We start from the raw sequence: 56,856 nt of genomic DNA, 5'->3' as shown, positions 1-56,856 counted from the left end.
CCGGTCTCGACGACCTGCGACGTCTCGGTGAGTTCGCCGTGCGGCACGTAGCGGGCGGTGCGCAACACCAGGAAGTGCACAGCGCCGAACTGCTCGAGCTTGGGCCGCTGCTCGGCCTTGACCGCGTCCTCGACGGCGAGCTCGTGCAGGTTGTAGATGCGGGCGATCGCGGACATCTCGTCCTGCGACGGCTCGTGCAGCCCGAGCCAGACGAAGGCGTTGTCCCGGTTGCAGGCCTCGTGCAGGGCCTCGTCCGGGGAGAACTCGCCGGGCTCCCGCTTGCCGTCGACGTAGACGCCGCAGTCGACGACCGCGCTGCCGAGGAATTGCTCGCTCGGCGCGGGAACCGGCTCGTCGGTGGTGCCGAGGAACCGGTTCATCGCCCTGACGGGTGCGGTCCACGCCCGCGACAGCGACCTGTTCACGCCGGTCGTCCGAATGCGGCGCAGGCTGCTCTCGCTCATGACTGCCTCCCCCAGGGTGATCCGCCCGAACCTCGGCGACGGGCCTGCCCGAGGTTACGCCCGCGAAGGTGCCCCGTTCGCAGCCCACTTACGCCGCACGGGTAGGTGGAGGGTGGCGCCGGGCGGACCGGCCGCATTCCGGGGGGTGAGGGTGCGAGCGGCCCGCCCGGCGCCGGGGGCGGGGTAAAGGTCATCGCGTCACACCGCATGCTCGCGCGCTTGACGCCGCAAGCATTGTGGGCCGAATGCCGGTCCCGGGGGAAACCCGGAACCGGCAGGACGGCCCAACTGTCAGAAATCCGACAGTCGGGCAGGTATCAGGCGCGGACCTCGGCGATCGCCTCGGCCAGCCGTCGGACGCCCTCGTCGATCTGGTCGACGGTCACCGCGGAGAAGGCCAGACGGACGGAGTGCTTGCCGCCATCGAGCAGGAAGTCGCTGCCCTTGACGATGGCCACACCCTTCTTCATGGCCGCAGGGAACAGCGCGTCCACGTCCACGTCGTCCGGCAGGTCCACCCAGAGGAAGTAGCCGCCGTCCGGCTCGGTGAAGGTCGCACCCGGGATGTGCGTACGGATCGAGGCGGCCAGCACCTGCGCCCGCTCCGCCAGGGCCGCGCTCACCGTTCGGATCGAGCGGTCGATGTCGCCGGAGACGCAGAACTGGTGCACGATCGCCTCGGACACCATGCCGGGCGAGATGTAGAGGTTGGTGGCCTTCTTGGCGATCGCGTCGATGAGCGCGGCCGGGCCGACGAGATAGCCGACGCGGACACCCGGGCACACGGTCTTGGTGAAGCTCGACGCGTGCACGACCGAGTTGTTCTCGTCCATCGAGAGCATCGAGGGCAGCGCCTCGCCGCGGAACCGGATGTCCACGTACGGGTCGTCCTCGAAGATCACGAAGCCGTACTCGGCGGCGAGGGCGAGCAGTGCCCGCCGCTTTTCCAGCGAAAGGGTGACACCCGCCGGGTTCTGGTAGTTCGGAATGATGTGCGCGAGCTTCGGGCGCAGGCCGTTCTCCAGCAGGCCGCGCAGCTCGTCGACGTCTATGCCGTTCGGCTGGATGGTGACCTGGTGCACCTTGCCGCCGAGGTTCTGCAGGTTCAGCAGGGTGCGGTCGTACGTCGGCTTCTCGACGATCACGTCGTCACCGGCCTGGACCAGGTGGTTGAAGAGGAACGCGTCCGCCTGCAACGAGCCGTTGGTGACGATGACCTGCTCCGGGGCGACCCCGTGCTTCTCCGCGATCCACTTCCGCAGCGGAACGTAACCGACGGACGTGCCGTAGGCGGTCACCCCGGCCGGGTCGGCGTCGAAGGCCCGCGCGGCGGCGGCCTTCAGGCCCGCCACGTCGACGATGTCCAGGGACGGGGCGCCCCGGGCGAATGAGATCAGCTGCTCAGCGGTCATGCGCACAAGCTTACGAGCAGGCTCTATATCATTTTTCGGCGTGTGCCTTGACCCCTTGCGCGTCGCCGGTGCTCTCGTCGTGGACGACGAGGGCCGCATGTTCTTTCAGCGACGCTCCGCCGAACGCAAGCTTTTCCCGAACACCTGGGACATCGTGGGCGGCCACGTGGAACCCGGCGAAACGGTCACCGAGGCGCTGGCGCGGGAGTTGTTCGAGGAAACCGGCTGGCGCCTCGCCGCCGTCCTGGGGATCGCCGGCGAGCACACGTGGACCGGCGACGACGGAGTCGACCGCCGTGAAACGGATTTCCTCGTCCGCGTCGAGGGCGACCTGTCCCGGCCCAGACTGGAGGAGGGCAAGCACACGGAGTGCCGCTGGCTCGGCCCGGACGAACTGGCGGTGCTGGACGAGAATCGGGAGCTGGACGACGGGATCATCCGCCGGATCGCCGAGGAGGGCTTCGCGGTCCTGCGCACTCTCGGTGTATGAGCGCACGGTTATCCTCGGCAGGCACCCTCCTCGACCCGGAAGGACCACCATGATCGGTCTGGTACTCGCCGCCGGCGCCGGACGCAGGCTGCGTCCGTACACGGACACGCTGCCGAAGGCGCTCGTCCCCGTGGACGGGGAGACCACGATCATGGACATCTCGCTGCGCAACCTCGCGGCCGCGGGGCTCACCGACGTGACGGTCGTCGTCGGCTACTGCGCCGGCGCGGTCGAGGAGCGCAAGGACGCCTTCGAGCGCAAGTACGGCGTGAAGATCAGCCTCGTGCACAACGACAAGGCCGAGGAGTGGAACAACGCGTACTCGCTGTGGCTGGCGCGTGACCACTTCGCCCAGGGTGCACTGCTGGTCAACGGCGACACCGTGCACCCGGTCAGCATCGAGCACACCCTGCTGGCCCAGCGGGGGCCCGGCATCCTGCTGGCCGTCGACAACGTCAAGAAGCTGGCCGACGAGGAGATGAAGACGGTCTTCTCGGCCGACGGCCGGCTCACGAAGATCACGAAGCTGATGGATCCGGCCGACGCCTTCGGCGAATACATCGGCGCCACGGTCATCGAGGCCTCCGCGGCCGCCGAGCTGGCCGACTCGCTCAAGACCACCTGGGAGCGCAACCCCGACCTGTACTACGAGGACGGCTACCAGGAGTACGCCAACCGCGGCGGCGAGATCCGCGCGGCGACCATCGGCGACGTCCCGTGGGTCGAGGTGGACAACCACGAGGACCTGGCCAAGGCCCGGGACATCGCATGCCGTTACTAGCCCGCAGCGTCCAGACCCCCCTGCACATCGACGTACGCCGGGGGGCGGTCGCGGATCTGGGCACCATCCTGGCCGACGGGCGCATCTCCTCCGGCGGCGATGTCGCGGTGGTGGTGGGGCCCGGCCAGGGCGAGAAGATCGCCGAGCTGATCCGGCCGACGCTGGACTCTGCCGACGTCTTCACCACCAGCGGCGGCACGCTGGACGCTGCGCTGGAGCTGAGCGCCAAGTTGCGCACCCGCACCTACGACGCGGTCGTCGGCGTCGGCGGCGGCAAGACCATCGACGCGGCGAAGTATGCGGCGAACCGCTGGGGCATGCCGATGGTCTCGGTGGCGACCAGCCTCGCTCACGACGGCATCGCCTCCCCGGTCGCGAGCCTGATCAACGACGGCATCAAGGGCTCCTACGGGGTGCACATCCCCTACGCCGTCATCGTCGACCTGGACTTCGTCGAAAACGGCCCGGAACGGGTCAACCGCGCCGGCATCGGCGACGTGATCAGCAACATCAGCGCCCTGGCCGACTGGGACCTGGGCCGCGAGGTGCGCGGCGAGCCGGTCGACGGCCTGGCCGCCTCGCTGTCGCGCGTCGGCGCCGAGGCGATGCTGACCATGCCGGGCGACATGCACGACGACGCCTTCGTCACGGTCCTCGCCGAAACCCTGATCTCGAGCGGCCTGGCCATGGCGGTGTGCGGCAGCAGCCGGCCGTGCAGCGGCGGGTGCCACGAGATCATCCACGCCACCGACACCCTGTTCCCAGGCACCGGCTCGCATGGGGAGCTGGCGGGGTTGGGGGCGTTGTTCTGCACGTTCCTGCGGGGGGACGAGCGGCGTTTCGCGCAGATGTCGGACTGCCTGGCCCGCCATCAGCTCCCGCGGACACCGGCCGACGTCGGCCTGGAGCCGCAGCAGTTCGTCGAGGTGGTGCAGTTCGCCCCGAGGACCAGGCCGGACCGCTACACGATTCTCGAGCACCTCGCCCTGTCCCGGGACGAGATCAGCAGGAAGCTGGCCGAATATGTCGACGCCGTCGCCGACCGCTGACCCCCGAGGCTCCGCCCCGATCCCCGGCCGCGGCCAGGCCGCGGGCGGGTCCGGAGTCAGCCGTCAGAACGCCGGTCAACCCGGAGACGCCGGCGGACCCGCCGGCGCCGGGGGCGCCGCACCACCGGGAGGCCCGGACCCGACCCGGGTGGCGGGCGGCGCCCCGCCGTCGGGCGGACCGCATGCGACGACGGCTCCGGGAGCGGCGCCGACCGCCGCCGACTACTACGCCGTCAACCGCGGCGGCGGGCTGTTCAGTGAGGCGATCAGCCAGCGCATCGGCGCCCGGATCGCGGTGTTCGCCCATAAGCGCCGCCTCGCGCCCACCGTGCTCACGGTGGCCAACCTGGGGCTGAGCTGCCTCGTGTCGTTCGTCGTCGTCGCGGCGGCGGGCCCGGTGGCCGAGGACCACGTGTGGGCCTGGCCGGTCGGCCTGCTCGCCCTGGTCGGCTGGCAGTTCGCGTACGCCCTGGACTGCGCGGACGGCCAGCTTGCCCGCGTCACCGGGCAGACCAGCCCGGCCGGTGGCAGGGTCGACGTCCTCTGCGACGTGGCGGCGCAGGTCGCCCTGGTGGCGGCCCTGGCCGCGACCGCCGAGGCGCAGGTTCCGGCGACCCCGGCCTGGCTTCTCGCCGCGTTCGCGGGCACCTGGATGGTCAACCTGGTCACCTCGGTCATGCAGACCGGGTCGCAGGCGGCCAGCATGGTCACCAGCCGGTCGCTGCCGGTCCGCCTGGTCAAGCTGGTTCGCGACTACGGCGCCGTGATCGCGCTGGCCGGGGTGGTCCTCACCGTCGCACCGCAGGCAAGCATCTGGGTCATCGGCGCGTTCACCCTGGTCAACGGGGCGTTCCTGGCGGCCAGCATCGCCTTCTCGGGCCGCGAGTCCCTCCGCGGCTGACCGCACGCGCGCCAGGTTGATCGCGGTGGCAAACTCGTGAGCGGAGTGATCCGCTACCGGCTGAGGCCGTTGTAGACGTCGATGAGCTGCTTGGTGACCACGTCGGGGTGGAAGGCCCGCAGGTAGCGGTCCCGGGCCGCCGCGGCGAAGCTCCCCGCCTCCGCGCGCGCGACCGGCAGCGCTGCGGCCAGCGCCTCGGGCTCCGGCCGCACCGCCCACCCGGCAGGAGCCGTCGCGCTCTCGCCGGCGGGGCCGGGCAGATCGCTCTCGCCGGCGGGGCCGCGGAGGTCTCTTCCGCCGGCCGGGCCGCGCAGATCTTCCTCGCCGGCGAGGCCGAGCAGATAGGGGATGCCGCCGACGTCGGTGCCGAGCACCGGGCGACCGGCGGCCATCGCCTCGAGGATGACCGTGGGCAGCACGTCGTTCCAGGTCGGTACGGCCACGATCACCGCGGCGTCGCGCCGGGCCGCCGCCATGCCTCCGGCGTCGAGGGCGCCGAGGTAGGTCACGTCGTCGCGCTCGGCGGCGGCGCGCTCGGCCAGCGGGCGCAGATCGCCGTCGCCGGCGATGCGGAGCGGCCCGAGGGCGCCGTCGGGGTGCCGCCGCCAGGCGTCGAGGAGCAGGGCGAGACCCTTCTCCGGGGACAGGCGGGCGGCGTACAGGAAACCGTCTCCCAGCGGTGCCGGCTCTCCGGGGTCCGGCAGCCCGTTGGGTTTGACCACGATGCGGTCGTCCGGAATGCCGTAGTCGGCGAGGTGCGCGGCGATCTGCCCGGTGAGCGCGATGTAGCGGTCCACGGACTTCCACGTCGAGCGGTGCACGGCCAGCGTGGTCGCCATCAGCGCGCTCTGTGCCGCCGACCCGCGGTAGCACCTGTGCCGGATCGCCGGCCACCCGAGCGCCTTGCCCCGGCAGTCGGTGCAGTTGTGCCCGTCGCGGAAGTACAGCCCCGAGGCGCAGACCTGCCGGTAGTTGTGGACGGTTTGGACGACCGGCACGCCGTGCGCGTGCGCGGTGCGCACCACCCAGGGCGACAGCAGCGGGTACGGGTTGTGCAAATGGATCAGGTCCGGCTTCTCCCGCCGCAACAGTTCGGCGAGGTCCCGTTGCGCCGCCCGGCCGTAGATGGGCGACACCGGCAGCAGCGCCTTCTGGACGGCCGGCAGGTCGCCGATCGAGTCGGAGGCGCGCTGGAACGGCAGCACGTCGACGCCCGCCGCGGTGAGCTGGGCGATCTCCGTGTCGACGATGACGTTCTCCCCCGAGGGGATGGCCTCGCGATACCGGTTGTGCGCAACGACGACCTTCACGGCGACAAACGCTACCGTGGTGACGTGCCTGAGTTGCCCGAGGTCGAGGCGCTCGCCGCATATCTGCGGGAGCGTGCGGTCGGCCATGTCGTGGAGCGCTTCGAGGTGTCCTCGTTCAGCGCCCTGAAAACGTACGACCCGGCGCCGAGCACGGTCGCGGGTCTGCCGGTCACCGGCGCCGGCCGGCACGGCAAGTTCCTCGACGTGTCGCTCGGGGACGATCTGCATCTGGTGGTGCACCTCGCCCGGGCGGGGTGGCTGCACTATCGCGACTCCTTCAAGTCGCCCGCGCCACTCAAGCCCGGCAGCGGGCCGATCGCGCTGCGGGTGCGCCTCGACGACGGCTCCGGCTTCGACCTGACGGAAGCCGGCACGCAGAAGTCGCTGGCCGCCTATCTCGTGCGCGACCCGGCCGAGGTGCCGGGCGTGTCGCGGCTGGGCCCGGACGCGCTGGCGGTGAGCCGCGACGAGTTCGCCGAGCGCATCCGCGGCCGCAACGGGCAGATCAAGGGCGTGCTCACCGACCAGGAGGTGCTCGCCGGGATCGGCAACGCCTACTCCGACGAGATCCTGCACGTCGCGAAGATGTCGCCGTTCGCGCTGACCGGCAAGCTGACCGACGAGCAGATCACCACGCTGTACGAGGCCACCCGGCAGGTCGAGACCGACGCGGTGGCCCGGTCGGTGGGGCAGAAGGCGGCCGAGCTCAAGGGCGAGAAGCGGGCCGGGATGCGGGTGCACGCGCGCACCGGCCTGCCCTGCCCGGTGTGCGGCGACACAGTCCGAGAGGTCTCGTTCGCGGACAAGAGCCTTCAGTACTGCCCCACCTGCCAGACGGGTGGTAAGCCACTGGCCGATCGACGGCTCTCCAAGTTAATTCGGTAGTAACACAGCGTAAGCGGGTGGTTTCCGGGGGGAAAGCGACCACAACGTCCCCTTCTACTACGTCGTTCCATCGGTATAGTGGCCCGGTCCCACGCTTCGTCCGCGATGCAGAGGGGACCGGCCCCGCCGGAACCCCACGGGGCCGTGGCGGTGCGTAATGTTCTCGGTGTGGGCGGTACGTGATGCGGGAGGACAAAAGCGAGGTGACCACGAGCCTCCAACGCCCGGCGACGAGCCCCAGCAAGAGCCGGAGCGGCATGCCGTACGACAGCTTTGAGTGGCAGCAGGAGCCGCCGAACAACGGCGTGCCCCGGTCCGTGTGGACGCGGTCGCACCGCAGACTGTCGCGCTGGCATCGGCCGTACACGGCGATCCTGGTCGTTCTCGATCTTCTCTCCGCGGTGCTCGCGAGCGCGCTCGCCGTCACCTTCATCGAGCAGGCCGGCTCGGGCTTCCAGGGCCACGAGGGTGCCTTCTACGCGTTCGCGTTCGCCGCCCTGCCGCTCGGGTGGTTGATCATCCTCTGGGGCCACGGCAGCTACGACCGCCGCTATCTCGGGCTGGGCAGCGAGGAGTTCAAGCGGGTCGTCCGCGCCTTCGTCACGGTGGTGGCCAGCGTGTCACTGCTGGCCTTCGGCACGAAGACCGAGCTGTCGCGGGTCACGATCGCGTACGTCTCGGTGGCCGCCCTGGTCTTCATCCTGTTCTGCCGCTACTCGGCCCGGCAGATCCTGCACGTGGCGCGCCGCAAGACCGGCCACGGCGCGCACCGGATGATCCTGATGGGCACGCTGCCCGAGGCCCTCGAGGTCTACACCGCGGTCACCCGCAGCCCCGCCGCCGGCCTGATCCCCGTCGCCATCCACATCACCGACGGCTTCGCGGCCACCCGAGGCATCGAGACCCCGGTTCCCGTGTACGCCGCCCGCGACGTGCTCGCCCTCGTGCGGGAGGTCGGCGCCGACACGATCGCGGTCTGCGGCTCGGCCAGCGCGGAGCCGGGCGAGCTGCGCCGCCTGGCCTGGCAGCTCGAGGGCACCGGCGTCGACCTGGTGGTCGCGCCGCAGCTCACCGACATCGCCGGCCCGCGAGTGCACATCCGCCCGATCGAGGGCCTGCCGCTGCTGCACGTGGAGGAGCCCACCCTCTCCGGGCCGGGCTGGCTGGCGAAGAACCTGCTGGACCGGGTGGCCGCCTTCTTCGGCCTACTCGCGCTCTCCCCGGTGCTGGCCCTGATCGCGCTCGGCATCCGGCTGTCCGACCCCGGTCCGGTGTTCTTCCGGCAGCCGCGGGTCGGCCACGAGGGCCGGACGTTCCGGGTCTGGAAGTTCCGCACCATGTACGTCGACGCCGAGGAGCGCAAGGCCAGCCTGGAGGAGCTCAACGACTCCGACGGCATGCTCTTCAAGATGAAGAACGACCCGCGCATCTTCTCCTTCGGCAACAAGCTGCGGGCGACCTCGCTGGACGAGCTGCCGCAGCTCATCAACGTGCTGAAGGGCGAGATGTCGCTGGTCGGGCCGCGCCCGCTGCCCGCCGACGACGGCGACTACCTCGGCGACGTGCGCCGCCGGCTGCTGGTCCGGCCCGGAATAACAGGTCTGTGGCAGGTGTCGGGGCGCTCCGACCTGTCGTGGGACGAGGCGGTCCGCCTCGACCTGTACTACGTCGACAACTGGTCGCTGACCTACGACCTGAGCATCCTGTGGCGCACGATCGGCGTGGTCCTCAAGCGCAAGGGTGCCTATTAGTCACGGCCCCACCTGGCGCTCCGCGGGTGTTGCGGTCAGGATGCGTGCGTGAGCGGTCAGGCCGGAAGCGTCCTCGCGGTCGTCGTCGTGCTCGCGGCCCTGACCGGGGCCGTCGTGGCGGTGCTCCGCCTGCGGGCTCGGCGGGGGATCGCCACGCCTGGTCAGCGGGCCACGTACGAGGTGCTCCACGCCGCATCCCTCGCCGCCGAACCCCTGCGCAGCGGCCTCACCTCCGCGTCGGCCGGCAAGGCCGTGCGGCACCTGCGCCGGCTGGTCGGCGCACCCGGGCTGATCGTCAGCGACGGCGAGGGCTGCCTGGCCTCCGACGGCCGGGGAAGCCACCACACCGACCAGTTCGTGGCCGCGGCCGGGCGCGCGGTCACCGGCAACCGGTCGATCGTACTGGGGACCAAGGACCTGCCCTGCGACCGGATCGACTGCGTCGTGCGCGGCGCCGTCGTGACACCGCTGACCGGCACCGACGGGCAGGCGCTCGGCGCGCTGGTGGCGGTGGCCGACGACCAGCCGGCGCCGGGACTCGTGCAGGCGACCATGGAGACCGCACGGTGGGCCGGCTCGCAGGTCGCCCTGGCGGAGCTGGACTCGTCCCGGGAACGACTGGCCCGCGCCGAGGTACGCGCGCTGCGCGCCCAGATCAGCCCGCACTTCATCTACAACGCGCTGACCGCGATCGCGTCGTTCGTACGTACGGATCCCGAGCGGGCCCGGGAGTTGATCCTGGAGTTCGCCGAGTTCACCCGCTACTCGTTCCGGGCGCACGGGGAGTTCACCACGCTCGCCGAGGAGCTGCGGTCGATCGACCGCTACCTGACCATCGAGCGCGCCCGCTTCGGCGACCGGCTGCAGGTCCGGCTCCAGATCGCGCCGGAGGTGCTGCCCGTCGGGCTGCCGTTCCTGTGCCTGCAACCCCTGGTGGAGAACGCCGTACGGCACGGCCTGTCGCGCAAGCCGGGCGTCGGTATGGTGAGCATCGAGGCGCGGGACGCCGGGGCCGAGTGCCACATCACGGTGGAGGACGACGGCGTCGGCATGGATCCGGCGGCGCTGGCCGAGGGGGTGGCCGAGGCCGCGAACGGCGACGGCGACGACGCGGGCCGGCACGTGGGTCTCTCCAACGTGGACGAGCGGCTGCGCTCGGTCTTCGGCGACCATTTCGGCCTGGTGGTGGAGACGGCGCCGGGCGCGGGGACGAAGGTGAGCATGCGGGTGCCGAAATTCCATCCAGGGGTTCGGGCATGAGTCTCGTCGTGCCGGCCGTCGCGACCCGCCTGAGGCGCCGGCCTCGGGAGGTCCGGGCATGAGTCTCGTCGTGCTGGCCGTGGATGACGAGCCGCCCGCGCTGGATGAGCTCGCGTATCTGCTCAATGCCGACGGCCGGGTGGCGTATGTGCACCGCGCCGGGGACGCCACCGAGGCTCTGCGGGTCCTGCGGGATGTCGAGGTCGACGCCGTCTTCCTGGACATCCGCATGCCCGGCCTGGACGGCATGGAGCTCGCCAGGGTCTTGCGCCGCTTCGCCCGTCCGCCGGCGATCGTGTTCGTGACGGCGTACGACGACGGCGCGGTGGACGCCTTCGCCCTGGGCGTCACCGACTACGTCCGCAAGCCGGTGCGTGCCGAACGCCTCGGTGAGTCGCTGCGCCGGGTCGCCGGCCTGCGCGCGGCCCGGCCCGTACCCACGCAGCGGCATGAGGAGCCGAGCATCCCGATCGAGCTGGCCGGCACCACCCGCATGCTGCCGCGGTCGTCGGTGCGCTGGGTGGAGGCGCAGGGCGACTACGCCCGGCTGCACACCGCCGACGCCTCCCACCTGGTCCGGGTCTCTCTGGCGACGCTCGCCGAGCGCTGGGCGGATGCCGGATTCGTGCGTATCCACAGGTCGTACCTGGTGCAGTTGCGGCTGGTCGCCGAGCTGCGGCTCACCCCGTCGGGCTATGTGGTGATCGTCGACGGCGCGGAGCTGCCGGTGAGCCGCCGTCACACGCGCGAGCTCAAGGACAAGCTCATCCGCGCCGCGAAGAACGACTGGACCCGCTGAATCCACAGCGTTATCCACAGACCCCGCCGCGTTGTCCCCAGAGTTATCCACAGGCATCCGATCTTCACAAGGTATCCACAACTCCACCCCCCTCCCTGCACGGCTGGTCAATAGGCTGCTGAGCGCGGGTCGGTCCGGTGCGCCACGGGGATGCACCGGGCCTGCCCCGATCAGCACGGGCATGGCAGGCCAGGTTCAGGGGGGTCGGGATGGAGAGCACGGCGAGGCAGACCGAGCGCCGGGTGCTCGTCGTCGAGGACGAGCCGACGATCGCCGAGGCCGTCGCCGCCCGGCTGCGCGCCGAGGGGTTCGTCGTTCATCTCGCCGGCGACGGCCCCGGCGCCGTCGAGGCCGCCCGCCGGATCCGGCCCGACGCCATCGTCCTCGACGTCATGCTGCCGGGATTCGACGGTCTCGAGGTGTGCCGCCGCATCCAGGCCGAGCAGCCCGTGCCCATCCTGATGCTGACGGCCCGCGACGACGAGACGGACCTGCTGGTCGGCCTCGCGGTCGGCGCCGACGACTACCTGACCAAGCCGTTCTCCATGCGGGAGCTGACCGCCCGGGTGCACGCCCTCGTGCGCCGGGCGACCCGGGCGGCCGCGCCGGCACCCGAGCCCGAGATGCTGCGCGTCGGCGATCTGGAGATCAATCTCGCCGAGCGTCGCGTGCATCGGGGCGGCGCCGAGGCCCACCTCACCCCGACCGAGTTCGATCTGCTGGTCCATCTGGCCGGCCGGCCGCGGACGGTCCTGCCCCGCGAGCGCCTGCTCGCCGACGTCTGGGGCTGGGCGGACGCCTCCGGAACGAGGACCGTGGACAGTCACGTCAAAGGTCTGCGCCGCAAGCTCGGCGCCGACCTCATCCGCACCGTGCACGGTGTCGGGTACGCCCTGGAGATCGACCGATGAACCTGCTGAGGCGGATGCTCGGCTGGCTGCCCCGACCGCTCGACCCGGTGCGTTCGATCAAGGCGAAGCTGTCCCTGGCGCTGGGCCTCGCCGGCGGGGTGGGCCTGCTGATCTTCTGGTGGAGCATCGACTGGATGCCGGTCGAGCTCTCCTGGTTCGCGATCGCGGTCGCGCTCGGCCTGGTGACGCTCCAGGTCATGGCCCACGGCGCGACGGTGCCGCTGCGGGAGATGACCGCCGCCGCCAGAGCGATGGCCCGCGGCGACTACACCCGCCGGGTGCGCGCGACGTCGCGCGACGAGGTCGGTGAGCTCGCCGCGGCGTTCAACCAGATGGCCGCCGACCTGGCCGCCGCCGACCAGCAGCGGCGCGAACTGATCGCCAACGTCTCCCACGAGCTGCGGACGCCGATCACCGCGCTGCGCGGCCTGCTGGAGAACATCGTCGACGGCGTCTCCCGCGCCGAGCCGGAAACGATGCGAACGGCGCTCACCCAGACCGAGCGCCTGGGTCGCCTCGTCGCCGAGCTACTCGACCTGTCCCGCCTGGACGCGGGCGTGGTGCCGATGGCCCACGACCCGATCGAGTTGCGGGAGTTCCTCGACGGCGTGGTCCGCGAGGCCCGGGTGAACGCCGACGGGGCCGGCCACGACGTGCGGTTCGAGCTGACCGTCCCGCGGATCAGCCTCACCGGCGACCGCGAGCGACTCCACCAGGTCTTCGCCAATCTGCTCGACAACGCCACCCGGCACAGCCCGCCGGGCGGCACGGTGACGGTCCACGCGGAGCGCCAGGACGACCACGTCCTGATCGCCGTGACCGACGAGGGGGAGGGCATCCCGCCCGCCGACCGGGAACGGGTCTTCGAACGCTTCACCCGCGGTGTTCGGGCCCAGGACGGCGGCACCGGCCTGGGGCTGGCCATCGCCCACTGGGTGGTCCAGCTACACCGGGGCACGATCGCCGTCACGGACCCCCCGGCCGGGAGAGCACACCCCGGCTGCCACATCCACGTTTCGCTTCCCCTTCACCCGGCCTGATCCGCAGGAGACGACGCATGCCCACGAACACCCCACCCCCGAAGCAGCCGGCTCAACCCAGCGCGAGAACCCCGGCGGACCAGCCGGCTCGAGCTCGTCCGGCGACGCCTTCGGGGCCGCCTGCTCAGTCCCGTCCGACCGGCGCCGAGCAGTCCGCGCTCCCGGCCGGGGCTGTGCGGCCGGGTCCGGTCGTGGCGCCGCTCTTCGGGCCGTGGGCCGACGCCTCCCTCTTCGGCAGGCGCTGGCCGGGTCCCGGCCGCCCCGCTTCCACCGCGGCCGGCGCCGCCATCCTGGCGGCCGCCGTCGTCGCGGCGCTCGCCGTGCCGCTGGACCGTCCCGGCGTCGGGTGGTCGGTCGCCGCCATCGCGGGGGTCGCCGCCCTGATCGTCGCGCGGGTCCTGTCGGCGAGGCCTGGACCCACCGCACCCCAGCCGCTGGTGACCTGGCATCCCCGGACCCTGGGCAACGCCCGCTTCCTCTGGTCGGCGGCGACGGTCGCGCTGCTCGCCGTCGGCACCTTCCGCGCCGCGGGATGGCTGTTCCTGCTCTGCCTCGTCACGGCGGCCGTCACCGGCATCCTCGCCGTCACGGGCGGCCGGTCGGCACGGGGCATGGTGCTGGCGGTGCTCCTCGCTCCGGTTGCCGGATTGCGGGCGCTGCCCTGGCTCACCCACGGCCTGACCACACAACGGCGCGGTGCGGGCCGGTCGCGGCTCGTCGCGACCATCGCGGTGTCGGTGCTCCTGCTCATCGTCTTCGGCTCGCTGTTCGCCTCCGCGGATGCGGCATTCGCCCGCATCGTCACCGCGGTCGTTCCCGACATCGACGCCGAGACGGTCACCCGGTGGATCTTCGTATTCGCGGTAACGACCTTCGCCCTCGGCGGCGCCGCGTTCCTGCGGGCCGCACCGCCCGACCTCGGATCGTCCGAGGGGGCCCGCCGCCGCGTGACCCGCCTCGAATGGGCGATCCCGTTGTCCCTGCTCGTCCTGCTCTTCGCGCTCTTCGTCGGGGTGCAACTGACCGTCCTCTTCGGAGGCTCGCGCCACGTTGTCGCCGAGGGCCTCACCTACGCCGAATACGCCCGCAGTGGCTTCTGGCAGTTGCTCGTCGTGACCGGCCTGACCCTGCCCGTGCTGGCCGGCGCGGCCCGGTGGGCGCCGCGCGACACGCATGCCGACCGGGTGCTGATCCGCGCGGTCCTCGGCACGCTGGCCGTGCTCACCCTCGTCATCGTGGCGTCGGCGCTGCACCGCATGGACCTCTACGCCGACACGTACGGGCTCACGCGCCTGCGCGTCCTGGTGGCCCTCTGCGAGCTCTGGCTGGGCGCCGTCTTCCTGCTCATTCTCGGTGCGGGCGTGCGCCTGCGGGCGGCATGGTTGCCCCGCACCGTGGTGGCCGCGGGTGTCCTGGCCCTGCTCGGCCTCGCCGCCGCCAACCCCGACCGGGTCATCGCCGACCACAACGTCACCCGGTACGAGAAGACCGGAAAGATCGACACCTCATACCTGTCACAACTCTCCGCGGACGCGGTGCCGGCGCTCGACCGTCTCCCCGCGTCCTCGCGCGACTGTGCACTGGGTCCGATCGCCCTGGACCTGAACATCGACTCGGACGACTGGCGAGGCTGGAACCTCGGCCGCCATCAGGCTCGCGACCTGCTGGCGAAGAAGCCGGTCGTGGTCAACCGTGGGTGCACGGGCTCCGTACCGACGAACCGGTGAGATTGTCTTGACTTTGCCGCCGGAGCGGCAAGACTGCCGGTCATGAACGACGACCCGGGAGCAGCGGGCAAACCGCCCCGCACCCGGGTCGTGCTCGGCGAGGCCGCGGCCCGCCGCAAACGTTCCATTCCCGTCCGTCGCGCAACCCCCGACCCGGGCCGAAACGCCATCCCGGAACCGGACCGGGGCGGACGCAGGGAATCGTCGGCCGCCAACGCGAAGCACGTGGGTGACCACGCCCGGCGGCCGCTCACCGATTCGGACCGGCCTGGTGGAGCGGATCCAGGCCGGCTCACGGAAGCAGATCCGGGCCGGCCCGGGGGAGCGGACGCAGACCGGCCCGGGGGAACGGACGCAGACCGGCTCGCGGGAACGGATGCAGGCCAGGGCTGGGGCGCGGACCCGGGCTGGCGCAGGAGAGCGGATCCGGGCCGGCTCGGGGCGGCAGACCCGGCTTGGCGGACGGCCTATGATCCGGCTCGGGCCGATCTGGCTGAGCAGACGCCTGTCGGCGAGGCGCTGGTGAAGGGCCTGGTCCGGGCCCAGCTCGCGCTGGCGATCCGGCTGAGCCTGGTCGTCGCGGCCGGGCTGGGTGCGTTGCCGCTGCTCTTCGCGGTGGCTCCCGCCGTCGGACAGGTCAAGCTTCTGGGCGTGAACCTGCCGTGGCTGCTGCTCGGGTTCCTCTCCTTCCCGTTCCTGGTCGCGGTGGGCTGGGCGTACGTGCGCTGGGCCGAACGCAACGAGCAGGACTTCACCGCCGTCATCCGCAGGCCCGAGGCGTGAACCCGTACGTCGTGCCCGGCCTGGTCGTGGTCGTCCTGGTCACGGTCGGCATTGGCGCGTACGGGCTGCGGTTCGCCCGGACCACCTCGGACTTCCTCGTCGCCTCCCGGTCGGTGAGCCCGGCCTGGAACGCCGCCGCGATCGGTGGCGAGTACCTCTCCGCCGCCTCTTTCCTCGGGGTCGCCGGGCTCGTCCTGCGGTACGGCGTCGACGTCCTCTGGTATCCGGTCGGCTTCGCGGCCGGCTACCTGGCCCTGCTGTTGTTCGTCGCGGCCCCGCTGCGCCGCTCCGGCGCCTTCACGCTGCCCGACTTCTGCCAGGTCCGGCTGCGTTCGCCGCTGCTGCGCCGCCTGGCGACCGTCTTCGTCGTCTTCATCGGCTGCCTCTACCTGGTGCCGCAGCTCCAGGGTGCGGGCCTCACGTTCACGACGGTCACCGGCGGCCGGTACGAGTGGGGGGCGCTACTGGTCGGACTCGTCGTCACCGCCAACGTCGCCCTCGGCGGGATGCGGGCCATCACCTTCGTGCAGGCATTTCAGTACTGGCTCAAGCTCACGGCTCTGGCCGTACCCGTCATCTTCCTGGCATTGCAGTGGCAGTCGGACGGCCGCCCAACGGTCACGCCGCCGGCCGGTCCGGTCTTCTCGGCGGCGACGACCGTCGTGATCGAGCAGGACGCCCTGCTGGACGGCGTGGTCCGGGTGCACAAGGGCGACGAGCTGACCTTCGCCCCGGGCGATCCGGTGCCCCGGGTCAGCTCGGTCGACGACAACCGCGGCGCGGCCTGGCTGCTGCCGGGCGGCGACGCCGGTCTCTTCGCGACGTATTCGCTGATCCTGGCGACGTTCCTGGGCACCATGGGATTGCCGCACGTATTGGTGCGTTTCTACACCAATCCGGACGGTGCATCGGCCCGCCGTACGACCCTGGTCGTGCTGGCCCTGGTCGGCCTCTTCTATCTGCTGCCGACCGTGTACGGCGTCCTCGGACGCATCTACACGCCGCAGTTGCTCATGACCGGGCGCACGGATGCCGTGGTGCTGCTGCTGCCGGAGGCCGCGCTGGGCGGGGGACACCTGGGCCAATTCCTCGGCGCCCTGGTGACCGCGGGTGCCCTGGCGGCGTTCCTGTCCACGTCGTCGGGCCTGCTGACCAGCGTCGCCGGGGTGGTCTTCACCGACATCCTGCACGCCGATCGGGGCGGGTCGGTGCGGGACTTCCGCGTTGCCACGGTGCTGGCGGCCGTCGTACCGCTGGCCTTGTCGGTCCATGTGGCCGACATGGACGTGTCGCGGGTCGTGGGGTTGGCGTTCGCGGTGGCCGCCTCGAGCTTCTGCCCGCTGTTGGTGCTGGGCATCTGGTGGCGCGGGTTGACCGACGTCGGCGCGGCGGCCGGGATCGTGATCGGCGGCGGCGCGGCGATGGCGGCGGTGCTACTGACAGTGATGGGGCCGCCGCTGAGCGGCTGGTCGGGCGAATTGATCGGGCAGCCCGCCGCCTGGACCGTGCCGCTGGCATTTACTGTCATGGTGGGCGGATCTTTGCTGACAAAACGCCGCATACCGCAGGGCGTCGGCGCCACCATGCTCCGCCTCCACGCACCCGAATCGCTGCGGCTCTGATTTTTTAGGAAAGTTTTCTGAACCGTTCGGTGCCGACCCTCCGTACATACCGATGCTGCTACGGGGCAGCTCGTCGAACGAGAAGGAGCGGTGCATGTACCGGAGAAGCAGAATAACCGGCCGGACCCGCAAGGTGCTGATCGGTGTCACCGCCGCGGCCCTCGCCGGCGGCGCCTTCGCTGTCAGCACGGGATTGAGTAGCGCGGGCGAGAGCTGCGCCGGACTCGACACTGCCCTGCAGAACAACCTCAACTTCATCGCCGGGCAGCAGGCCAATCCGGACGCTCAGTCCGAGGGGCGGATCGCGAACCGGCAGGCCGTGGTCGACCTGATCAACCAGCGTCGCCAGGCCGCGGGCTGCACCGGCGACGTCCAGGCTCAGCCGCCGGCCCAGGGCAACGGCCAGGGCCAGGGCCAGGGCCAAGGCCAAGGTCAAGGGCAGGGCCAAGACCAAGGCCAGGGACAGCAGGGCGGCGCCGGCGAGGTCGTCTGCAAGGGCTCGACGGTGACCCTGTCCGGCGAGGGCGGCGCCCCGGCGGCGTCGAGCGGTGACTTCCCGATCGGCACCACCCTCAAGGTGACCAACCTGGACAACAACAAGAGCACCACCGTCAAGGTGGCGAGCACGTCCGGGAGCTGCGTCCTGCTGAACAACGCCGCCTTCGAGCAGGTACGCGAGCAGGGCAAGAACCTCATTCGCCGCGCCGTGATCGAGCGCGTGGGCGGCAACGACCAGGGCCAGGGTCAGGGTCAGGGTCAGGGTCAGAACCAGCAGGGTCAGGGTCAGAACCAGGGCCAGGGCAACGGACAAGCTCAGGGCAACGGTCAGGGACAGCAGGGCGGCGCCGGCGAGGTCGTCTGCAAGGGCTCGACGGTGACCGTGTCCGGCGAGGGCGGCGCCCCGGCGGCGTCGAGCGGTGACTTCCCGATCGGCACCACCCTCAAGGTGACCAACCTGGACAACAACAAGAGCACCACCGTCAAGGTGGCGAGCACGTCCGGGAGCTGCGTCCTGCTGAACAACGCCGCCTTCGAGCAGGTACGCGAGGCGGGCAAATTCCTCATTCGCCGCGCCGTGATCGAACGCGTCGGTTAGGACCCCGTAACGCTGCGATGAAGCGGCCCGGACCATCCATGGGGGTGGCCCGGGCCGCTTCGTACCACTAGGTTCTGCGGTTATGTCCGTCCCCCACCAGCGCTCGCATGCCGAACCCGCGCTGGCGTTGCACGGGCTGGTAAAGCGATTCGATACAAAGGTCGCGGTTGCCGGAATTGATCTGGAAGTCCCGGCGGGATCCTTCTTCGGCCTGCTCGGCCCGAACGGCGCCGGCAAGACCACGACACTGTCCATGGCGGTCGGCCTACTGCGGCCCGACGCGGGACAGGCCCGGATCCTCGGGGCCGACGTGTGGACCGACCCGGTCGCGGCCAAGGCCCGGATCGGCGTCCTGCCCGACGGCGTACGCCTCTTCGACCGGCTGACCGGCACCGAACTGCTCGCGTACCACGGGCTGCTGCGCGGCATGGACGCCGGCGAGGTCGACCGGCGTAGCAACGAGCTGATGGACGTGCTGGAGCTGGGCACCGGCAACCGCACGCTGGTGGTCGACTACTCCGCCGGCATGAAGAAGAAGATCGGCCTCGCCTGCGCGCTGCTGCACGCGCCGCGGCTGCTGGTGCTGGACGAGCCGTTCGAGGCCGTCGACCCGGTCTCCGCCGCCCTGATCCGCGACATCCTGCACCGGTACGTGACCGGCGGCGGCACCGTGGTCTTCTCGAGCCACGTCATGGCGGTCGTCGAGCGGCTCTGCAGCCACGTCGCGATCATGGCGGACGGCGCCATCCGGGTGCGCGGCATCCTGGCCGAGGTCCGCGGCGAGCGCTCGCTGGAAGACGTGTTCGTCGAGGTGGTCGGCGGGCGTACCGCGACCGGCTCGGAACTCGCGTGGCTGTGAGGGTTCGCCACTTCGTCCGGCTGAAGCTGCGACTGACCGCCAACGGCCTGCGCGCGCAGAGCTGGCGCATGGTTCTGTTCGTGCTCGGCGTGGTGTTCGCCGTCTTCGGGGCAGTCGCCGGATACGCCGCCTTCAGCCTGCCGGGGATGATCGAGGAGCAACGCGCGGCCGAGATCGTCATGCCGCTCGGCGGTGCGCTGATCGTCCTGGGCTGGATGTTCCTGCCGCTGCTGTTCTTCGGCGTGGACGAGTCGCTCGACCCGGCCCGGTTCGCGCTCCTGCCGCTGCGCCGCACCGCGTTGATCAAGGGTCTGCTGGTGGCGTCGCTGGTCGGCCTGCCTGCCCTGGCCACGTTCGCCGGCACCCTCGGCATGGTGCACACGGCGGCCCGGCTCGGCGGCCCGGCCGCGGCGCTGACCGAACTGGTCGGGGTGGCGACCGGACTGCTCCTCTGCGCGGCGATCAGCCGGGCGGTGACCAGCGCCTTCTCCACCGCGTTGCGCAGCCGCCGGGCCAGGGACCTGGCGACGGTGCTACTCGCCGCCACCGCGGCGCTGATCGGACCGCTCCAGTTCGCCGCGATCGCCGCGGCAGAATGCGCCGACTGGGGCCTGGTCGGCACGGTCGCCGACGTGGTCGGATGGACGCCGCTGGGCGCGCCGTACAGCCTGGGCATCGACGTGGCGGCGGGCCGCGCCTGGGCCGTACCCGTCAAGTTCGTCGTGGTGGCGGCATCGATCGGCCTGCTGCTGTGGTGGTGGTCCGCGACGGCGGAGCGGGCCATGCTGGGCGCGGCGGGCAGCGGACGGCAACGGGTGGCGTCGCGGCGCGGCCCGGTGGCCGAACTCGTCCCGCGCTGGCTGCCCGCCACCCGCTTCGGCGCGCTGACCGCGCGCGAGATGCGCTACTGGTGGCGCGAGACCCGGCGGCGCACGAGCCTGATCATCTTCGCCGAGGTCGGCGTCTTCCTGCCCGTGTTCGTGACGGTGGCCGGCGATTCCACCACCGCGCCGACCGGCACGCTGGCCTTCGTCAGCGCGCTCGCGGCGGTCACCCTGGCCAACCAGTTCGGCTTCGAGGGCAGCGCCTACGCGGCCAACGTCGTGGCCGGCGTCCCGGGGCGCGTCGAGCTGGCGTCGCGGGCCGCCGGGTTCTCCGTGTACGCCGGGCCGTCCCTGCTGACGATCACCGTGCTGGTGGGCGTGCTGACGGGCCGGCCGGCGGAGATCCCCGCCCTGCTCGGCACCGTCGCGGCCGCCTACGGGGTCGGGCTCGCGATCGTCCTGCCCATGTCGGTACGCGCGGCGTTCCCACTGCCCGACACCACCAACCCGTTCGCCATGTCCTCCGGCGGCGGCATGGCGAAGGGACTGCTGAGCCTCGCAGCGCTGGTCGGCGCGGCGCTCGCCACCGCGCCGCTGCATCTGGGCCCGGGGCTGATCGGCGACGCCTGGCTCTGGCTAGGGCTCCCGGTGGGAGTGGCGTACGGCGCGGCGGCGTACATGATCGGGCTCCGCCTGGCCGGCCCCCTGCTGGACAGGCGGGCGCCCGAACTGCTGGCCACGGTGAGCGCCGCTCAGTAGACCGTGCTCATCGCCTCCCGCACCTCCCCCAGGGTCTGATCCGCGATCGCGTTCGCGCGGGCGTTGCCCGTGCGGAGCACGGAGCGGACTAAACCCGGATCCTTCGCGTACGCCGCCCGCCGCTCCCGCAGCGGAGCCAGGAACTCGTTCACCGCCTCGGTGACCATGCGCTTGAGCGCGGCAGCCCCTGCACCTCCGATCTCGGCGGCGACGTCGTGCGGATCCCGGCCCAGGCAGAGGGCGGCGAGGTGCACGAGCCCGGAGACGCCCGGCCGGCGCTCCGGGTCGTACGTGATGTGCCGGTCGGCGTCGGTGGTCGCCGCCCTGACCAGCCGCGCGGTCTCGTCCGGGGTGGCGGACAGCGCGATCGCGTTGTCACGACTCTTACTCATCTTCCAGCCGTCGGTGCCGGCCAGCACCGGGGCCGTGCTGAGCAACCCCTCCGGCACCGGGAAGACCTGTCCATAGCGCTCGTTGAAGCGCCGGGCGACCGTCCGCGTGACCTCGACGTGCGGCAACTGGTCCTGCCCGACCGGCACGAGATTCCCCTTGCAGAAGAGGATGTCCGCGGCCTGATTCACCGGGTAGGTGAACATCAACCCGCTGACCGAGCGCTGCCGCGCGTGCAGGATCTCGTCCTTGACGGTGGGGTTCCGCTGCAGCTCGGGCACGGTGACCAGGCTCAGGAAAGGCAGCAGCAACTGGTTGAGGGCGGGCACGGCGCTGTGCGCGAAGACCGTGGCCCGCTCCGGGTCCAGCCCGGCGGCCAGATAGTCCAGCACCAGAGCGTCGACGGTCTCCACGAGCCGGTCCGCCACGTCCCGGTCGGTCAGCACCTGGTAGTCCGCGACGATCACGAACATGTCGACACCGCTTCGCTGCAGCTCGATCCGGTTGCGCAGGGTGCCGAAGTAGTGGCCGAGGTGCAGTGGGCCGGTGGGCCGGTCGCCGGTGAGCACACGGAATTCGCCCGGGGCCGCGGCGATCCGGTCCTCGAGCGGGGCGGTCATGGTGATCATCTCTGTCTCCTCAGGGACGCCGGACGGCCCCGCGGAAACAAAGAACGGGCCGTCCGAACGGACGGCCCGAGCGCGATGGGGTAGCCGTCCCTAGGACGACCACCAGCTCTGTACGCGCGCGGTATTCACGTCGGCCAGCGTACCCCGCGGCAGAATGTTTCACGTGAATCCTGAACCCGGAGGCCGCATCCACTCCACCGATCCCTTCGCCACCCCGGATCAGGACAAGTCACCGATACGACGGCTGCGGGGCCGGTTGGCCGCCCCCGTCACGCTCTGGACGGCTCCCGGGCCGGCCGGGCTCACCGTTTCCTCCATGGTCGTCGCCGACGGCGATCCCGGACGGGTGCTCGGCCTGGTCGACGAGGAGAGCGACTTCTTCGACGCGGTCCGGGCCGCCAAGCGGTTCGCCGTCACCCCGCTCGGCCCCGGCGACCAGCAGCTCGCCGACAAGTTCGCCGGGCTCATGCCGGCACCCGGTGGGCTCTTCGCGAGCGGCGACTGGGTCGACACCTCCTTCGGCCCGGTTCCCGCACGGGCCGGGACCTGGGCGGGTTGCCTTTTCGACGCGGAACGCCCGTACGGATGGGCGATGCTAGTCGAGGCCACCATCGAGAGCGTGGTCTTCGGCGACGCTGCCGGCCCGGAGCCGTTGCTGCACTTCCGCGGCCGTTACCGGCGGCTCGACCGATAGGCGCATCCCGGCAGCCGCTCGGCGCACCCGCCGACCGGCGCCCTTTTCCTCTCGCTTCCCGTTCGTACGGTGCTCGGAGACCTGTTCCCCCACATACAAGGTGGTGAGCCCGTTGACGACCGATGCGACCCCGGCCGAGAGATACCTGGAGGTCCAGCGCTCCGCCGAGTTCTCCGCGCTGCGCCGGAAACTGCGCACCTTCATCTTCCCGATGACGATCGCGTTCTTTCTCTGGTACGCGCTGTACGTGCTGTTGTCCGCGTACGCCCGCGGTTTCATGTCCGTCAAGCTCGTCGGCAACATCAACGTCGCGCTGCTGTTCGGCCTGCTGCAGTTCGTCTCGACGTTCCTGATCGCCTGGTACTACTCGCGCTACGCCGCTCGGGAACTCGACCCGATCGCCGACCGGATCGGCAACGAGCTCGCCGGCACGACCATTTCCCCCGCCCGTGAGCCGGATGACACCACCACGGACACGGAGGCGACGAAGTGATCGGGTCCCACGTCCTGCACGCGGCCGAGGCGTCGACCTCGACGAGCCGCACCCTGACCATCACGCTCTTCCTGGTCTTCGTCGCGATCACCCTGGGCATCACCGTCTGGGCCAGCCGCCAGACCAAGACGGCCACCGACTTCTACGCCGGCGGACGCCAGTTCTCCGGCTTCCAGAACGGCATGGCGATCGGCGGCGACTACATGTCGGCCGCGTCCTTCCTGGGCATCGCGGGCCTCATCGCCCTGTACGGCTACGACGGCTTCCTCTACTCGATCGGCTTCCTCGTGGCGTGGCTGGTCGCGTTGCTGCTGGTCGCGGAGTTCCTGCGCAACTCGGGCCGGTACACGATGGCCGACGTACTGGCGTTCCGGATGCGCCAGCGCCCGGTCCGCACGGCCGCGTCCGTCTCCACCATCGTCGTGTCGATCTTCTATCTGATCGCGCAGATGGTCGGCGCGGGTGCGCTGGTGAGCCTGCTGCTGGGCATCAAGGACGACACCACCTTCCTCGGCATGGACGCCGGCACCGCCAAGGTGGCCACGATCATCCTCGTGGGCGCGCTGATGATCGTGTACGTGGTGGTCGGCGGCATGAAGGGCACCACGTACGTGCAGATCGTCAAGGCGTTCATGCTGATGACCGGCGCCCTCGTGATGACCCTGCTGGTGCTGGCGCACTACAAGTTCAACCTGTCGGCGCTGCTCGGTGATGCCGCCGAACGCTCCGGCAAGGGCGCGGCGTTCCTGGAGCCCGGCCTGCGGTACGGCGTCGAGACGGCCAGTGCCTCGACGACCTTCTACAGCAAGATGGACCTGCTCTCGCTGGGTATCGCGCTGGTGCTGGGCACGGCCGGCCTGCCGCACATCCTCACCCGCTTCTACACGGTGCCGACCAGCCGTATCGCCCGCAAGAGCGTGCTCTGGGCGATCGGCATCATCGGCACCTTCTACCTGTTCACCCTGGCGCTGGGCTTCGGCGCGGCGGCCCTCGTCGGCGGCACGGCGATCACCGCGCAGGACAAGGCGGGCAACACGGCCGCGCCGCAGCTCGCTCAGGCGCTCGGCATCGACTACCTCGGCGGCGAGACCGGCGGCGCGGTACTGCTCGCGATCATCGCGGCGGTCGCCTTCGCCACGATCCTGGCGGTGGTGGCCGGCCTGACCCTGGCGTCGTCGTCGAGCGTGGCGCACGACTTCTACGCCAGCGTGATCAAGCGCGGCCAGGCGGGAGAGCGCGACGAGGTGCGGGTGGCCCGCATCTCCGCCTTCGTGATCGGCGCGATCTCGATCGTGTTGTCGATCTTCGCGCAGAGTCTCAACGTGGCGTTCCTCGTGGCGCTGGCCTTCGCGGTGGCGGCGTCGGCCAACCTGCCGGCGATCCTCTACAGCCTCTTCTGGAAGCGGTTCAACACGTCCGGGGCGCTGTGGTCGATCTACGGCGGCCTGGGTGCCGCGGTGGTGCTGGTGTTCTTCTCACCGGTGGTCTCCGGCTCGCAGACGGCCATGTTCCCTGCCTCGGACTGGAAGTGGTTCCCGCTCTCCAACCCGGGCATCATCTCGATCCCGTTCGGCTTCCTGTGCGGCTGGATCGGCACGGTGATCTCGAAGGAGAGTGACGCCGACAAGTACGCCGAGCTCGAGGTCCGGTCGCTGACCGGACACGGCGCGCACTGACGACAGCACGAACGAAACCGGGCCGGCGCGCGAAAGCGTGCCGGCCCCTTTCGCCTAGAGTGGCCTCATGTCAGTGCAGCAGCGGTTTGGCGAAGGACACCGGATTCTGGTCAGCGGCGGGGCGGGCTTCGTGCCGTCGCACGTCGTGGACGCCCTCCTCGCCCGCGGCTGCACCATCGTCGCCCTCGACAACTTCGTCACCGGCACGAAGGACAACGTCGCCCACCTCGCCGCCGAGCCGCGGTTCACCCTCATCGAGGCGGACGTCGCCGAGGGCCTGCCGGCCCATCCGGCGCTGGTCGAGCGCTTCGACGCGATCCTGCACATGGCGTCGCCGGCGAGCCCCACCGACTTCGCCAAGCTGCCGGTGGAGATCCTGAAGGTCGGTTCGGCCGGCACGCTGGCGCTGCTCGACCGCGCGGTCGCCGACTCGGCCCGCTTCCTGATGGCCTCCACCTCCGAGGCGTACGGCGACCCTGCCGTGCACCCGCAGCCGGAGAGCTACTGGGGCAACGTCAACCCGATCGGCGTCCGCGCCGTCTACGACGAGGCGAAGCGCTTCTCCGAGGCCGCCACGATGGCGTACCACCGGTTCCACGGCCTCGACACGGCCATCGTGCGGATCTTCAACACGTACGGTCCCCGCATGCGGCCGGACGACGGCCGGGCCATCCCGACCTTCATCTCGCAGGCCCTGCGCGGCGCGCCGATCACCGTGCACGGCACCGGCGCGCAGACCCGGTCCATCACCTACGTCGACGACCTGGTCCGCGGGATCCTGCTGCTGCTCGACTCGCGCGAGACCGGCCCGATCAACTGTGGCACCGAGCACGAGGTGACCATGCTGGAGCTGGCCGAGCTGATCGTGAAGCTGGCCGGCAGCGAGTCCCGGATCGAGCTGGTCGAGCGCACGGCCGACGATCCGGAGAAGCGCCGACCCGACCTCACGCTGGCCCGCACTCTGCTCGGCTACGAGCCGCGGATCGCGCCGGAGGAGGGGCTCCGCCGCACGATCGAGTTCTTCGGACAATGAGCAATTAGTCGCAGTAGTGAACGTTTTACGAACGGTAATGTCTCCTCCGTTCGTGCCGAGCCGGTGTCGATGCGCGCTTTGCCTGGATGCGGTTACGTAACCTGAAGGCATGTCTGCGATCTCGTCCCCTTGGGGTAACCCCGCCGGCCGGGCTTGGTCACCGGGTCCGGCGGGCATGCCGGGCGCCATGAACCGAGCCTCGGTACCCGGCTCCTCCGGCCGCGTGGGCACCAGCCGTCCCGGGACCGGCCGCGCCTATGGCGAGCGGCCCGCCGGAGACCCGTGGTCCGAGGGCGGTCGCAGCTACGGCGGCGGCGCCCGGTCCGGCGGCCGGACGTACGGCGACGGCCTCGACGACTATCCGGGCGGCGCCGGCGGCGGACCGGGCGGACCGCCGCGGGGACCGGGTGGCCGGCCGGGCGGGCGGCCGTACAAGGGCAGGCGAAAGCCACGCTGGGGCCGTATCGCCATGGTGGCGGGTGCGGCGATCATCGTGATCGGCCTGTTCGCGGGCATCTCGCTCTACGGCTACGCCAACGGGCTGAACAAAGACCTCAAGCGCACGGATGCGTTCTCCGAGCTCACCAACGGTCGGCCCGCCAAGACGGTCGACGGCGCGCTCAACCTCCTGCTGGTCGGCAGCGACTCGCGGGACCCGGACGCCATCAAGGAGTCGTCCAGCGCCTGGCGCGCGGACACGATGATCATCATGCACATCCCGGCGAACCATAAGTCGGCGCAGCTCGTCTCGATTCCCCGGGACCTGTGGGTGCAGGTGCCCGAGTCCAACAACGCCGACTGCAACACCGGCAGCCGCGCCAAGATCAACGCAGCCTTCGCCTTCGGCGGGCTGCCCCGGGCGGTCCGGACCGTCGAGTGCCTCACCGACGTGCATCTGGACCACGTGCTCGCGATCGACTTCGGCGGTTTCAAGGAGGTTACCGACGCGCTCGGCGGCGTCGACCTCAAGGTCGAGCAGAGCATCACGTCGATCCACAAGCCGTACCGGAAGTTCACCAAGGGAACGATGCACATGGACGGCGCCCAGGCCCTCGACTGGATCCGTCAGCGCAAGCAGTTCCCCCGCGGTGACTTCGCCCGGATGCAGCACCAGCAGGAGTTCCTCAAGGCGCTGATGGACAAGGCCGCCAGCAGCGGGACGCTGACGAACCCGGCGAAGCTGAACAGCTTCCTCAAGGCGGTCACCAACGCGATCACCGCCGACAAGGACTTCTCGCTGACCGACATGGCGCTGCAGTTCCGCAACCTTCGTGGCAACAACCTCAAGTTCTTCACCAGCCCCAACAAGGGCAGCGAGACCATCGAGGGACAAAGCGTGGTGGTTTCCGACCGGGAGAATGCTCTCGCTTTGTACAAGGCGATGGCTGCCGACAAGATGGATGAGTGGATGGCGGCGAACGGCAAGAAGTCGTCGAACCAGGCGGGCGGCTGAACCCTCCGATTCGGTCAGACGGCGCGGGTCGGCGATATTTCGCCACCCGCGCCGTCGTTGTCTGACGGTTCGTGCATCTCCTCGGCACCGAACGAGGTATCGCACGAGATCGAAGTTGAACGTACAGTGACTTCCGCCGTCGGCCCGAGCGCTTGGAGAACGCATGACCGTCCAGACCACCCGGCGTCCTTCCCCGCCGGATCGGGATGGCGGCCGTGGCATCCAGCGCACCGCTCCGCGGCCGCTCGCCCCGGCCTTGCCGGCCACCAAGGGGCGCAAGGATCCGCTCTGGGCCAAGATGACGATCGTCTTCGGCGCGGTGCTGATGATGGCCGGCGGCGCCGGCATCGCAGGCACCAACTGGCTGGTCAAGAGTGCGACCAGCAACGTGACCAAGGGCAACCTGCTCGGCGGCAACGAGAAGAGGAAGGTCGACGGCGGCGGCGATCTCAAGGGCCCGATCGACATCCTGCTCATGGGCGTCGACGCCCGAAAGCGGTGGGCCGTCGACGACCTGCGTGCCGACACGATCATCGTGCTGCACATCCCGGCCAGCCATGACCAGGCCTATCTCGTGTCGATTCCGCGGGACACCGCGATGAAGGCGCCGGCGTTCTCCCCGTCGAGGTACCCGGGCGGCACCGCCAAGGCCACCGAGGTGTTCTTCCACGGCGCGCAGAACGGCGGAGGATGGACCGGCGGCGCCCAGTTGCTGGCGCAGACCATCAAAGAGAACACCGGAATGACCTTCGACGGCGCGGCGATCATCGACTTCAACGGCTTCAAGAGCGTCATCGACGCGCTCGACGGCGTGAAGATGTGCGTCGACCAGCGGGTGAAGTCCCACCACATGAAGCTCGTGGACGGCAAGCCGATGTACCTCGCCGAGGCCCGCAAGGCCGGCGGCACGAAGCAGGAGATCTGGCACGAGAAGGGCTGCCGAGAGATGGAGGGCTGGGAGGCCCTGGACTTCGCCCGCCAGCGGTACGGCCTCAAGCACGGCGACTACGACCGCCAGCGCCACCAGCAGCAGCTCATCAAGGCGATGGCCAAGAAGGCGGCGAGCAGCGGCATCCTGACCAACCCGGTCAAGGTCAACAGCCTGATCAAGGCGGCCGGCAAGGCGTTCGTCCTGGACACGGGCAACGTCCCGGTCGCGGACTTCATCTTCGGCCTCAAGGGTGTGGCGGCGAACGACATGGTGCTGCTGCGCACCAACAACGGCACCTTCGCGGGCGACGGCAACGGCTACGAGACGATCAAGCCCAAGAGCATGGAGATGTACGAGGCGGTCCGCCGGGACAAGCTCTCCGAATTCATCCTCGCCAACCCGGACGTCGTGGCGAACGAGAAGTAGTTCTACCCTGGGGATCGTGTTCGGACCACAGGTACCCAGCGTGACGCCATCCCAGGTCGAGCCCCAGGCCTTCCTGCTCGACGTGCGCGAACCCGACGAATGGCAGGCCGGCCACGCGCCGGACGCCCACCACATGCCGATGATGGAGGTCCCGGCGCGGGTCGCCGAGATCCCGAACGACACCCAGGTCGTGGTGGTCTGCCGCTCCGGCGGGCGCTCCGGTCAGGTCGTCTCCTACCTCATGGGCAACGGCTGGGACAACGTCCGCAACCTCGACGGCGGCATGCAGGCCTGGGCCGCGGCCGGGCACGACGTCGTCAGCGAGAACGGTCAGCCGGCCCGCGTGCTGTGAGACCCGGGCGGCCGCTGGTCTTCGCGCATCGGGGCGGCGCGGACGCGCTCCCCGAGCACACGCTCGCCGCATACCTGCGGGCACTCGACGAGGGTGCCGACGGCGTGGAATGCGACGTGCGGCTGACCCGCGACGGGCATCTGGTCTGCGTCCACGACCGCAAGCTCGACCGGACCAGCAACGGCACCGGGCGGGTCAGCGCCAAGACGCTCGCCGAGTTGGACGCGCTCGACTTCGGCTCCTGGCACGCGTCGGCGGCGACGCTGGAGGAGCCCCTGGAGGACCACACCCGGCTGCTCACCCTCGACGGGCTGCTGGAGGCGCTGCGCGGCTGCGGACGCCAGGTTCGGCTGCTGATCGAGACGAAACACCCCTCGCGGTACGGCGCCGAGGTCGAGCGCCGGCTGGTCCGGGCGCTGCACCGGCACGGGCTCGCGGAGCCGGCGCCGGCGTCACCCGTACAAGTGACGGTCATGTCTTTCGCCGCGCTGGCCCTGCGCCGGATCCGCAACCTCACGCCCCGCATTCCGACCGTCTACTTGCTGGAGATCCTTCCCCCGGGCGTGGGGCGGGGCCGGCTGCCGTTCGGCGCCCGTATCGCGGGACCCGGCATCGGTCTGGTCCGGGCCCGTCCGGGCCTGATACCCGCGCTGCGGGCCGCGGGTCTGCAGACGTACGTGTGGACCGTCAACGACGACCGTGATCTCGAGGCCGTGGTGGCGCAGGGAGCGGACGGGATCATCACCGACCGGCCGCGTTTCGTGATCGACCGGCTCGCCGACGCACCAGAGGTGTGACGCCAGCCACTGTCGCCCGATAATCGGCAAGATCCACGCGTATCGGTATGCCCAAACGGCGGTAAGCGAGGCACACTCGCAGACATGCCGGACCGACCCGACTATTCCGCGCTGACGCGGGGGCAGATCGCGCTCCTCGAGCGGATCAGCACGGGTGACACCGGCCTCGCCATGCTCGGGCGGCTCGTCCGGCTCGCCCAGGACGTCCTCGGCGCGCTCGGCGCCGGCTTCGCCGAGTACGGCCCCGGCCACGGGCGGGTCATCGCCTGCGCCGGCCGCTGCGCCGGCGCCCTCGGCAGGCGGGTCACCGTGCCGGAGGCCGACCGGACCCAGTTCCTCCCGCTGGACGCCCTCGACGACGCGATCGCCGGCCGAGGCGACGGCACGGACATCCGGTACGTGCTCGGCACACCGTGCGCGGTGGGCGACGCGGTCGTCGGCGCGCTGTACGTCTCCTACGGCGAAGGCGGCGAACCGGGCCCCGAGCACCACGCCGTTCTCGAACTCCTCGCCGCCACCGCCGGCCACCTCTACGGCAGACAGGCGGGCTTCCCCGTGCACGGCGACGGCCCGGTGGTGGCCGCCCTCGCCGACGGCCTCGCGGTCGTCGACCGCGATCGCGTCGTCCAGCTCTGGAACCCCGCCGCGGAACGGCTCACCGGGCGCACGGCCGCCGAGGCGCTGCACCACGAGCTGCCCTTCCCGGTGCCCCCGCCCGGCCAGGTCCTGGTCCATCACCTCCCATCGGGTCGCCGGCTCAAGGTCACCGCAGGCGACCTCCCGCGCACCCCGGCCATGCGCGTCGTGACGTTCCGAGACTCCACCGACCAGGACCGCCGGCACGAGGACCGCGACCTCTTCGTCGCGGTCACCAGCCACGAGCTGCGCACCCCGGTCACCGTGATCAAGGGGTACGCCGACACGCTGACGAACCACTGGGACTCCCTCGGCGACCAGGGGCGCCAGGACGCCGTCCGCGCGATCGGCGCCCGGGCCGGGGAACTGGCCCGCCTGGTGGACCGGCTGCTCTCGGCCACCAGCGAGGACGGCGAGGTGGGCGGCGCGCCACCCGGTCCCTTCGACCTGGCGGACGCGCTGCGCGCCGCGGCCGCCGCCCTCCCCGCCGGCCTGCGCCGCCGCCTGGTCCTGGAGAACCTGCCGGGCGACCTCCCCAAGGCGTTCGGCGACCGCGACTCGCTCGCCACGATCCTCACCGAGCTCGCCACGAACGCCGACAAGTACTCGCCCGCCGAGACCGAGGTGACGGTGACCGCGGCGGGCGACGAGAGCACCGTGACGTTCCGGGTCGCGGACCGGGGCATCGGCATCCGGCCCGAGCATGTCGAGCGCGCGTTCGAGCGCTACTGGCAGGGGACCGCCGGCGCGGGTGCGGGGCTGGGGCTCTATCTCGTCCGCCGGATCGTCGAGCGGCAGCACGGCTGGGTGTCGCTGCGCCCGCGCCAGGGTGGCGGCACCGTCGCGGAGGTGCGCTTCCCCCGCGCCTGAGCCTCCGACGGCCGTCGACGATCTTCGGCGGTGTGCGCTTTCCCGCGCCTGGCCACCGACTTTCCATGATCGATGTGAACACGGGCGGGCCGCGTACCCCGGATCCGCCGGGCACCGCCTAGGCTGGGTCGCCGTGAGCAAGCGTCGAAAGAACCCCCGAGCCGCCGCCGACGCGGCGCCCAAGCGCCAGAAGGTGCGTGACATCTTCGTCGCCCGGCCGTTCGAGGGCCTGGCCGACGAGACCGAATGGATCGCCCTGCGCGAGTTGGTCCCGGCCGCCTCCGCGCCGCTGACCCTCAAACCCGAGATCATCGAGGAGTACGGCGACCGCCCGGTCACCCTCTCCACGGTCCTGCCGATGGCCTGGCCCGCGATGACCCGCCAGGACGGCCGCGTCTTCGTCGGACTCCAGCGCCACATCCAGTCCGGCGACGTCTCCCGCGACATCGCCGAGGCGGTCCTGTGCGCGCTGCGTACCCCGCCGGGCGGGACCGTGGCCGTGCCGGCCCTGCCCGGCGAGGGTCCCCGCCTGCAGGACATCCTCGTGGACGGGCCGCTCGACATCGAGATGCACGAGGGCTTCGAATACTGGCTCGACGCCGAGCAGGCCGAGGACGCCGGCGTGAAGGCATCCCTCGAGCGCGCGAACGCCTCCATCTACCCGACCGTACGGCTGGCGGCGGCGCACGCGGCGTACTGGTGCCGGGTGCCGGACAAGGCACATGTCCGCTGGGTCCTGCCGGAGGCGGAAGACGCGGCCCTGGACGCGCTCGCCCGACTCTCCGCCGCGGGTGATCTGCTGCTGGGCGAGGGCACCAAGTTCGCCGGAATGTTCCGTGCCCACGGGCTGCTGGTGCCGGTCTGGGACGTGCCCGGGGAGCCCGAGGGCGCCGACTGGGAAGCCCCGCTCGCGGACTTCGCCAAGCGCTACACGGACACGCTGGCCGAGACCGGCCCGCTGGACAGTGCGGCCCGCCGCGCCAAGCAGGGCCTCGTCGGCCGCCAGCTCACGCTCAGATGATCCGGCCGTAACCAGAGTCGCACTGCGCCCGTCGTGGTGGAGGGCGCCGCAGCGGACAAGGCGCCCTTAGCCGTGGTCCGTTTCGGTGTCCTCCACCACCGCGTCCAGGGGCGCAGTGCCCGCCGAGCCGGAGGCGAGGCCATCAGCTCAGCTCGGCGAGGCCATCAGCTCCGTGCGCGCTCCACGGGGCAGGACATGCAGCGGGGACCGCCGCGGCCCGAGCCCAGCTCCGAGCCGCTGATCGCGATGACCTCGATGCCGGCCCGTTCGAGCTGGGCGTTCGTCTCGACGTTGCGCTCGTACGCGACGCACAGCCGCGGCGCGAGCGCCAGGGTGTTGTTGCCGTCGTCCCACTGCTCGCGCTCGGCGGTGACCGGGTCCAGGCCGGTGTCGATGATGCGCAGCCGGTCGATGCCCATCGCCTCCGCGGCGGCGACCAGGAACGGACGGGCCGCGCCCACCACCGGCTCACCGTCCGAACCCAGGGTCACCGGGTACGCCTGCAGCGTGTCGGCGATGTTCGGATACATCACGACGGCATCCACGTCGACCATCGTGCAGACGGTGTCGAGGTGCATCGTGGCGCGCTCCTGCGCGATCGGGACCGCCAGGATGGTGTGGGCCAGTCCGGCACCGAACACCCGGCGGGCGAGCCGTTCGGCGCCGGCCGGGGTCGTCCGTTCGCCGACCCCGATCGCCAGCACGTTCGGGGCCAGCAGCAGCACGTCGCCGCCCTCGACGTGCTCGAGGCCGGGTGTGTAGAGCAGCTCCGTGCCGGCGAACCGGGGGTGGTGGGTGTAGATCGCTCGGGTCAGCGTGGTCTCCCGCCCGCGCGCGGGCATGGCGAGGCTGGTGACGGCTACTCGGTCGCGTACCCACACCGACGAGTCGCGGGTGAAGAGCAGGTTGGGTAGCGGGTCGATGACGAAGTCGTGCCGGTCCATGAGCTCGTAGACCAGGCCGCCGGTCCGGCCCGGGCCGGGCTTGACCTCCTCGTGGGCCAGTCCCGCCATGAGGACGTGGGCCAGTTCCACCGGGCCGAGGTCGGCGAGATGCGCCGTGACGCGTTCCCGGAGGGCGTCGCCCAGCCGGTGACTCTCCAGGACGCCCCGGGTCAGTTCTTCCCGCGCCTCGGCGACCGCGAGGGTCTCCTCCAGGAGCTTGCCGAGATAGAGCACCTCGACGCCGCGGTCCCGCAAGGCCTGGGCGAACTTGTCGTGCTCCTCCTGCGCCCGTCCCACCCAGGGGATGCCGTCGAAGAGCAGGGAATCGTTGTTGCGCGGAGTCAGCCGGGCCAGCTCCGCACCGGGCCGGTGCAGCATGACGGTGGCGAGCCGGGCGACTTCACTGTCGACATAAGGAGGCACGGGTCGAGCCTATGACCTTCGGGCACGGGGCGGGCGGCGAGACCATTTTGTCCTTACTGTCCGCATCCATGCTGTGACGTTGCGCCAAGATCCGGGACATGGATGCGCCACTGCTAAGGCCACGCTAACTTGAGTGAGGACGTTTCGGATCCCAGGGGAGTCCTAGGTCGCGTGATGCACCATACGGAAAAAGAGCTTGTGCGTGAATGCGGCATTCATCCCCACTCATTCCGCTTTCTTTCCGGTGCGATGGCTTGCTTGAGTACCGGGTCAGACACTTACCGTAGTGGAAAGAGAGCCCGATGGACCTTTTGCCGGAGGTCGCAGTGACTGTCTTCCCCGCACGCCCCGCCCTGCCCGTGCCCCATCGCCCGCATCCCCCCGCCATCGACCCTCGCCGCACCGCCCCGCCCTCAGCTCTCGAGCCGGTCCGCCCCAGTCCCGTCGAATGGGCCCGCCGCCGCCGTGCCGAACGGGAGGCCCGACGCCTCGAGGCCGCCGGCGCCCGTGCGCTGACCCGCCTCGACCGCCTCGGGCCCGCCTGGCACATCGTCGACTGGCCCCGTACCGACTCACCGGGCTATGAGCACGACCCCAGCGACGACCGGGCCGGCTTCCTCGCCATCGGCCCGGGCGGCGTCTACGCCGTGACGGTCGCCGACCACGGTCGCGCCCGTGTCCTCATCGCCGGCGACGTGGTGCAGATCAACGGCAAGCGTCCCGGGTACGTCGCGGAGGCGCGCCGAGACGCCCGCCGCGCCGGACGCGCCATGAGCTCCGCCGTCGGCCTGCCCGTGCCGGTGACGCCCGTGCTGGCCTTCGTCGGATCCGGCGTGATCAGCGTCCACGGCCTGCCGAAGGACTGCCTGGTCGCCACCCACAAGGAGCTCGACCGTCTCCTGATCGCCGGCGGTGCCCGCATCTCGCCGGCCACCGCGGGCAAACTCTCCGCGGTGGCGCAACACCCGGCCACCTGGACGAACGCTCCGTACCGCCCGGAGGGGGACTATCGCTGGTACACAGGCGACCAAACGGCCGCTGACAAGCGGTCAGCCCACCGGTAACGTTCCTCCCAGTGCAGAGCTCGCGGTCGCGGGTCGACGCGAGCGACGCCGGCCGGACGCGCGAGGTGTGAGGCCATAGGTCTGGCGGACCTCGCCGATCCGGCCGGAGTCAGGTCCGCCGGACGGCACGGATATCAGGGAGGTGCGGGTGGCGCACGTCGAGCTCTCACTCTCGGGAGCGTTCGTGCCCCAGGCACGGACGCCGGACGAATCGGAGTTCGTCTCGAACATCGACCGCTGGGCGGCAACGGTCTGGCAGGCCGTCGAGCCCTGCCTGGTGATCGACGTCAGCGCCACCGTCGTCGCGGTGTCCCCCTCCGCGAGTGACCTGCTCGGCCTCGGCAAGGGCGCGGACGTGGTCGGCCGCCCCCTGCTCGGCGGCGAGGGGGCCCTCCGCCTCATCGACTTCACCGCCGGCGGCGGCGACCTGGCCGAACCGGAGATCGAGAAGATTCCGCCCCTGCTGGCGCTGACGTCGGAGCAACTCACCCGGGGCCTGATGCGCATCCAGCCACCGGCCGACGACCGGCACGTCACGGTCGACGCCATCGCCACGCCGATCCTGGAGAACGGCCGGGTCGTGGCCTCCCTGACCTTCTTCTCCGCGATCCGCTACTGACCGCCCTGTCACGGGGTCGTTCGTGTGGTAATTAACGCACCGGTAACCCATTGGGATGACCGGGGTCTTGACCGTAGTGTGCCCTTATGCTCGATCTCGACCTGCTCCCGGAGGAGTACGCAGTGTGCCGGCTGCCTGCCGGAACCGCCCTGCCCGCCTCCCTGAGCAGCGGTCCGGACGACAAGGGCGTCATCTCGGTGACCTGGGCACCGGACGAGATCTCCATCATCTGCCCCGCCACCCGCGTCCCCGAGGCCGCAACCGTCGAGGCCGCCTGGCGATGCCTGCGCGTCGTGGGCCCCCTGGACCTCGCCCTGACCGGCGTGCTCGCATCCCTGGTCGGGCCGCTCGCCGACGCCCGCGTGAACATCATCGCCTTCTCGACCTTCGACACCGACTACCTGCTGGTGCCCCGGGTCCGCCTCACCGAGGCCGTGGACACCCTCACCGCCGCGGGCCACCGAGTCGCGGTCTGACCAAGACCCCGCGCGCCCTGACCAAGACCACCGCGCGCCCTGACCAAGACCACCGCGCGCCCTGACCAAGACCACCGCGCGCCCTGACCAAGACCACCGCGCGCTCTGACCGGAGACCACCACAGCGCCCGCCGACCACGGTTTGCGAACCGGCTTGTGTCACGGCCGCCGTGCACAGCGGCGCCACGCGGTCGACAAGCGGCGAGATCCCTTTTCCGGCGGTGGAAGACCTACCATGGGCGGGTGCCGGAGGATGGTCGCCGCCGGGCCCGGGCGTTGCTGGTGCCGGTCGCGGGCGGGATGGTGCTGCTGAGCGGGTGTGGTGCGCCGCCCGCGCCTCCGGTGAGCGCGCCTCCTTTAGGAACGGCGGGTGCCGGGGTCGCCCCGTCGAGTTCCGCGCTTCCGGGCGTGCTGCCGACAATGCCGTCCCCGCCGGTCACGGGCGGGCTACCGCCTGCCGGATTGCCCACCGGAGCACCGCCGCCGGCGGGATACCCCACTGCCGGTGTGCCGCCGCGGCCGTACCCGCCTCCTGCCCCTGGCGCGACCACCACGCCCGCGACGGGCACGCCCTCACCTGCGCCCAAGTGCACTGCCGGGCCGAGCGCTGCGCAGATTGTCGCCGTGGTGCGGGGGACCGCCGGGATTCCCGATCGGGCGCTCACGGTGATCGACGGGCCGTTTTGCTCTGGGAAGTGGCAATTCTCCACGATCGAGATCGTCCCTCGCAGCGGCGAGCAGAAGCCCGAACCTCTGTTCGTGGTGACCACCGGAAAGCCCTCCGCGCTGCAGTTGGTGGAGGTCGGCACCGACGTGTGTACCAAGCGCGTGCGAAGCGACGCTCCCCCCGGGATCCGCGTCCGCGCCTGCGGCGTCTGACGCGGGCCGCCGACGGGCGCAGCGCGCCGCACCCCCGACGGATGAACCGCCGGGGATCGTGGGGCCTTAGGGTGGGGGAATGCCCGGTACGCCACCCACCCGATTCGTGTATCTGGGGCCCGAGGGGACCTTCACCGAGCAGGCGCTGCGGACGATTCCCGCTGCTGAGCGCGGCATCCGGACCCCGGCCCGCAGTGTTCCCGAGGCGCTCGAGGCCGTACGGGCCGGCGAGGCCGATGCCGCGCTGGTGCCATTGGAGAATTCCGTCGGCGGAGCCGTTCCGGTGACCTTGGACGAGCTGGGCACCGGCAGCCCGCTGGTCATCACCCGGGAGGTGGTGCTGCCGGTCGAGTTCGTGCTGGCCTCCGCGTCGCTGACACCGCTGGCCGCGATCCGTACGGTGGCCGCGCACCCGCAGGCGTCCGCGCAGTGCCGCAGTTGGCTGCGGGCGAATCTCACCGACGCCGTCGTCGTGGACGTGTTGTCCAATGCCGCCGCCGCCATCGCCGCTGCGGAGGGGGAGGTGGACGCCGCGATCTGTGCGCCGATCGGGGTGCCGCGCAACAGCCTGACCACACTCGCCGAGAAGATCGCCGACCACGCGGATGCGGTGACGCGGTTCGCTCTGCTATCCCGGCCCGCGCCGCCCGCGCCGCCCAGTGGGGACGATGTGACCTCGCTGGCCGTGATGATCTCCCATGACCGGGTCGGCGCGCTGCTGTCGGTGCTCACCGAGCTGGCCGTCCGGGGTATCAACCTGTCCCGGATCGAGTCCCGGCCCACCGGGGAACAGCTCGGCGTCTACGTCTTCTTCCTGGACTGCACCGGCCACGTCGCCGAGCCCCGCCTGGGCGAGGCGCTCCAGGGGCTGCGCCGGATCTGCGCGGAGGTCCGGTTCCTCGGCTCCTACCCGCGCCACCGCTGGTCCAAGCGCGCCCAGGAAGAGCCGGCACCGTCACAACCGGGCCTGACGAACAAGGACTTCGCCGACAGCGCCGCCTGGCTGACCCGCCTCCGCGCCGGCGAGCCCTACTAGACGCTGAGCCGACGGCGAGCCGCCGAGCCCTACTGTTCGTGGGTCTTCGAAGGGTGACCACTCACGCAGAATGAAGGGTCCGGAGATCCGCTCATGAGCCGCTAGGCGATTGGATCTCCGGGCCCGGCCTCGGCGTGAGCGACGGCCTGCACCACCCACCGAGCTACGACATGAAGCCGTTGAACTTGATCTTTATCAGTGTCCCAGCAGGTTGCCGATGATGCCGCCCTGCTGCTGCTGGCCCTGCGCCGCGCCGGCGAGGCCGCCCGGCGGTTCCTCCGACGGCTGGACCACGACGAACCCCTGGCCGGCGAAGCTCATCGTGAAACGCTCGCCGGTGGTGCGGCCCAGCAGCGTGCCAAGGCCCAACTGCTCGGCGCGGTGGTAGCCGGTCTGCAGGTTGGCCGACCAGCAGATCGCCGCCTGCGGGTCGACGTAGGTGGGCTGGTCGACGGTCAGCACCACCGGCGTGCCCTTGGTGGTCACCGCGATGCGGCCGTAGCCGGAGAAGACGCAGTTGAACAGGCCGGCGTTGGAGAGCGCGCCGGCGCCCTGCACCATCTTGATGTCGTAGTTGAGGGTCGAGTCGAAGGCGAGGACGTTCGCCCCGTTGATCGACAGCCCGTCGCCCGGTTCGAGGTCGATGAGGTGGATGTCGGCGGCGTTCTCCGCCAGGAAGACGTCGCCGTGGCCGCTGACCTTCATCAGGGGTACGCCCTCGCCGGTCAGCTTCTGCTTGAGGAACTTGCCGAGGCCGCCCGAGCCGAGCGCTTCGAACTGGACCTGGCCCTGGTAAGCGACCATCGAGCCGACGCGGGCCATGAACTCACCGTTCAGCTCCGCCTTGAGCAGCTTGGAGTTCTGGAGTCGCAGGCCCGGCTGCGCCGACTCCTTCTCCAGGTTTTCGGCCGAGAACAGTTCGCTGCGCATGAAGGTCCTCCTGTAGGCGTTGACTCTCAGAGAGTAAGGCCGGTTGGCAACCTTTATCCCCAGCCCAGCGCATGTAGCCGCTCGTCGTCGATGCCGAAGTGGTGAGCGATCTCGTGCACCACCGTGATCGCGACTTCCTCGACGACGTCGTCCTCGGTGTCGCAGACGTCGAGAGTCGGGAGGCGATAAATGGTGATCCGGTCGGGCAGCACACCGGCGTAGTCCCACCCGCGGCGCGTGAGGTCGGTGCCCTCGTAGAGGCCTAGCAGATCCAGGGTGCCGTCCGGCGGGAGGTCCTCGACCAGGATGACCACGTTGTTCATCATCCTGAGCAGTTCGGGCGGGACCTCGTCGAGGGCCTCGCCGACGAGTTCTTCGAAGCGTTCACGGCTCATCTCGACCGGCACGCCGCCCATTGTGCTCCACCCGCCCGGGAGCGGGTGGAGCACGCGGGAGCCCCGCCTCAGGACAGGGTGGCGGTCAGGGTGATCTGTGCGCCCGGGGAGAGCAGGCGGGAAATCGGGCAGTTCTCCTTGGCGGCTTCGGCGATCTTGGAGAAGGTGCCGGCGTCCACGTTGGGGACGTCGCCCACCGTCTCCAGCTCGATGCGGGTGACGCTGAAGCCGGCGTCGGTCTTGTCCATGTGGACCTTGGCGGTGGTCTCGACCGAGGTGGGGGTGAAGCCTTCGTCGGCGAGAGCCTTCGAGAACGCCATCGAGAAGCAGCCGGCGTGCGCGGCGCCGATCAGCTCCTCGGGGTTGGTTCCCTCGCCCTCTTCGAAGCGGGACTTGAAGGAGTAGTTCCCCTCGTAACCGCCCTTGCCGGTCTTGACGGTTCCCGAGCCCTCGGTGAGGTTGCCCGACCAGCGGGCGGAAGCAGTGCGAATAGGCATGGCTTGACGCTAGTCCATACCGGGCGGCATATCGGGGTGAGAACCGATCGGCGACGCCGGTAGGCTCGTCAATCGTGATTGACCTGCGACTGCTGCGCGAAGATCCCGAGCCGTTCCGTGCCAGCCAGCGGCTGCGCGGCGAGTCCACCGAGAAGGTGGACGAGCTGCTGCGCGCCGACGAGGAGCGGCGGGCGGCCACCCAGCGCTTCGAGTCGATCCGGGCCGAGCAGAAGTCCCTCGGCAAGCAGGTCGCGAAGGCCTCCGGCGACGAACGCGCTGCCCTGCTCACGCGCACCAAGGAGCTGGCCGCCGAGGTGAAGGCGGCCGAGGCCGCCGCGGGCGAGGCCGACGAGACCCTGCGCCGCGCCCAGATGGCCCTGCCCAACCTGGTGCAGGACGGCGTACCGGCGGGCGGCGAGGACGACTTCGTCGTGCTCCGTGAGGTCGGCGACCTGCCGGCGATCGACAAGCCGCGGGACCATCTCGAGATCGGCGAGGCGCTCGGTGCGATCGACACCGAGCGGGGAGCGAAGGTGTCGGGCTCGCGGTTCTACTTCCTCACCGGCGTCGGCGCCCTGCTCCAGCTCGGCATGCTGCAGATGGCCATCGCCCAGGCGGTCGAGCACGGCTTCACCCCGTCGATCACGCCGTCGCTGGTCCGCCCCGACGCGATGGAGGGCACCGGCTTCCTCGGCAGCCACGCGAGCGAGGTCTACCGGCTCGAGGCCGACGACCTCTACCTCGTGGGTACGTCGGAGGTGCCGCTGGCGGCATACCACGCAGGCGAGATCCTCGACCTGGACGGCGGCCCGAAGCGGTTCGCGGGATGGTCGTCGTGCTACCGCCGGGAGGCCGGGTCGCACGGCAAGGACGTCCGCGGGATCCTGCGCGTCCACCAGTTCGACAAGGTGGAGATGTTCTCCTACTGCAAGCCCGAGGAAGCCGAGGCGGAGCACCGCAAGCTCCTCGCCATGGAGGAGGAGATGCTCGCCAAGGTCGAGATCCCCTACCGGGTGATCGACGTGGCCGCCGGCGACCTGGGGTCGAGCGCCTCGCGCAAGTTCGACTGCGAGGCCTGGGTGCCGTCGCAGGGCCGCTACCGCGAGGTGACGTCGACGTCGAACTGCACCACGTTCCAGGCCCGGCGGCTGAACATCCGCTACCGCGACGCCGACGGCCGGCCGCAGACCGCGGCGACGCTCAACGGCACGCTCGCCACGACCCGCTGGCTGATTCCGATCCTGGAGAACCACCAACAGCCGGACGGATCCGTCCGCGTGCCCAAGGCGCTCCAGCCGTATCTGGGCGGCCGGGACGTGCTCGAACCCATCCGGTAAGGGGCAATACACCGATCGGCTACCAGAAGTCATGGCCGCTGGTAGCCGGTCCGGTGTAACGTTTTCCTTCCGCCCTCCGCGGGGGTTCGCCACCCTCGGAGGTTCAGATGGCCCACCCCGGTCTCCCGAAGCTCATCGCGACCGACCTCGACGGCACCCTCGTCCGCAGCGACGACACCGTGTCCGCGTACACCCATGAGGTCCTGGACCGGGTCCGGGCCGCGGGTATCCGCATCGTCGGCGCCACCGGCCGGGGGCCGCGGCTCACCGAGCTCACCCGCAACGACATCCGCGCCGCCGACTTCCTCGTGCTTGCGCAGGGCGGCTGGGTCATCGACCAGAACGAGGGGACTCTGCTCAGGAACGCCCGCCTGCCCGGCCGCGACCTGGCGGTCGTCCTACAGGATCTCGAGGCCGAGGTCGGGCCGCTCTCCGTCATGGTGGAGGCCCTGGAGCACGACGACGCCCCGCTCTGGGGTGACTACGACCCGACCTGGCGCTTCCCCGTCACGGTGGAGCCGCGGACCCGGGACGAGTGCCTCACCGGCGACGTGATCAAGGCGTTCGCCCGCTCGTTCGACCGGCACGTCGACGACCTGCTCGCCGCGGCGCAGCGCATCGTGGCGCCGCACGTGGCGACGGTCACCCAAGCCGGCCAGAACTACCTCGAGATCTGCCCGCCGGAGGTGGACAAGGGCACCGGGCTGGCCGTAGTTGCGCAGGCCGTCGGCGTCGACCCGGCGGACGTGCTGGTTTTCGGGGACATGCCCAACGACCTGCCCATGTTCGCCTGGGCCGGCTGGCGCCGGGTCGCCGTGAGCAACGCCCACCCCACGCTGCTGGCGGTGGCCGACGAGGTGACCCTCAGCAACGACGAGGATGGGGTGGCGGTCTATCTCGACCGGCTACTGTCGCAGTGATGCATTCCCCATTCCGCCTCGTCGCCTCGGACATCGACGGCACTCTGATCCGTGACGACGGCACGCTCAGTTCCCGTACCATCGACGTTCTCGACCGGCTCCGAGACCGCGGCGTGCCGGCCGTGCTCGTCACCGGCCGGCCGGTGCGCTGGCTGCGCCAGCTTTACGACCAGATGGCCGAACCGCTGCCGGCGATCTGCGCCAACGGCGCCGTGGTCTACGACCCCGACACCGACGAGATCCTGCGGGCCGCCCCGCTCTCCGTCGAGCTGCTGCTCGACGTGACCAAGCGGCTGCGCGAGGCCGTGCCCGACGTCGCCCTGGCCGTCGAGGTCGAAAACGGCAGAAGCTTCTGGTACGAGGAAAACTGGCCCCTGCGCTGGGACGTCGAGCACCAGGCGGTACGGATGCTGAGCACGCCCGAAGAGCTCACCACGGCACCGGCGGTGAAGCTGCTGGCCCGCTCCGCGCAGCACGGACCGGACGAGTTCGCCGAGCTGGTCAGCCGCACGCTGGGCGAGCTGGCCGAGGCGACCCACTCGTCCTCGTCCGCACTGGTGGAGATCTCGGCGGCGGGCGTGACCAAGGCCGCCGGCCTGGCCTGGCTCTGCGAGCGCGAGGGCATCGACGCCGCGGAGGTCGTCGCCTTCGGTGACATGCCGAACGACCTGCCCCTGCTGGCATGGGCAGGCCGTTCCGTGGCGATGGGCAACGCCCATCCCGCCGTCAAGGAGGTCGCCGACGAGGTGGCGCTCACCAACGACGAGGACGGGGTCGCGGCGTACCTGGAGCGGTTGTACGGGCTATAGGTACTGCCCGGTCGGGCCGGTGCCGTCGCCGCCCTGACCCGGCATGCCGGGGATGACGCCGTGCGGGCCCATGGGCAGCGCCGGACGGCCCTGGCCGCCGCGCATCTGCTCGAGCTGCAGCCGGGCCGCCATCTGCTGGGCGACCAGCGCCGCCTGGATGCCGTGGAAGAGACCCTCCAGCCAGCCGACGAGCTGAGCCTGGGCGATCCGCAGCTCCGCCTCGCTGGGCGGGGTCTCGGAGTCGAACGGCAGTGACAGCCGCTCCAGCTCCTCCTGCAACTCCGGCGCCAGGCCGTCCTCCAGCTCCTTGATCGAGCGCTGGTGGATCTCCCGCAGCCGGCCCCGGCTCGCCTCGTCGAGTGGGGCGGCCCGGACCTCCTCGAGCAGTTGCTTGATCATGCTGCCGATCCGCATGACCTTGGCGGGCTGCTCGATCAGATTGCCCGGCTCCTCGGCCTTCATCGTGCCGTCGGACTCCACCGTGCCCATGGGGCGGCCGTCGGGGCCCACCACGATGACGGAGCCGTCTTCCTGCTTGTCTGCGGTGTGGGTGTCGTCGCTCATGCGATCCATCTTGCCTCGCAGGAACCACCCGCCCGCACCAGGCCCTGCCCTAAGGGCGCAGTTCGGCGACCGCGCACTTGATGCTGCCGCCGCCGCGCTTGAGTTCGCTCAGCTCGACGTAGACCGGGGTGTAGCCGGCCGCGCGCACCTTCTCGCCCAGCGCCGTCGACTCGTGGTTGAGGATGACGTGGCGCCCGTCACTGACGAGGTTGAGGGCGAAGGCCTCGGCGTCGGCCCGGTCGGCGATGACCGCGTCCGGGAAGAGCTGGGCGAGGACCTGCTGCGAGGACTCCGAGAAGGCCTCCGGGAAGTACGTGACGTTGCGGTCGTCGAGCGCCGCGAGGGCCACGTCGAGGTGGTAGTACGCCGGGTCGACCAGCTTCAGGGAGATCACCGGGCGGCCCAGGACCTCCTGCGCCTCGGTGTGCGCGGCCGGGTCCGTACGGAAGCCGTGGCCGGCCAGGATCAGGCCGCCGTGCGCCTCCGGCACGTAGGCGAAGTCGCCCTCGCCCTCGTTGACGTGCTCCGGGTCGGCGAAGGTCCACGGCCCGCCGACGTAGAACTGCCGGTGGGCGGCGGCTTCCGCGGCGCGCTGCGGGTACTTGAAGCGCGCGCCGTAGACCTTGCCGTCGACCGAGAAGGCGCCGTTGGCGGCGTACACCATGTCGGGCAGGGCCGGTACGGCGTCGAGGACGTGCACGGTGTGGCCGAGGTCGGTCAGGGTGTCCTTGAGCATCTGCCACTGCTTGAGCGCGAGAGCGGGATCAACCGGGACAGTCGTGTCCATCCAGGGATTGATCGCGTACTCGACCGTGAAGTGCTCAGGGGGACACATGAGGTATGTCCTGATTCGCGGCAAGCGCTCCGTGTGGCTCATGCAGTAAAGGGTAGGTACCCTGGGACGACCGAAAAAGCTCAATCCCTTGCTCGTCGGAGGCGAATCGTTGCAGATGGACGCCGTTGACAAGCGAATCATTGCGCTGCTCATCGCCGACGCCCGCGCCTCCTATGCTGAGATCGGTGCGAAGGTCTCGCTGTCCGCCCCGGCGGTCAAGCGGCGGGTCGACCGGCTCCGCACCAGCGGCGTCATCAAGGGATTCACGACCGTCATCGAACCGGCCGCCGTCGGATGGACCACCGAGGCCTTCGTCGAGCTGTTCTGCACCGGCCGCACCACGCCCGCTCAGATCACCGTCGCCACCCGGCGGCATCCCGAGGTGGTCGGCGCGTACACGGTCTCGGGGCAGGCCGACGCGCTCGTGCATCTGCGGGCCTCCGACATCGGGCACCTCGAGCAGGCCCTCGAACGGCTGCGGGCCGAACCGTTCGTCACCTCGACCCGCAGCATGGTCGTGCTCTCCCGGCTCGTCGAGACGCCGACACCGGTGCCCACGACGAATTAGCCGGAACCCGGGACGGTCACGCTGCGTCCCACCCCCATGTCGCGCCGCTCACTGCTCTGTGCCGCCGTCGCCCTCGCGCTCCCGCTCAGCGGATGCACGGCGAAATCGTCGCCTCCCACTCCGCCGCCGCCCGTACCGGGGCCGATGCGGCTGGTCGCCTTCGACTCGTGCGAACAGCTCGAGGCGGATCTGAAGCGGGCGGCCAAGGCCAGCGTCGGACCGTACGGGCTGCCGGGTTCCGCCGCGATGCCCGAGACGATGCCGTTCGGCTCCCGGACCATGGCCGACAGCGCCGGTGTGGCCGCCAAGGCTCCGGGCGCCCCACCGGAATACTCGGGCACGAACAACCACGAACGGGACGCCGACGAGCCGGACATCGTGAAGACCGACGGGCGCCGGATCGTCACGGTCGACCGGGGCGCCCTGCGCGTGGTGGACGCGGCCACCCGTACGCAAACCGGCAAGCTGGACCTGCAACTGCGGCAAGGCGGCGGCCCGCTCGAACTGCTCCTCGCCGGCGACGTGGCACTCGTCCTGGTCCCGGGTGGCTGGATGGGCTATGCGCCCGACTCCAGGATGATGCCAGCCGCTACGAAGCCCGAGCTGATCTCCGTCGACATCTCCGGGCCACCACGGATCGTCAGCCGGTACCGGACCGAGGGCAATCTGGTCGACGCCCGCCTCACCGGCAGCACCGCCCGCATCGTCCTGCGCTCGAACCCGCGCATCACGTTCCCGGAGCAGCCGGCCGCGTGGGACGACGACGAGCGGATCAAGGCCCAGCGGAAGGTGATCGACCGGGCCTCCGTCGCGGCCTGGCTGCCGTCCTGGGAAGTCACCACCGGCGGCACGACGTCGAAGGGCGCCACGGACTGCGGGCGGGTCAGCCGGCCGTCGGACTACTCCGGCGGCTCGCTGCTCAGTGTGCTGACGTTCGACCTGACCAAGCCCGTCCTCGGCAGCGGCGACGCGGTCACGGTCGCCGCCGACGGCGACACCGTCTATGCCACTGCGAGCAGCCTCTACCTCGCCGGCGACCAGCGCTGGCGGCTCAACTGGGCCGGCGGCCGGGCCGGGAGGCCCGCCCGGCAGGAGACCGAGCTCTATCGCTTCACCCTCAACGGCAACCAACCCCCCGTGTACGCGGGAGCCGGCACCGTCACCGGCTTCCTGATCAATCAGTACGCGATGTCCGAATGGGACGGACACCTCCGCGTGGCCACCACGAACGAACAGGCCGGACAGTCGGCCGTACGCGTGCTGCGAGTCGACGACGACAAGCTGGTGCAGACCGGGATGGTGGACGGCCTCGGCAAGGGCGAGCGGATCTACTCCGTACGCTTCATCGGCCCGCGCGGCTACGTCGTGACGTTCCGCCAGACGGACCCGCTCTACAGCCTGGACCTCGGCGATCCTGCCAAGCCGAAAGTCACCGGCGAACTGAAGATCACGGGGTACTCGGCACATCTCCAGCCGGCCGGCGACGGCAGGCTCATCGGCGTCGGGCAGGAGGCCGACACCGACGGCCGCATCCAGGGCACCCAGGTCTCGCTCTTCGACGTCTCCGACCCGGCCGAGCCGCGACGGCTCGCGCAGCACCACATCGCCGGAGGCCACTCCGAGGCGGAATGGGACCCGCACGCGCTGCTCTGGTGGCCGGCGACGAACCTGCTCGTCGTACCCGTGTCCTCGGTCTCGTTCGACGGCGGCGGGGGCACCGGCGGCGCGCTGGCGTTGCGGGTCAGCGACACCGGCGTACGGGAGATCGCGACGCTGCGGCAGGCGATGGTCCGCCGCTCGCTGGTGATCGGGGACACGCTGTGGACGCTCTCCGACGGCGGCCTTCAGGCGTCACGGCTGTCCACGATGGAGAAGCTCGCCTGGCTGCCGGCCGTCTAGGCCCGCTGTCTGGACCCGCTGTCTGGACCCGCCATCTGGACCCGCCATCTGGGCCCGCCGTCGGTCCTGGCCTTTGGTCGGCGGCCTTCGCGGGGGCTTTGATCGGGGGCCTTCGGTCGTCGGTTTAGAGGTACATCCCCGTGCGGTGGTCGTCGCCGTCGGCGGGGGCGGACTTCGCCGGGGCGGGCTTGTCGCCCTCGCCGAAGAAGCGCTTGCCGCCGAACTCGCCGTGCAGCCGGTCGTCGAGCTCGTCGGCGAGGCCGGTCATGACCTGGACGGCCAGCATCAGGTGGGTGGCCTGAAAGTTACGGCCGAAGACGGGGATCGAGGCCCAGACGGTGTCCTGCGCGCAGTAGAGCCGGCCGATCGGCATGCGATTGGTGAGCTCGGACAGCTTCACGTAAAGCTGCTCGGTCGGCTCGACCTCGGTCAGGATCGGCGAGAAGACGTCGACCAGCGGCGGGTTGTCCCGTACCCGGACGAACACCATCGCCGAGCCGGCCCGGATGCCGATGTCGCCGTCGGTGTCGACCTGGAGCTGGTCGACGGTGGTCTTGGACATGGTCGCGACCACCGTACGGACCCGCTCCTCGAGCGGGACGACCTCGTCGGCGGCGTTGGCCAGCGCCTCGGAGAGCACGCCGTCCTCGTCGAGGTCGTCGAGGCTGAGCTCCTCGTCGATCGACGGCTCATGCCGGGCGGTGGCCAGCGGCGCCGTCTCGATCGGCTCCTCCTCCTCGTCGTGCACGAGGTAGACCAGGAACGCCGGGTGCGGGGCGCCGTACACGTCACGCAGCGTCCGCGAAACGATCGTGGCCAACTGCTTGGCGGCATCGGTGGTGGTACGCAGCCCGAACGAGTCACCCGAACCGGCCAGCACCCCCGGCGGCGACCAGCCCAGCGCCACCAGGTCGGCGACCGACGAGCGATCCATCCGGAACCCCTCGGGCAGAGCGGCGTTTCCGACCGCGAGCGCCTCGATGACGTCGTCGGGCAGCACCCGGATACTCACCGAGTACACGGCGGTGCCGGTGCCGGACGCGGTGGGATCGAGGGTGAGGTCGACATGTGCGCCCGCGCTGAGGGTAGGCAGCAGCACGGCGAGCGCCGCGGCGAATTCCCGCCACGCCTCGGTCACCTTGGCCCGCAGATCGGCCGTGGTCGGCTCGTCGAGCAGGACGCCCTCGGGCTGATCAGGAGTGTTCTCCGCCGTCATGATCGTCACCTCCGCCCCGTCACCCTATCGAGCCGCCGGACCGCCCCACGGCCGCGTCTCATTCCCGACCCGTCTTTCACAGCCGTTCGGCGCTGGGTTTGGCGCCGACCGGGGCTTCATGGTTGCCGGCTCGCGCTTGACTGCCCGCCGGACTGTCACCGGCTCGCGCTTCAGGGCCACCGCATGGCGCTTCAGCCTCGCCGCCTGGCATTTCACCCTCTGCGGCCTGGCGCTTTTCGCCGCCTGCCGCTTCACCGGCGCCGTCTCGAAGCCTCTTCTCTGAGCGGTTTCGGAGCTCGCCTCCCATCCTTCACCGATCGTTGGGGGGCCAATTCTTGGCCAGTTCGCTCAGGCGGGCGGCGACGTCGGCGGGGTCGGCGCCGCGGCCCACGGCGAGTCCCATCAGGTAGGCCGAGATCGGCGCACCAGGGCGCACGACGTTGTGGGCGACGTCCCGAGCCAGGTCCAGCACCAGCGCCGTCGCGGATGAGCCCTGATCCGTTGCCGGCGCCACATCGGCAGCGCTCAGACCCAGCTCCGCCACCGCCGCCTTGATCCACTCGTCGAGGACGTTCATCGGAGCCGCACCCCGCCGGTCCGCAGGCCATCGCCATCGCCGGTGCCACGGAAAGCATTCAACAGATGTCTTCCTCGGCATCGTTCGTGCCGCGGAGCAACGTTCACCGGACCCACTCCTCGGCGGTCCGCAGGTCGTCATCGGTGTCGCAGTCGAACCAGGGCGGCGGGCCAGGCCGCCGCCAGGAAACCTCGATGAAGCGGAGATGCTCCAGCAGCGCGTGCATCGAGGCACCGTGCAGACCCCCACGCTCCTCGGCGAGCTTGCTGACGGCGTCCCGCAGCGCGTTCGTACGCCACACTCCGCACAACGCCTGCCGTCGGCCCTCCGCGTCCCGGTAGACCGCACCCTCCAGCGGCGCGGACTCGACGGTGAGTCGCAGCACGTCGATCGCCTCACCGGTCAGCAACGGCAAGTCGGCGGCGAGCAACGCGGTGAAACTGACGTCCCGCGGCACGAGCGCCAGCCCTGCCGCCGTGGCCGCCACGGGCCCACCGCCTCGGGGCTCCTCACTCGTGGAGGCCACCTCGACGGGCAGGTCAGGAGGCACCCGGCCGACCACGACCTGAGGATCGGCGTCATGCACCGCGGCAAGCACACGAGTCAGCATCGACTGCCCGGCCACCGGGATGGCAGCCTTGTCCGCCCCACCCATCCGACGCGCCGCACCGCCGGCCAGCACCACCGCCGCGAATCCCCCCACGTACGTACCGTATCCCGCCGAGCCCGCGAGCGTGACCGCGCGGAGCCCGACAACCCGGAGAAGGCGTGCGGATCGACTTCGTCAGCGACCGGAAATCCGGAGCAGTTCGCGGCCTTTCTCCCTGATCAGCCATCGATGACGGCGCTGTGGCCTCCGCACCGGGTGGCGTTCGAGCTGCCGGAATCGCGAGTCGAGGCCGGACGAGTCGTCGAAGAGCGCCGCCCGACCCGCCCGGGCCGGACTCGCCGGAGGCCGTCCGCCGAGCCCGGCCACGCCGCAGACCGACAGACCACGCATGCACGGCGGGCCGTTACGCGCCGAACGCGGCGGCGGATCGGGCCGCGCCCGCACCGCACGCCGAGACGGAACCCGTCGCACCGCCGGTCGACGGATCCGTCGCGTTGTAGGCCGGCGGAATCCGTCACGCGGCAGGCGTCAGCCGAACCTCTCACGCCACAGAAGCCAGCGGCACCCGTCAGGCCGCAGGGGCGAGCGCACCCGTCACGCCGCAGCAGTCAGCCCAACCCGGCACGCCGCAGACCGACGAATCGATCGCGTCGTAGGTCGATGAGGTGGGCGGCATCGCAGGCTGTTGGGCCCAGGCCTTGCCGCGGCGATCGATGCGGCAGGGGAGACCCTAGGCTGGCGGCATGGCGCGGACGACGAACCGGCGACCCGTGACGAAGATCGACCTGGACGCGCCCGGGGGACCGAGTCGGCGGCCCGACGACCTCGCCGCCGAGGAGCCGCTGGAGATCCGGCTGCGCAGGAAGCCGCTCGCCGTCACCATGCGCACGCCTGGCCAGGACATCGACCTCGCAATGGGATTCCTGCTCAGCGAGGGCATCATCCAGATCCCCTCCGACGTCGTCACCGCTCAGCTATGCGCGGGCACCGACGCGCCGAACACCTACAACGTGGTCGACGTCGTGCTGGGCGATCACGTTCCGCCGCCGGTGACGGATCCGAGCCGCGGTTTCTACACGACCAGTTCGTGCGGCGTGTGCGGAAAGGCCGGCATCGACGCCGTCCGCACCCGGTCGCGTTTCGATGTGAGCGCCGACGAGGTGTCCGTCGCCGCGCGGACCCTGAGCGAGCTTCCCGGCAAGCTGCGCGCCGCTCAGCGGACATTCGACCGTACGGGCGGACTACACGCGGCCGGCCTTTTCGACGCGAACGGGGAGCTGGCAGTGCTCCGCGAGGACGTCGGACGGCACAACGCGGTCGACAAGGTCATCGGATGGGCGCTGCGCGAGGACCGCCTGCCGCTGTCCGGACACGTACTGCTCGTGTCGGGACGGGCAAGCTTCGAACTGACCCAGAAGGCCTGGATGGCGGGAATCCCGGTGCTCGCGGCGGTCTCCGCGCCCAGCACTCTTGCGGCGGAGTTGGCGGACGAGGCAGGAATGACCCTCGTCGGCTTCCTCCGAGGCAGGTCGATGAACGTCTACGCGGGCTCGCACCGGGTAACCGCCTGAGTCCGCTGAGTCTGCGGCCCGCCTTCATCCAAGTCACGCGGTCCAGAGATCCACGGCCGCAAGCTCCGGAACCCGGTCGTCCCGACCGGGGACGTCCACGCCGACCGGGCCGACGCGCTGAGGCAAGACTGAGCCGACCCCACATCGCGCGCTGTCGGCACGGAACGGCAGGAGACCGGGCGACTCTGAGCCGGACGGCCTCGACAGCCTCATCGCCGGCGGCGAACGGTACGACGTCCAGCCGTGCCGCCAGAGGTGGTCCTGTGGCCGGCCGTCCATGCCGGTCGGCCGCATGACCTCGCCTCGGTGCGGACTGTCCTTGTCTTACGCGGGGTGAAGTCTGGCTCGCGAAAGCTGGGTCCAGCCATCTCGCCCTCCGCACCCGCCCCGCCTCTATCCGACTCCATCCTCTGATTTGCCTTGCCCCCTGACGGCGTCCTCTGCTCGGCCTCGGCCCCTGACGGCGTCCCCTGCCCGGGCTCGGCCCCTGACGGCGTCCCCTGCTCGGCCTCGCCCCCTCGCAACGCCTTCTGGTCCGCCTCGGCCCCTGGCGATGTCCTCTGAACTGCCTCGGTCGGTAGCGTCCCGTGGTCTACCTCGTCGAGCTGCTCCGTCGTCCGGATTGCCGGATCGCTAGGGCTCACCGTCGCAACTGTCGCGACGCTAGTCGGCTTCGGCGGTCGGTCGGGCTCACCACTGCCTGCTTCATGCGCCCGGGCGTGCGGGGGCGTCTCGTGCTCGTTCGCGACCCCCTCGTGCTCGTTCGCAGCCGCCTCGTGCTCGTTCGCGACCCCCTCGTGCTCGTTCGCGACCGCCTCGTGCTCGTTATGGCTGGGACGACTGTCACCCGACTCGGCAAGGTGGCCTTCCTCCTCGGCGCAGGCGTAACCAGGCTCCTTCGGCGCGGGCCTGCCCGTCGGAGTCGGCCAGCCGGCTACTGCTGAAGGTGGGACAGCCGCGTACAGCGTGGCATTCATCGTCTCGGCCAGCGCGTAGTGCGGGTCGGCCTCCCGGGCACGCTCCACCGCGATGGCGGCCAGGGCGCCTCGGCTGGCGCGCCACGCGATGAAGGCGAGCAGCGATGCCGGCGCCGGAACCCGCTGAGGGGCGACCCGGCGTACTACGTCCGACCAGAGGGCAATCTGCCAGCCGTCCGTGCCGCTGCGGATCCAGGCATAGTCGCGCACCGGAATCGAGGTAAGCAGATAGCCGAGCCAGGCCACCTCGTCGTCAGACAGCCGACCACCCGAGCGGTAGCGCCGCTCCGCGGAACGCACCGCCGTCCGGCCAGCCCGCAGGATCAGACGCTCGGACCGGCATCGTTCCTCGGCCGAGAGCACCGTCCCGCCGTCGTGCGGCAGCGGCGCCTGCGGAAGCCCGCCGTCGTCCGGCAGCGGCGCCTGCGGAAGAAGGTCGAGCAGCCGGGACAGCGCTCGCTCGTCCGCCGAATCCATGGCCTCGCGATCCGGTCCGGTCACCGGCGCGAGCTGTGCTTCCAGATCCTTGCGGCTGGGCAAGGCGACCGCTCCCGCGAAGGTCGCCTCCGCCGCCACCACGCTGTCCGGCGGATCGCATGGCCTTCCGTCCTCGGGACAGCAGGTCTGCTTGGTGCACCGGTACGACCAGTAACGGCCGTCGGCCACACGGAACTCGTCGATGATGTGCAGGCCCGCGCTCGTCAGAGCTTGGGACAAGTGGAGGAGCGATGGTGTGACGCGGTCGCTGTCGCCGTACCCGATGAGGGCTATGGCTTCGGGCCACTGCTCGACGATGAGCGAGGCGAGGTGCAGGACCCGCGCCTGGGCCTCGAGGTCGGGAACGCCGGGCTCCGGCAGGTCGATGCGGGCCGCGAACGCGAGCTTGGCACCCGTCACCGCGGCGACGACCAGGCTGTCCGCCGGATGAAACCCGATCAGGAACGGCACCGCCGCGATCAGATCGGCGGGGGTGCGCACTTTCAGCTTCGTCATGGCGAGCAGATTGGCCGAGAACGGCCGAGGGCCGCGTGCCAGAAGCCGCAGCCTGTGGACAACCCTGCGCTGTGGATAACCGGGACGACGGATCGGCTCGCATGCCATGCTGCCGATCCGTCGGAAGCACCGCCGGCGCGGCTCGCTTCCCGCCCGTCGAGACTTAGGAGCGGAATTGAAGTTCGTGCAGCTCCAGGCCTTCCTGCTGCCAGTCGTGTGGATGGCGATCGAGATCCATCGTCAACTCGATCGAGGACACGACGTCGTAGCCGGCCGCATGCAGGCTGCGGATGGCGTCCACGTTGCGGGAGGAAGGGGAAATCGTCAGAGCCTGCATGTTGCGCTTCTTGGCTTCCTGCGCAACATGCCGCAGCAGCTTGCGGCCGACGCCTTTGTGCCGGTGCGAGGAGGTCACCACCACCGGTTCGACCTCACCCGCGCGCCCCCGGATGATGAGGCCCACCAGGCCGATCACCCCGTCGTCGGCGTGGTCGGCGACCCAGAGACCGCCGAGGTCAAGGCGGGTCAGGTACTCCTCGAAGCCGGCTCCGCCGTCATCGGACGGATCGCCGTACATCTGGTTGTGCTGAGCCGTCAATTCCGCCCACAGGCGCCGGCCGGCACTGTGGTCGCTCGGCCGGTACGAACGCACAGCGACAGGTGTCATGCCGACATTTTGACTCCGATTCGGGCACGCCGTAACCCGAAGTGGAAGATAAGGCGGTGGATCTGCCGTATCTGCGCACGCACCCGCAGCATCTCCCGACATTTCTGACTCATCAGCGGATTCGGGAGACACCCGTCGGAGGCGGTGATGTCTGCCGGGCATCGCGCCTGACCTTGGACGATGGCTCGTCGCTGTTCGCGAAGACGTGGCCTGCGGGCGAGCCACCCGAGCACTTTTTCGCGACCGAGGCTGCGGGGCTGAATTGGCTGCGCGAGGCCGGCACGGTGCCGGTTCCCGAGGTCATCGTCGCGCTCGACAAGATGCTCGCACTCGAATGGGTGGACTCCGGTCCGCCGACGCGGGCGGGCGCCGAGCGGTTCGGCCGTGAACTGGCCGACCTTCACCGGGCCGGCGCGGAGAGCTTCGGGGCCGCGTGGACCGGGTTCATCGGGCCGCTGCCCCAGGACAACACGCCATCGGCGGGTCCGTGGGGGGAGTGGTTCGCGGAACGGCGGATGCGTCCGTACCTGAAGATCTCGGCTGACCGCGGTGCGCTCTCTGGGACCGATGTCACGCTGGTCGAGCGCGTTCTTTCCGGGATCGAGACGTACGGCGGGAAGGAACCTCCCGCCCGTATCCACGGGGACTTGTGGCCGGGAAACGTGCTGTGGGGAGCGGACGGGCGGATCTGGCTCGTGGACCCCGCCGCTCATGGCGGGCATCGCGAGACCGACCTGGCGCAGTTGGCGTTGTTCGGCGGGGTGGCGCACCTGGACGCGGTCATCTCGGCGTATGACGAGGTCTGGCCGTTGGGGGAGGGGTGGCGCGAGCGGGTCGCTCTGCATCAGCTTCATCTGTTGCTGGTGCATACGGCGGCGTTCGGGAAGCAATACCGCGAGGCCGTGCGCGCGGCGGCGGGCGCGTTGCTCGGACATTAGAGATGAGATTGAAGCCTGCGTCACCGATGGCCGATGTCCATAGGCACGTCGCGGGGACCTCGCCGTAGGGCTGTCCGCGGAGGGCCCGTCCTGAGCACGAGGCGCCATGCGCAGGGCGGAGATGCCGTGAGCCTCGGGCAGGCGGCGGCACGGGCATGCGGCGACGCTCAGCGGAAGCCGAGCGAGGCGGCACGCGCATGCACCACCGCTCCGCGCAGGCCAGACGAGGCCGGCACGCGCATGCGGCGAAGCTCAGCGCCAAGGTCTCGCGGGGAGAGGGCGGCGGGTCGCCAGGCCCGGCGGGTCGCCAGCGCCGCATACCCGATCAGCAAGCCGGGCGAGGCGGCAGGGAAAGGTGAACGGCTCTCGGCGCCGGACAGGGAAGGCAGGGCCGCCTGGCGTGGGTGGTGAGTTGCCATTTGGAGCGCAAAGGAGCCGGTGTGACCTGGTGCTTGGGCGGTTTGGGCGCGGCCCTCGCCACACGGCAAGAGGGCGAATCGGCGCGTGGCGGGGCGTGCGGTGTATCGCAGTGCGGTACAGGCGACGCCAAATGTCGTATGCAAGCGCTACGTTCGACCAGTGACCGAGCTTGCCGTGCCCATCGTGCCGCCGCGGGATCCCGTGCGTGGGAGTGGGTTGCTTGCTGACCGGTTCGGGCGCGTCGCCACGGATCTTCGGGTGTCGTTGACCGATCGGTGCAATCTGCGGTGCACCTATTGCATGCCCGAGGAGGGGCTCGCATGGATGCCGCGGGAGCAGCAGCTCAGCGATGAGGAGGTGGGGCGGCTCATCCGGATCGCGGTCGAGCGGCTGGGCGTGACCGAGGTGCGGTTCACCGGCGGTGAGCCGCTCATCCGGCGGGGGCTCGTGGGCATCGTGGCGGCCGCCGCAGCGCTTCGGCCGCGGCCGAAACTCTCGATCACCACGAACGGCATCGGCCTCGAGCGTCTTGCGGGGCCATTGCGGGACGCCGGCCTGGGTCGGGTGAATGTATCGCTCGACACGCTGTCTCCGGCTCGGTTCGAGCAGCTCACACATCGTGATCGCCATGCCGACGTGCTCAAGGGGTTGGCCGGCGCGGCGGCCGCCGGGCTTACTCCAGTGAAGATCAACACCGTGTTGATGCGGGGCATCAATGACGACGAGGCGCCGGGACTGCTGCGGTTCGCGCTGGATCACGGGTACCAGTTGAGGTTCATCGAGCAGATGCCGCTCGACGCCCAGCATCGGTGGGAGCGGCGCGAGATGGTCACTGCGGCGGCGATTCTGGAGGCGCTGGAGCCCTTCGGGCTTCAGGCGGATCCGGTTTCACGTGGAACAGCGCCGGCCGAGACCTGGCTTGTGCCGGGCTACCTCGATGCGGCGGGCAATCCGGCTCGGGTCGGAGTCATCGGCAGCGTCACCAGGCCTTTCTGCGGCGATTGCGATCGCACTCGGTTGACCGCCGATGGACAGGTGCGTAACTGCTTGTTCGCCACAGGCGAGACGGACCTGCGTGGGCTCGTCCGCGGCAACGCCTCGGACGACGAGATCGCCGACGCCTGGCGTGCCGCCATGTGGGGCAAGAGGGCCGGCCACGGGATCGACGACCCCTCATTCCTGCAGCCCTCCCGTCCGATGTCCGCGATCGGCGGGTGAACATGGACACGACCGCTCCGCCTGTCCTGGTCCGTTACTTCGCCGGCGCGCGGGCGGCCGCCGGGAATACCCGTGAAGAAACCGTCTCGGCCTCCTCGCTCGACCACCTCACCGTCCTGCTGAGCGAACGCCACGGCGAGCGGCTCGCCCTCGTCCTCAAGACCGCCAGCTTCCTGGTCGACGGTCTCGCCTGTCATGATCGTCAGGTGGCTCTTCCCGCCGGGGCGACCGTCGATGTCCTGCCACCGTTCGCGGGGGGTTGAGCTTGATCGGGTTCGTCGGGCTGATCATCGTCGTCGTCGGCCTGATCCACCTCTACCTCTGGAAGCGCCTCGTTCGCGATCCGTTCCGCAAGGGCCGTGCCCGCCGTGCCGGCGGCATCGCCGCCGTTCTGCTGGCGATCCTCGTGCCTGCGACTCTGATCGGTGTCCGGACCGGCTCCGCGAAGTGGCTCGCGTGGCCCGGTTACCTCTGGGTCGCGCTGATGTTCTACCTACTGGTAGTCCTCGCGGTCCTGGAGATACCGCGCCTCGTCGCCAACCTCTGGCTCCGCTCGAAGGCCGCAACACCCGAGGCCGGCGCAACACCCGAGGCCGGCGCAACACCCGAGGCCGGCGCAACACCCGAAGCCGGGACGGCAACTCCGGACAGCGCGGTGAGCGGTCCCGGCACCAGCGGCTCCTCCCATGAGAACGTCGACACCACCAGCGATCCCGCACGCGGGAACACCACCACGACCAGAAAGGCCGCCCGCGAGAACGCGACCACGAGCGGCGCCGTTGGCCCCGAGAACGCGACCACGGCCAGCGCCGGCAACGCGACCAGCGCCCACAGCCCTGAGGACACGACCAGCGGCTACGCCGGCGGGAACACTGCCTCGGAGGACGGGGCGGCCGGGATCGAGCGGCGGTTGCTGCTTGCGCGTGGTGCCGCCATCTTCGCCGGGCTCACCGCCGCGGGTCTTACCGGTTACGGCGTCAAGACCGCGCTCGGTGGCCCTCAGCTCGACCGGGTGCAGATTCCCTTGGCCAAGCTGCCGCGCGCCATGGATGGCACCCGGCTCGCCGTGGTGTCCGACATCCATCTCGGGCCGCTGACCGGGGTACGGCACGCCGAGCGGATCGTTCGGCTGATCAACTCGGTCGACGCCGACATCGTCTGCGTGGTGGGGGACCTGGTCGACGGGTCCGTGGGTGAACTCGGACGGTTCGCGGCGCCGCTGGCCGGGATTCGGTCGCGACGGGGTGCGTATTTCGTCACGGGTAACCATGAGTACTATTCCGGCTACTCGGAGTGGGTCACTGAGGTGGCTCGGCTCGGGATCCGGCCGTTGCGTAATGAGCGGCTCGA

Annotated in this window: 56 protein-coding genes and 1 pseudogene (2 of these 57 only partly in view); 42 read left to right on the top strand and 15 right to left on the bottom strand. The window is 70.6% G+C overall.

Annotated features, from left to right (window positions below):
• Both corA and EDD30_RS20180 read right to left on the bottom strand, forming a co-directional pair.
• On the bottom strand, positions 1–464 hold the beginning of the coding sequence (corA, locus tag EDD30_RS20185; protein ID WP_071807307.1) for a magnesium/cobalt transporter CorA. It extends 679 nt beyond the left edge of the window; only the first 464 of its 1,143 coding nucleotides appear in the window; it begins with the start codon at positions 462–464; the stop codon falls past the left edge of the window.
• A gap of 317 nt (positions 465–781) precedes the next feature.
• Positions 782–1,876: an aminotransferase-like domain-containing protein gene (locus tag EDD30_RS20180; protein WP_071807309.1), complete on the bottom strand. Its 1,095-nt coding sequence runs from the start codon at positions 1,874–1,876 to the stop codon at positions 782–784.
• 40 nt (positions 1,877–1,916) lie between these two features.
• Between EDD30_RS20180 and EDD30_RS20175 the strand changes: the two genes are divergently transcribed.
• From EDD30_RS20175 to EDD30_RS20160, 4 genes are all read left to right on the top strand, one after another.
• On the top strand, positions 1,917–2,366 hold the full coding sequence (locus tag EDD30_RS20175) for an NUDIX hydrolase (protein WP_244945324.1): 450 nt from the start codon (positions 1,917–1,919) through the stop codon (positions 2,364–2,366).
• Positions 2,367–2,415: 49 nt separating this feature from the next.
• A complete protein-coding gene (locus tag EDD30_RS20170; protein WP_071807305.1) occupies positions 2,416–3,147 on the top strand; it encodes a phosphocholine cytidylyltransferase family protein in 732 nt (243 codons plus the stop codon).
• Positions 3,135–4,196 carry an iron-containing alcohol dehydrogenase family protein gene (locus EDD30_RS20165; protein ID WP_071807304.1) on the top strand — a complete coding sequence of 354 codons (1,062 nt, stop codon included), beginning with the start codon at positions 3,135–3,137 and terminating at the stop codon, positions 4,194–4,196. Before EDD30_RS20170 ends, EDD30_RS20165 begins: the two co-directional genes overlap by 13 nt.
• Positions 4,197–4,344: 148 nt before the next feature.
• Complete coding sequence (locus EDD30_RS20160; protein ID WP_123678827.1) at positions 4,345–5,097, top strand: CDP-alcohol phosphatidyltransferase family protein; 753 nt, start codon at positions 4,345–4,347, stop codon at positions 5,095–5,097.
• A gap of 53 nt (positions 5,098–5,150) precedes the next feature.
• On the opposite strand, the gene EDD30_RS20155 is transcribed toward EDD30_RS20160, so the two are convergent.
• Entirely contained in the window at positions 5,151–6,407 is a 1,257-nt protein-coding gene (locus EDD30_RS20155; protein ID WP_123678372.1) for a glycosyltransferase, read from the bottom strand.
• Positions 6,408–6,431: 24 nt separating this feature from the next.
• On the opposite strand from EDD30_RS20155, the gene EDD30_RS20150 reads away from it, so the two are divergent.
• The 12 genes from EDD30_RS20150 to EDD30_RS20095 all read left to right on the top strand — a co-directional run bounded on the left by EDD30_RS20150 (position 6,432) and on the right by EDD30_RS20095 (position 20,723).
• Positions 6,432–7,292 carry an Fpg/Nei family DNA glycosylase gene (locus EDD30_RS20150; protein WP_071808005.1) on the top strand — a complete coding sequence of 287 codons (861 nt, stop codon included), beginning with the start codon at positions 6,432–6,434 and terminating at the stop codon, positions 7,290–7,292.
• 257 nt (positions 7,293–7,549) lie between these two features.
• The gene (locus EDD30_RS20145) at positions 7,550–9,043 is read left to right on the top strand and encodes a sugar transferase (protein ID WP_244945622.1); all 1,494 of its coding nucleotides are present in this window, start codon (positions 7,550–7,552) and stop codon (positions 9,041–9,043) included.
• Between the two features lie 48 nt (positions 9,044–9,091).
• Positions 9,092–10,303 carry a sensor histidine kinase gene (locus tag EDD30_RS20140; RefSeq protein WP_071808001.1) on the top strand — a complete coding sequence of 404 codons (1,212 nt, stop codon included), beginning with the start codon at positions 9,092–9,094 and terminating at the stop codon, positions 10,301–10,303.
• A 58-nt stretch (positions 10,304–10,361) separates the two neighbouring features.
• The gene (locus EDD30_RS20135; protein ID WP_071808000.1) at positions 10,362–11,102 is read left to right on the top strand and encodes a LytR/AlgR family response regulator transcription factor; all 741 of its coding nucleotides are present in this window, start codon (positions 10,362–10,364) and stop codon (positions 11,100–11,102) included.
• Positions 11,103–11,311: 209 nt separating this feature from the next.
• Complete coding sequence (locus tag EDD30_RS20130; RefSeq protein ID WP_071807999.1) at positions 11,312–12,013, top strand: response regulator transcription factor; 702 nt, start codon at positions 11,312–11,314, stop codon at positions 12,011–12,013.
• On the top strand, positions 12,010–13,053 hold the full coding sequence (locus EDD30_RS20125) for a sensor histidine kinase (protein ID WP_071807998.1): 1,044 nt from the start codon (positions 12,010–12,012) through the stop codon (positions 13,051–13,053). Before EDD30_RS20130 ends, EDD30_RS20125 begins: the two co-directional genes overlap by 4 nt.
• A gap of 191 nt (positions 13,054–13,244) precedes the next feature.
• Positions 13,245–14,780, top strand: coding sequence for a DUF4153 domain-containing protein (locus EDD30_RS20120; protein WP_244945323.1), 1,536 nt, complete (start codon positions 13,245–13,247; stop codon positions 14,778–14,780).
• Between the two features lie 522 nt (positions 14,781–15,302).
• A complete protein-coding gene (locus EDD30_RS20115) occupies positions 15,303–15,563 on the top strand; it encodes a DUF485 domain-containing protein (protein WP_394328296.1) in 261 nt (86 codons plus the stop codon).
• Positions 15,560–17,185 carry a sodium/solute symporter gene (locus EDD30_RS20110; RefSeq protein WP_071807996.1) on the top strand — a complete coding sequence of 542 codons (1,626 nt, stop codon included), beginning with the start codon at positions 15,560–15,562 and terminating at the stop codon, positions 17,183–17,185. Before EDD30_RS20115 ends, EDD30_RS20110 begins: the two co-directional genes overlap by 4 nt.
• Before the next feature lie 94 nt (positions 17,186–17,279).
• The gene (locus EDD30_RS40725; protein ID WP_123678371.1) at positions 17,280–18,281 is read left to right on the top strand and encodes an RlpA-like double-psi beta-barrel domain-containing protein; all 1,002 of its coding nucleotides are present in this window, start codon (positions 17,280–17,282) and stop codon (positions 18,279–18,281) included.
• 82 nt (positions 18,282–18,363) lie between these two features.
• Positions 18,364–19,140, top strand: coding sequence for an ABC transporter ATP-binding protein (locus EDD30_RS20100; RefSeq protein ID WP_071805530.1), 777 nt, complete (start codon positions 18,364–18,366; stop codon positions 19,138–19,140).
• Positions 19,137–20,723, top strand: a complete 1,587-nt coding sequence (locus EDD30_RS20095; RefSeq protein ID WP_123678370.1) for an ABC transporter permease — start codon at positions 19,137–19,139, stop codon at positions 20,721–20,723. The genes EDD30_RS20100 and EDD30_RS20095 overlap by 4 nt, the downstream gene beginning before the upstream one ends.
• On the opposite strand, the gene trpS is transcribed toward EDD30_RS20095, so the two are convergent.
• A complete protein-coding gene (trpS, locus tag EDD30_RS20090) occupies positions 20,717–21,742 on the bottom strand; it encodes a tryptophan--tRNA ligase (protein WP_071805534.1) in 1,026 nt (341 codons plus the stop codon). The genes EDD30_RS20095 and trpS overlap by 7 nt on opposite strands.
• Before the next feature lie 148 nt (positions 21,743–21,890).
• On the opposite strand from trpS, the pseudogene EDD30_RS20085 reads away from it, so the two are divergent.
• The 10 genes and pseudogenes from EDD30_RS20085 to EDD30_RS20040 all read left to right on the top strand — a co-directional run.
• Positions 21,891–22,436: pseudogene (locus EDD30_RS20085) on the top strand (flavin reductase family protein); the annotation flags it as partial.
• A 112-nt stretch (positions 22,437–22,548) separates the two neighbouring features.
• Positions 22,549–22,929, top strand: a complete 381-nt coding sequence (locus EDD30_RS20080; RefSeq protein ID WP_211277788.1) for a DUF485 domain-containing protein — start codon at positions 22,549–22,551, stop codon at positions 22,927–22,929.
• Positions 22,929–24,605, top strand: a complete 1,677-nt coding sequence (locus tag EDD30_RS20075) for a solute symporter family protein (protein ID WP_071805589.1) — start codon at positions 22,929–22,931, stop codon at positions 24,603–24,605. Before EDD30_RS20080 ends, EDD30_RS20075 begins: the two co-directional genes overlap by 1 nt.
• Positions 24,606–24,672: 67 nt before the next feature.
• Positions 24,673–25,638 (top strand): NAD-dependent epimerase/dehydratase family protein, encoded by a 966-nt coding sequence (locus EDD30_RS20070; RefSeq protein WP_071805539.1) that lies wholly within the window; start codon positions 24,673–24,675, stop codon positions 25,636–25,638.
• A gap of 109 nt (positions 25,639–25,747) precedes the next feature.
• Complete coding sequence (locus EDD30_RS20065; protein ID WP_394328251.1) at positions 25,748–27,091, top strand: LCP family protein; 1,344 nt, start codon at positions 25,748–25,750, stop codon at positions 27,089–27,091.
• 163 nt (positions 27,092–27,254) lie between these two features.
• Positions 27,255–28,448, top strand: coding sequence for an LCP family protein (locus tag EDD30_RS20060; RefSeq protein ID WP_071805541.1), 1,194 nt, complete (start codon positions 27,255–27,257; stop codon positions 28,446–28,448).
• Positions 28,449–28,464: 16 nt separating this feature from the next.
• Positions 28,465–28,800, top strand: a complete 336-nt coding sequence (locus EDD30_RS20055; RefSeq protein ID WP_071805542.1) for a rhodanese-like domain-containing protein — start codon at positions 28,465–28,467, stop codon at positions 28,798–28,800.
• Entirely contained in the window at positions 28,797–29,597 is an 801-nt protein-coding gene (locus tag EDD30_RS20050; protein ID WP_071805544.1) for a glycerophosphodiester phosphodiesterase, read from the top strand. The genes EDD30_RS20055 and EDD30_RS20050 overlap by 4 nt, the downstream gene beginning before the upstream one ends.
• An 84-nt stretch (positions 29,598–29,681) precedes the next feature.
• Entirely contained in the window at positions 29,682–31,103 is a 1,422-nt protein-coding gene (locus EDD30_RS20045) for a sensor histidine kinase (protein ID WP_071805546.1), read from the top strand.
• 133 nt (positions 31,104–31,236) lie between these two features.
• Positions 31,237–32,124, top strand: coding sequence for a DUF5926 family protein (locus EDD30_RS20040; RefSeq protein ID WP_071805548.1), 888 nt, complete (start codon positions 31,237–31,239; stop codon positions 32,122–32,124).
• A gap of 164 nt (positions 32,125–32,288) precedes the next feature.
• Here the strand turns inward: EDD30_RS20040 and EDD30_RS20035 are convergent, their stop codons facing one another.
• Positions 32,289–33,491, bottom strand: coding sequence for an arginine deiminase (locus EDD30_RS20035; protein WP_123678369.1), 1,203 nt, complete (start codon positions 33,489–33,491; stop codon positions 32,289–32,291).
• A 326-nt stretch (positions 33,492–33,817) separates the two neighbouring features.
• Here EDD30_RS20035 and EDD30_RS20030 point away from each other — a divergent pair, with 326 nt between their 5' ends.
• From EDD30_RS20030 to pheA, 5 genes are all read left to right on the top strand, one after another.
• Positions 33,818–34,555, top strand: coding sequence for a hypothetical protein (locus EDD30_RS20030; protein WP_071805593.1), 738 nt, complete (start codon positions 33,818–33,820; stop codon positions 34,553–34,555).
• A gap of 148 nt (positions 34,556–34,703) precedes the next feature.
• Positions 34,704–35,174 carry a transcriptional regulator gene (locus EDD30_RS20025; protein ID WP_071805595.1) on the top strand — a complete coding sequence of 157 codons (471 nt, stop codon included), beginning with the start codon at positions 34,704–34,706 and terminating at the stop codon, positions 35,172–35,174.
• A gap of 86 nt (positions 35,175–35,260) precedes the next feature.
• On the top strand, positions 35,261–35,650 hold the full coding sequence (locus tag EDD30_RS20020) for an ACT domain-containing protein (protein WP_071805552.1): 390 nt from the start codon (positions 35,261–35,263) through the stop codon (positions 35,648–35,650).
• Positions 35,651–36,274: 624 nt separating this feature from the next.
• Positions 36,275–36,529 (top strand): hypothetical protein, encoded by a 255-nt coding sequence (locus EDD30_RS20015; protein ID WP_071805555.1) that lies wholly within the window; start codon positions 36,275–36,277, stop codon positions 36,527–36,529.
• Between the two features lie 79 nt (positions 36,530–36,608).
• Positions 36,609–37,565, top strand: a complete 957-nt coding sequence (pheA, locus tag EDD30_RS20010) for a prephenate dehydratase (RefSeq protein ID WP_071805557.1) — start codon at positions 36,609–36,611, stop codon at positions 37,563–37,565.
• A gap of 195 nt (positions 37,566–37,760) precedes the next feature.
• On the opposite strand, the gene EDD30_RS20005 is transcribed toward pheA, so the two are convergent.
• From EDD30_RS20005 to EDD30_RS19995, 3 genes are read right to left on the bottom strand one after another with little or no spacing between them, the layout of a single operon-like run.
• Positions 37,761–38,495, bottom strand: a complete 735-nt coding sequence (locus EDD30_RS20005) for an AIM24 family protein (RefSeq protein WP_071805559.1) — start codon at positions 38,493–38,495, stop codon at positions 37,761–37,763.
• Positions 38,496–38,548: 53 nt separating this feature from the next.
• A complete protein-coding gene (locus tag EDD30_RS20000; RefSeq protein WP_211277789.1) occupies positions 38,549–38,911 on the bottom strand; it encodes a metallopeptidase family protein in 363 nt (120 codons plus the stop codon).
• Between the two features lie 47 nt (positions 38,912–38,958).
• Entirely contained in the window at positions 38,959–39,387 is a 429-nt protein-coding gene (locus EDD30_RS19995) for an OsmC family protein (RefSeq protein ID WP_071805560.1), read from the bottom strand.
• Between the two features lie 74 nt (positions 39,388–39,461).
• Between EDD30_RS19995 and serS the strand changes: the two genes are divergently transcribed.
• The 3 genes from serS to EDD30_RS19980 all read left to right on the top strand — a co-directional run bounded on the left by serS (position 39,462) and on the right by EDD30_RS19980 (position 42,453).
• Entirely contained in the window at positions 39,462–40,724 is a 1,263-nt protein-coding gene (gene serS, locus EDD30_RS19990; protein ID WP_071805562.1) for a serine--tRNA ligase, read from the top strand.
• A 107-nt stretch (positions 40,725–40,831) separates the two neighbouring features.
• Complete coding sequence (locus EDD30_RS19985; RefSeq protein WP_071805564.1) at positions 40,832–41,644, top strand: Cof-type HAD-IIB family hydrolase; 813 nt, start codon at positions 40,832–40,834, stop codon at positions 41,642–41,644.
• Positions 41,644–42,453 (top strand): Cof-type HAD-IIB family hydrolase, encoded by an 810-nt coding sequence (locus EDD30_RS19980; protein WP_071805599.1) that lies wholly within the window; start codon positions 41,644–41,646, stop codon positions 42,451–42,453. The genes EDD30_RS19985 and EDD30_RS19980 overlap by 1 nt, the downstream gene beginning before the upstream one ends.
• Here the strand turns inward: EDD30_RS19980 and EDD30_RS19975 are convergent.
• Together EDD30_RS19975 and ddaH are read right to left on the bottom strand one after the other, a co-directional pair.
• Positions 42,448–43,017 carry a bacterial proteasome activator family protein gene (locus EDD30_RS19975; RefSeq protein WP_123678368.1) on the bottom strand — a complete coding sequence of 190 codons (570 nt, stop codon included), beginning with the start codon at positions 43,015–43,017 and terminating at the stop codon, positions 42,448–42,450. The genes EDD30_RS19980 and EDD30_RS19975 overlap by 6 nt on opposite strands.
• Before the next feature lie 49 nt (positions 43,018–43,066).
• The gene (ddaH, locus tag EDD30_RS19970; RefSeq protein ID WP_071805568.1) at positions 43,067–43,894 is read right to left on the bottom strand and encodes a dimethylargininase; all 828 of its coding nucleotides are present in this window, start codon (positions 43,892–43,894) and stop codon (positions 43,067–43,069) included.
• A 67-nt stretch (positions 43,895–43,961) separates the two neighbouring features.
• Between ddaH and EDD30_RS19965 the strand changes: the two genes are divergently transcribed.
• Positions 43,962–44,420 (top strand): Lrp/AsnC family transcriptional regulator, encoded by a 459-nt coding sequence (locus EDD30_RS19965; RefSeq protein WP_071805601.1) that lies wholly within the window; start codon positions 43,962–43,964, stop codon positions 44,418–44,420.
• 36 nt (positions 44,421–44,456) lie between these two features.
• Entirely contained in the window at positions 44,457–46,319 is a 1,863-nt protein-coding gene (locus EDD30_RS19960) for a beta-propeller domain-containing protein (protein ID WP_071805570.1), read from the top strand.
• Between the two features lie 124 nt (positions 46,320–46,443).
• Here the strand turns inward: EDD30_RS19960 and EDD30_RS19955 are convergent, their stop codons facing one another.
• Positions 46,444–47,535: a T3SS (YopN, CesT) and YbjN peptide-binding chaperone 1 gene (locus EDD30_RS19955; protein ID WP_071805572.1), complete on the bottom strand. Its 1,092-nt coding sequence runs from the start codon at positions 47,533–47,535 to the stop codon at positions 46,444–46,446.
• Here EDD30_RS19955 and EDD30_RS19950 point away from each other — a divergent pair.
• Positions 47,534–47,818, top strand: coding sequence for a hypothetical protein (locus EDD30_RS19950; RefSeq protein WP_143162685.1), 285 nt, complete (start codon positions 47,534–47,536; stop codon positions 47,816–47,818). The genes EDD30_RS19955 and EDD30_RS19950 overlap by 2 nt on opposite strands.
• A gap of 27 nt (positions 47,819–47,845) precedes the next feature.
• On the opposite strand, the gene EDD30_RS19945 is transcribed toward EDD30_RS19950, so the two are convergent.
• Together EDD30_RS19945 and mobA are read right to left on the bottom strand one after the other, a co-directional pair.
• Positions 47,846–48,112 (bottom strand): DUF6457 domain-containing protein, encoded by a 267-nt coding sequence (locus EDD30_RS19945; RefSeq protein WP_071805577.1) that lies wholly within the window; start codon positions 48,110–48,112, stop codon positions 47,846–47,848.
• Positions 48,113–48,215: 103 nt separating this feature from the next.
• On the bottom strand, positions 48,216–48,815 hold the full coding sequence (gene mobA / locus EDD30_RS19940) for a molybdenum cofactor guanylyltransferase (protein ID WP_280526159.1): 600 nt from the start codon (positions 48,813–48,815) through the stop codon (positions 48,216–48,218).
• Between the two features lie 650 nt (positions 48,816–49,465).
• On the opposite strand from mobA, the gene fdhD reads away from it, so the two are divergent.
• Positions 49,466–50,293, top strand: coding sequence for a formate dehydrogenase accessory sulfurtransferase FdhD (fdhD, locus tag EDD30_RS19935; RefSeq protein ID WP_071805579.1), 828 nt, complete (start codon positions 49,466–49,468; stop codon positions 50,291–50,293).
• 209 nt (positions 50,294–50,502) lie between these two features.
• Here the strand turns inward: fdhD and EDD30_RS39930 are convergent, their stop codons facing one another.
• Together EDD30_RS39930 and EDD30_RS19925 are read right to left on the bottom strand one after the other, a co-directional pair.
• Positions 50,503–52,263, bottom strand: coding sequence for a DUF4192 family protein (locus EDD30_RS39930; protein WP_211277790.1), 1,761 nt, complete (start codon positions 52,261–52,263; stop codon positions 50,503–50,505).
• A 163-nt stretch (positions 52,264–52,426) separates the two neighbouring features.
• Positions 52,427–52,915 carry a GNAT family N-acetyltransferase gene (locus EDD30_RS19925; protein ID WP_244945322.1) on the bottom strand — a complete coding sequence of 163 codons (489 nt, stop codon included), beginning with the start codon at positions 52,913–52,915 and terminating at the stop codon, positions 52,427–52,429.
• 71 nt (positions 52,916–52,986) lie between these two features.
• Here EDD30_RS19925 and EDD30_RS19920 point away from each other — a divergent pair, with 71 nt between their 5' ends.
• The 4 genes from EDD30_RS19920 to EDD30_RS19905 form a co-directional block, all read left to right on the top strand.
• On the top strand, positions 52,987–53,868 hold the full coding sequence (locus tag EDD30_RS19920) for a fructosamine kinase family protein (protein WP_071805584.1): 882 nt from the start codon (positions 52,987–52,989) through the stop codon (positions 53,866–53,868).
• A 579-nt stretch (positions 53,869–54,447) separates the two neighbouring features.
• Entirely contained in the window at positions 54,448–55,506 is a 1,059-nt protein-coding gene (moaA, locus tag EDD30_RS19915; protein WP_244945321.1) for a GTP 3',8-cyclase MoaA, read from the top strand.
• Positions 55,507–55,508: 2 nt separating this feature from the next.
• The gene (locus EDD30_RS19910; RefSeq protein ID WP_071805586.1) at positions 55,509–55,769 is read left to right on the top strand and encodes a MoaD/ThiS family protein; all 261 of its coding nucleotides are present in this window, start codon (positions 55,509–55,511) and stop codon (positions 55,767–55,769) included.
• Between the two features lie 2 nt (positions 55,770–55,771).
• On the top strand, positions 55,772–56,856 hold the 5' portion of the coding sequence (locus tag EDD30_RS19905; protein WP_071805588.1) for a metallophosphoesterase. It continues 367 nt past the right edge of the window; only the first 1,085 of its 1,452 coding nucleotides appear in the window; its start codon is at positions 55,772–55,774; its stop codon lies beyond the right edge, outside the window.

The organism is Couchioplanes caeruleus, assembly GCF_003751945.1.
GTDB classification, from domain to species: Bacteria; Actinomycetota; Actinomycetes; order Mycobacteriales; family Micromonosporaceae; genus Actinoplanes; species Actinoplanes caeruleus.
Note: the sequence above shows the minus strand (reverse complement) of the source record. Positions and strands in the feature narration are given on the sequence as shown.

What these genes read in the sequence shown, in the direction of transcription:
- EDD30_RS20145 (WP_244945622.1), top strand. Translation starts at nt 7,550, where the DNA reads ATGCCGTACGACAGCTTTGAGTGGCAGCAGGAGCCGCCGAACAACGGC.
- trpS (WP_071805534.1), bottom strand. Translation starts at nt 21,742, where the DNA reads ATGATCACCATGACCGCCCCGCTCGAGGACCGGATCGCCGCGGCCCCG.
- EDD30_RS20170 (WP_071807305.1), top strand. Translation starts at nt 2,416, where the DNA reads ATGATCGGTCTGGTACTCGCCGCCGGCGCCGGACGCAGGCTGCGTCCG.
- EDD30_RS19910 (WP_071805586.1), top strand. Translation starts at nt 55,509, where the DNA reads ATGGACACGACCGCTCCGCCTGTCCTGGTCCGTTACTTCGCCGGCGCG.
- EDD30_RS19955 (WP_071805572.1), bottom strand. Translation starts at nt 47,535, where the DNA reads ATGACGGCGGAGAACACTCCTGATCAGCCCGAGGGCGTCCTGCTCGAC.
- EDD30_RS19950 (WP_143162685.1), top strand. Translation starts at nt 47,534, where the DNA reads ATGATCGTCACCTCCGCCCCGTCACCCTATCGAGCCGCCGGACCGCCC.
- EDD30_RS20130 (WP_071807999.1), top strand. Translation starts at nt 11,312, where the DNA reads ATGGAGAGCACGGCGAGGCAGACCGAGCGCCGGGTGCTCGTCGTCGAG.
- EDD30_RS20165 (WP_071807304.1), top strand. Translation starts at nt 3,135, where the DNA reads ATGCCGTTACTAGCCCGCAGCGTCCAGACCCCCCTGCACATCGACGTA.
- pheA (WP_071805557.1), top strand. Translation starts at nt 36,609, where the DNA reads ATGCCCGGTACGCCACCCACCCGATTCGTGTATCTGGGGCCCGAGGGG.
- EDD30_RS20005 (WP_071805559.1), bottom strand. Translation starts at nt 38,495, where the DNA reads ATGCGCAGCGAACTGTTCTCGGCCGAAAACCTGGAGAAGGAGTCGGCG.
- EDD30_RS20065 (WP_394328251.1), top strand. Translation starts at nt 25,748, where the DNA reads ATGTCTGCGATCTCGTCCCCTTGGGGTAACCCCGCCGGCCGGGCTTGG.
- EDD30_RS40725 (WP_123678371.1), top strand. Translation starts at nt 17,280, where the DNA reads ATGTACCGGAGAAGCAGAATAACCGGCCGGACCCGCAAGGTGCTGATC.
- EDD30_RS20135 (WP_071808000.1), top strand. Translation starts at nt 10,362, where the DNA reads ATGAGTCTCGTCGTGCTGGCCGTGGATGACGAGCCGCCCGCGCTGGAT.
- EDD30_RS20060 (WP_071805541.1), top strand. Translation starts at nt 27,255, where the DNA reads ATGACCGTCCAGACCACCCGGCGTCCTTCCCCGCCGGATCGGGATGGC.
- EDD30_RS20020 (WP_071805552.1), top strand. Translation starts at nt 35,261, where the DNA reads ATGCTCGATCTCGACCTGCTCCCGGAGGAGTACGCAGTGTGCCGGCTG.
- EDD30_RS20125 (WP_071807998.1), top strand. Translation starts at nt 12,010, where the DNA reads ATGAACCTGCTGAGGCGGATGCTCGGCTGGCTGCCCCGACCGCTCGAC.
- EDD30_RS20000 (WP_211277789.1), bottom strand. Translation starts at nt 38,911, where the DNA reads ATGGGCGGCGTGCCGGTCGAGATGAGCCGTGAACGCTTCGAAGAACTC.
- EDD30_RS19995 (WP_071805560.1), bottom strand. Translation starts at nt 39,387, where the DNA reads ATGCCTATTCGCACTGCTTCCGCCCGCTGGTCGGGCAACCTCACCGAG.
- ddaH (WP_071805568.1), bottom strand. Translation starts at nt 43,894, where the DNA reads ATGAGCCACACGGAGCGCTTGCCGCGAATCAGGACATACCTCATGTGT.
- EDD30_RS19985 (WP_071805564.1), top strand. Translation starts at nt 40,832, where the DNA reads ATGGCCCACCCCGGTCTCCCGAAGCTCATCGCGACCGACCTCGACGGC.
- EDD30_RS20100 (WP_071805530.1), top strand. Translation starts at nt 18,364, where the DNA reads ATGTCCGTCCCCCACCAGCGCTCGCATGCCGAACCCGCGCTGGCGTTG.
- EDD30_RS20045 (WP_071805546.1), top strand. Translation starts at nt 29,682, where the DNA reads ATGCCGGACCGACCCGACTATTCCGCGCTGACGCGGGGGCAGATCGCG.
- EDD30_RS39930 (WP_211277790.1), bottom strand. Translation starts at nt 52,263, where the DNA reads ATGACGAAGCTGAAAGTGCGCACCCCCGCCGATCTGATCGCGGCGGTG.
- EDD30_RS19980 (WP_071805599.1), top strand. Translation starts at nt 41,644, where the DNA reads ATGCATTCCCCATTCCGCCTCGTCGCCTCGGACATCGACGGCACTCTG.
- EDD30_RS20070 (WP_071805539.1), top strand. Translation starts at nt 24,673, where the DNA reads ATGTCAGTGCAGCAGCGGTTTGGCGAAGGACACCGGATTCTGGTCAGC.
- EDD30_RS19975 (WP_123678368.1), bottom strand. Translation starts at nt 43,017, where the DNA reads ATGAGCGACGACACCCACACCGCAGACAAGCAGGAAGACGGCTCCGTC.
- EDD30_RS20180 (WP_071807309.1), bottom strand. Translation starts at nt 1,876, where the DNA reads ATGACCGCTGAGCAGCTGATCTCATTCGCCCGGGGCGCCCCGTCCCTG.
- fdhD (WP_071805579.1), top strand. Translation starts at nt 49,466, where the DNA reads ATGGCGCGGACGACGAACCGGCGACCCGTGACGAAGATCGACCTGGAC.
- EDD30_RS19945 (WP_071805577.1), bottom strand. Translation starts at nt 48,112, where the DNA reads ATGAACGTCCTCGACGAGTGGATCAAGGCGGCGGTGGCGGAGCTGGGT.
- EDD30_RS19960 (WP_071805570.1), top strand. Translation starts at nt 44,457, where the DNA reads ATGTCGCGCCGCTCACTGCTCTGTGCCGCCGTCGCCCTCGCGCTCCCG.